Genomic DNA, 55,874 nt, shown 5'->3' on the forward strand with positions numbered 1-55,874 from the left:
ATAATGTTTTCTGGTTTGCCCCAAACAGTCGAAAACCACGTTTTTCGGCTGTTTGTCATCAATCTGAGGAGCCCTTTGGCTCCTGTTCTCTTGCGCTGCTGCTTGTGACCGCTTACTCAACCATCAGGAAGAAGGTGCCGGCCCACAACACAACAATCACAGAAATACCCATCAGAAAATATTTCACTTCACATCGCTCCGCGCTGACGCGCATCTCAACAGGTACATAATAAGCTGAAGCTGCAAACGGCTTTTAGGGTGCAGCTCCATCTGGTATTCGGAGGTAAAACCTTACCCGGACGGCGCTAATGTACTCTCAAATCTAAAATGAAAACAAGTGTCTCAAAATTGTGACAGTTGTCTATTTTTTGAACTTTTATTGGGTGTGGTTGATAGCTGGGTTATTTCATTAAAAACATGGGGATATATCTTGTTTTTGACGATATTTTTTGTCTAAAAATAAGTGTTTCTACACAGAATAAAATTTACGATTTTTTATCGTTAAAAAGGGTACACGGCTAACATTTCAGAAGACAGTGAGCCTGTCGAAAAAACGACGCCGTTTTTATTGCCCAAAGGGCGAAGTAAAAGAGAAAGAATGCATCAAAACTAAAAGCATTTTTCAGAGTTTTGATGCAGTTCAGGCGGCGGTTAAGCAGGTATCTTTACACTCTGAGTAAACCGCCCGGGCGAACTTATTCCCCTTTAATGAAAACGACCATGACAACGACCGAAACTGCTTCATCTGGCACGCCGCAAACAACCTCCGTTCGCCTGCTGTTCGCCGCTCTTATGCTGGTAATGCTGCTTGCCGCGTTGGATCAAACCATCGTGTCTACGGCTTTGCCGACCATTGTGGGGGAACTGGGCGGGCTGGACAGGCTCTCCTGGGTGGTAACGGCATATCTGCTGGCCTCAACGATAGTGGTGCCGCTATACGGTAAATTCGGCGATCTTCTCGGGCGCAAAATCGTGCTGCAAACGGCGATCGTGGTCTTTCTTCTCGGCTCCGCGCTGTGTGGCCTCGCGCAAAACATGACGCAGCTTATTTTAATGCGTGCGCTGCAGGGGCTGGGCGGCGGCGGGCTGCTGGTGGTCACCATGGCGGCGGTGGGGGACGTGATCCCGCCCGCCGAGCGTGGCAAATATCAGGGGCTGTTTGGCGGCGTATTTGGCCTGGCGACGGTCATTGGCCCGCTGATAGGCGGTTTTCTGGTGGAGCATTTCTCCTGGCGCTGGATTTTCTATATCAACCTGCCGCTGGGCATTTTTGCCCTGCTGGTCATTGGCGCGGTGCTGAAATCCCAGACGGCACGCATTCGCCACCAGATTGATTTTCTTGGCGCGGGCTACCTGACAATTTCACTCACCTGCCTGATTTTATTCACCAGCGAAGGCGGCACGGTTATGGCGTGGTCTGACCCGCAGCTGTGGTGCATCTTTGCGTTCTTTGTCGTGACCCTCATCGGCTTTATCTATGAAGAGCGGCTGGCCATTGAGCCGATGATTCCGCTGCATCTGTTTCGTAACCGCACCTTTTTACTGAGCTGCCTGGTCGGGTTTATCATCGGCATGTCACTGTTTGGCTCGATGACCTTTTTGCCGCTCTACCTGCAGGTGGTGAAATTCTCCACGCCGTCCCAGGCGGGGATGCAAATGCTGCCGCTGATGGGCGGGCTTATCCTGACCTCAATCATCAGCGGGCGCATCATCAGTAAAATAGGCCGTTACCGCATCTTTCCTATTATTGGCACGCTGCTGAGTTTTATCGCCATGGCGCTGCTCGGGACGCTAAAGCTGGATACGCCGCTGACTACGCTCTATCTCTACGTAGGGCTGTTGGGGCTTGGGCTAGGGATGGTGATGCAGGTGTTGGTGCTGGCCGTGCAGAACAGCGTGGAAATCAAGCTCATCGGCGTCGCGACCTCAAGCGCGACGCTGTTTCGCTCCATCGGCGGCTCAATCGGCGTGGCTGCGTTCGGTGCGGTGTTCACCTCCGTGCTGCGCAGCAATCTTGAGACGCTGATCCCCGAAGGTACTCAGCTGCCGCGCCAGCTTGGCGCACAGGCGGTACACCAGCTGCCTGCGGCGATCCGTAACGATTATCTGCAGGCCTTTGGTTCGGCGATTCATTCCGTGTTTATGATTTCGGCGGGCGTCGTGGTACTCGGCTTTATCCTGTCGCTGTTTATGAAAAATGAGCCGCTAAGAAAATAGCGGTATCAGTGGGATTGCTGATGCCGCGACCACGCCGCGAGCACCGTGCGCTCGGAAAGCTCCAGGTATTCAGCGAGCGTTGCGGCGGCCTGGGCGTTATTGCCGTCGTTGAGCAGGGCGAGGATATGCGCATTTTTCTCGATATAAGGCGCGTAGAGCATCTCCGGATCGTTCAGATGGCCGAACGCCAGCCTTAACTCTGCGGAGATATTACGGTAGAGGCGAATCAGGCGTTCGCTGTCGGCAAGTTCGACAATCGCGGTATGAAACTTCATGTTGGCCGTTCCCACGCTACGCCAGTCGCTGGTCTGGCGGTGTTGCCGCGCTTCTTCCACGGCTGCCTCCATTTTTGCCACGGCGGGATGCAGTGGATAGGCGTGGGCTAACGCGTCGCACTCAATTAAGCGGCGAATACGGTAGATGTCGAGGATATCTGCCATATCCGGCACCGCCACGTACACGCCCCGATTGGGCTCATAGCGCAGTAATCCTTCCTGGGTCAGCATCCGAAACACCTCGCGCAGCGTATTGCGTGAAATATCCAGCTGCTCGCTGAGCGCGGCCTCAGACAGACGCGTGCCAGGCACAAGCTCCCCAATGATGATTTTATGGCGAACGGTTTCGGCGATTTTCTCGCTCAGCATCTGGGCAGGCAGCTCTTTTTTCATGATTTTCCGCGCGTGATTCGGTAAGCGGCAATCTTTACATATTCGCCAGGGGGCAGCAAGACGTTGACGGCGCAGGATTATTTCAAAATAAGCGGCAGGTTATGCACTTTTTTGGTGATTCATCGTGTTTTTATGCACTGATATGGTGCGTGAAGTTGTTAGAAGATGCCAAAAAGTGATCGCCGTTGGTTTTTTATCATCCACTTTTCGATTCTGTTTGTCTGTTTAATCAACACTAATTAGCTTATTGTTCAACAATAAATTTATATTTGATTAACAATCTGGCTATTTGCTCCAACGATGGCCTGCTTATTGCTTAACAGACAAGGTCATAATTCTAATAATGGAGTGAGTAAGATGGCAGCGCATGAAACCGAAGACCAATCCTTTGTTCAGAAGCGACGCTCATCGCTGATCGCGGCGATATTCCTGATGGCAACCTCGGCCATTGGGCCTGGCTTTATCACCCAGACGGCCACCTTTACCGCGACGATGGGCTCGGCCTTTGCCTTCGGTATTATGGCTTCTATCGTCATCGACTTTGTGGTGCAGCAGAACATCTGGCGCGTGGTCACGGTCACGAAAATGCGCGCCTCCGATCTTGCCAACGAAACGCTGCCGGGCAGCGGTTACCTGCTCTCCGTGCTGGTGATTTTTGGCGGGCTGGTGTTCAACATCGGCAATATTGCCGGCGCCGGCCTGGGGCTGAACGCCATGTTTGGCCTGGCGCCAAAGTGGGGCGGGTTACTCAGCGCGCTGCTGGCTATTTATATTTTCTCCTCCCGCCGCGCCAGCACCGCCATTGACCGCCTGATGATCGTGCTTGGCCTGGTGATGATTGCGCTCACGCTGTATGTGGCGTTCGTTTCCGGCCCGCCGGTGGGCGAAGCCCTGTACCAGAGCGTCCTGCCGGATCACATCAACTTTGCCACCATTACCACCATCGTCGGCGGTACCGTCGGCGGCTATATCTCCTACGCCGGCGCGCACCGGCTGTTGGATAAAGGCATGGGCGGCGTGGAAAATATTCAGGCCGTCTCCTCCGGCGCGACAAAAGGCATACTTGTCGTTGGGTTAATGCGTTATATCCTGTTCCTCGCCGTGCTGGGCGTGGTTGCCAGCGGCGTCACGCTGGATATTTCCAGCCAGGTGGCAAACCCGGCGCTGCAGGCATTCCAGCATGCGGTGGGCTCCTTCGGCGTGCAGCTCTTCGGCTTTATTTTCTGGGCTGCGGCGATTACCAGCGTGATTGGCGCGGCCTACACCTCAGTGACCTTTATGACGGTGTTTAATAAACAAATGGGCGAGCGCCAGCGCAGCATCGCGACGGTAATTTTTATCGCCGTCTCGCTGGTGATTTACCTGATGTTAGGCACGGCTCCGGCGGCGCTGCTGGTGTTTGCCGGCGGCTTTAACGGCCTGATTTTACCGATCGGCATGACGCTCTTTATCTACGTGGGCTGGAAACGGGCCGATTTGATGGCGGGTTATCGCTATCCGCGCTGGCTGCTGTGGACGGGGCTGATTACCTGCGCGCTCACTTGGTATATGGGGGCGCTCTCCGTCGGCGCGATATTTGACTTCCTGAAGATTGTCTAAGGAACAAAAAATGTTGAAAACAATCGATTTAAACAGTGATTTAGGTGAGAGCTTTGGGCAGTGGAGCATGGGTGACGATGCGGCCATTCTCACGCTGGTCAGCAGCGCCAACGTGGCCTGCGGCTTTCACGCCGGGTCTCCCGCCGGAATTTTAGAAACGCTGAAAGCCGCGAAGGCCCAAAGTGTGGTGGTTGGCGCGCACGTGGCGTACCCGGACCTCGTGGGCTTTGGCCGCCGCAATATGGACGTGGCAAGCGACGAACTCACCGCGGACGTCATTTACCAGATTGGCGCGCTGCAGGGGCTGGCCCGCGCGGCCGGTACGGAAGTGCGATACGTGAAGCCGCACGGCGCGCTGTATAACACCATCGCCCACCATGAACGTCAGGCGCTGGCGGTGATCGACGCGATTCTGGCCGTTGACCCGCAGCTGCCGCTCGTGGGGCTGGCTGGCTCCCCGGTGCTGGCGCTGGCGCAGCAAAAAGGGCTGAAAACTATTGCCGAAGCTTTTGCTGACCGCGCCTACCATGCGGATGGCTCGCTGGTTTCACGTCTTGAGGCGGGGTCGGTGCTGCACGACGCCGGGCAGGTCGCTCAGCGTATGCTGCAGTTAATCACCCAAGGCGGCGTGGACTCTATCGAAGGGAAATTTACCCCGATACAGGCTGATTCAATTTGCGTCCACGGTGACAGCCCCGGCGCTATTGCGATGGCGGCGGAGATCCGCAAGCTGCTTGAATCCCAGGGCATCGCCATTCGCGCGTTTGCCCCGCACGACTGAGGAGTGTTTATGTCGATGTTAGGGGAAATAACGTGAGATTCTTAGCCGTTAATCTCAGCAGTTTTTTGGTGGAACTCAGTTCGCTCGACGAAACGCTGGCGCTTTTTGATTCCCTGAGCGCCGCGCCTGAAAAAGGCATCGAAGAGATTATTCCTGCCGCCCGCACCTTGCTGGTTCGCTTTTGCCCGCGAGAAACCAGCCTGGCGTCGCTGGCCGAAAAAATAGCGCGTCATTCTTTGACCCAGCGTGCGCAGCACAACAGCCAGCAGGTCACTATCCCGGTTCATTACAATGGCGAAGATTTACCCGCTTTGGCTGAACTGCTGGGCATTGAGATACAGGCTTTGATTCGTCGCCATCAGGAATCCGTGTGGAACGTCGCGTTTACCGGTTTTGCGCCCGGTTTCGCCTACATGGTTTCTGACGCCGGGGGCTGGCAAACGCCGCGCCGCAGTACGCCACGCACCCGTATTCCTGCGGGTTCCGTTGCGCTGGCCGGTGAGTTTAGCGGTATCTATCCGCAGGCCAGCCCCGGCGGCTGGCAGCTTATTGGCCAGACCGAGCTGAAAATGTGGGATCTCTCTCGCGAACAGCCCGCGCTGCTGATGCCCGGCGCGCAGGTTAAGTTTATCGACGCGGCGAAAAGCACCAAAACCGTCTCGCTGCCCGCGCGCGTTCTCCCGCAAAGCCTTCCTGAAGGCGCTGGCGCAACGTTGACGGTGCTGGCGACCGGGCTGCAAACGCTGTGGCAGGACAATGGCCGGGCGGGAAGGGCTGGTATGGGGCTTTCTGAATCAGGGGCGATGGATAAATCCGCGCTGCATGCGGCCAACCGTATTGTGGGCAATCCAGCCAACTCGCCGTGCCTTGAAATTACGCAGGGCGGCTTCCGCGCCAGGGTGACGGGCGATGTGGTCATCAGCGTGACCGGGGCGCAGTGCCCGCTGACGCTGCGTACGGCGCAGGGCGAGCGTTATGCTGTGGGCGGCAATCGGCCGCTAAACCTGGCGACCGGAGACGAGATTCACTTTGGGGCTCCAGCCCGAGGTTTACGCAGCTACCTCGCCGTTCGCGGCGGGTTTATCGTGCCGCAGAGCCTGGGCAGCGCAGCGCGCGACAGCCTGGCGCAGGTTGGCCCTGAACCCCTGAGCGTGGGCGATATTTTAGCGACCGGGGCGCATTCAAATCCTGGCCCGGTACAGCTCAATGAACTCCCGGCGTCGCCGTTACCCACGCCAGAAGACACCGTTACGCTGGATATCGTGCTCGGGCCGCGCACCGACTGGTTTACCGCTCAGGCGGTTGAACTGCTGACGGCGCAGCGCTGGCGGGTGACGCCGCAATCTAACCGCATTGGCTTACGCCTGGCCGGGGAACAGCCCCTGGCACGCAGCCAGCCTCAGGAGCTGCCGAGCGAAGGCACCTGCAGCGGCTCCATCCAGGTTCCCGCCAGCGGGCAGCCCGTTCTGTTTCTGCACGACCATCCGCTCACCGGCGGGTATCCGGTGATTGCCGCCGTGGCTGAATATCACCTCGACCTGGCCGGGCAAATCCCGCCGGGTGCCTCGATTCGCTTCAACGTTATCCGACCTTTTTTGGAAATAGCAGGGAGTAAAACCAGTGACCACCGCGACGCATAAAGTTCTGATCGCCAACCGGGGCGAAATTGCCGTCCGCATTATTCGTGCCTGCCGTGATTACGGCGTAGAGGCCGTGGCGGTTTACTCTGATGCAGACGCCGATGCGCTTCACGTTCGCATGGCCGATGAAGCCTGGGCATTGCCCGGTATTCAGTCCAGCGAAACCTATTTAAATATTCCGCTGTTGGTGGATATTGCTCGCCGCAGCGGAGCTAGCATGGTTCACCCCGGCTACGGCTTCCTCTCTGAAAGGGCCGAGTTTGCCCGGGCGGTACAGGCAGCCGGGCTTATCTGGATTGGCCCAGAGCCGGAGACAATTGAAAAGCTGGGGGACAAAGTTCAGGCCCGCAAAATTGCCCTGCAGGTGGGTGCCCCACTGGTAAAAGGCACGGCCGATCCGGTTAGCAGCGGTGCCGAAGTTGTCGATTTTGCCTCGACGTATGGCCTGCCGGTGGCGATTAAAGCCGCATTTGGCGGCGGCGGACGAGGGCTGAAGGTGGCCTGGCAGCTTGACGAGGTCGAAGAGCTTTACCAGTCGGCGACGCGCGAGGCATTAAGCGCCTTTGGCCGCGGCGAATGTTACGTCGAGCAGTATCTCGACTGCCCACGGCACATTGAAGCGCAGGTGATTGCCGACAAACACGGCAACGTGGTGGTGCTCGGCACCCGCGACTGTTCGCTGCAGCGCCGCAACCAGAAGCTGGTAGAAGAAGCACCCGCGCCGTTTATCAGCGAATCGCAGAGACAGGAAATCCATAACGCCGCGCGCGATATCTGTGCCCACGCGGGCTACGTTGGCGCGGGCACCGTTGAGTTCTTACTCAGCCGCGACGGAAAATTGTCATTCCTTGAGGTCAATACCCGCCTGCAGGTAGAGCATCCGGTTACCGAAGAGACGACCGGGATTGATATCGTCGTGGAGCAACTCCGTATAGCCGAAGGTTTGCCGCTGAGCATTCAGGCCACGCCGGTTCCACGCGGTCACTCGTTTGAGTTCCGCATTAATGCCGAAGATGCCGGTAAAGGCTATTTGCCTACGCCGGGCAAGATTAGCATATTCCGTGCACCGTCCGGCGCGGGTATTCGCCTCGACAGTGGCGTGGAGGCCGGGTCTTCAGTGCCGGGCAGCTACGACTCTTTGATGGCGAAACTGATCGTCACCGGCAGCACCCGCGATCAGGCCATTGCCCGCGCCCGCCGGGCCCTGCGTGAATTCGAGATTGACGGCGTGGCTTCCGTGCTGCCGTTCCATCGCGCCGTGATGGACGATCCTGATTTCACCGAAAATTTTGCCGTGCACACCCGCTGGATTGAAACGGATTTTGCCGGGCGCATTGCGTTTGCTCCGCGCCAGGTGCCAGTTGCCGATGAAGTTCTGACCCGCAGCTGGATAGAGCTGGACGGGCGTCGAGTGCAGCTGGGGCTGCCAGCAAGCCTGTTTGGCGGCCTTGCGCTGTCGAATATGGGCCGTGCCCCGCAGGCGATACCTGAAATCATCAATGAAGCCGCCATCGAAGCGCCGATTTCCGGCGTGCTTCACGGCTGGCTGAAAGACGAAGGGGCGGCCGTCGAGCAGGGAGAGGTTATTGGTGTGATGGAAGCCATGAAAATGGAGGTTCAGGTGGTGGCGCACCGCAGCGGCAGACTCAAACGAGGCGTCGAAAAAGGCGCTTCTCTTGAGGCCGGCCAGCCTCTCGGTGAAATTGGCTAAAATCTAAGGCGGGCCCGAACCCGCCTTTTTCTCTGCTGGTATGTCGGTGTAAATGTCGGTATAAATGTCGGAGAAACTTTCCCCGGAGTAAACCGATGAAGCCCTACCATCCTCCCTTTTCTCTGACTTCCTCTATTCTCAGCCGCACGATTGAAATTGGGGAGCTGCTTGGGCAGTGGTCATCGAATGCCCAACGAACCTCTCCGCTGTTACGCAAAGAAAACCGTATCCGCACTATTCAGGCTTCTCTGGCAATAGAGCACAACAGCTTATCTGCCCAACAGGTGACGGCGATTATGGAGGGCAAGCGGGTCCTGGCCCCGGCAAAAGATATTCAGGAAGTCCGCAACGCCATTCTCGCCTATGAGGCGCTTTCCGGCTGGCAAAGTGGCAATGTTGACAATCTATTGTCAGCGCATCGGGTGCTGATGCTGGGTCTGGTCGATATACCTGGCCAGCTTCGCAGCGGCGATGTAGGCGTTTACAGGGAGGGGAGGCTGATACATATGGCCCCGCCGGCAAGCCAGGTGGGCCGGCTGATGAATCAGCTGTGTGACTGGCTTCATGGCACAGATCTCCACCCGCTGGTTGCCAGTTCTGTCTTCCATTATGAGTTTGAGTTTATCCATCCTTTCAGCGACGGCAACGGACGAATGGGGCGGCTTTGGCAGACGCTGATCCTGAGTGAGTGGCGAGCCGAGCTTGCCTGGCTACCGGTTGAGACGCTAATTCACGACCGCCAGGAAGCCTATTATCGGGTGCTCAGAGAGTGTGACCGCCAGAGCGACTGCACGGCTTTAGTGGAGTTTATGCTGGATATGCTGAAGATTGCACTGCAAGAAGGCGTGGCCCATAGCCGGCTGGAGGAAGAGCCAGCCCCATTTTTTGCCAGACGGTTGAGCGCAACGGCCGGGCAAATCCTGAATTTAATTGTGGCAGAACCGTCGATAACCATAGCCCGACTGGCGGAGGCCACCGGCTTAACCAGCCGCACCATAGAGCGTAATCTCAAAACGCTTCAGCAAGACGGGCGGCTGGAGCGTATAGGCGCTGCACGGAATGGCTACTGGCTAGCGAAATAAAGCGACATTTTTCAAGGATGTGACATCATCACCACCTTTATGTGATTAACAATAAGATAACATTATATCTAACAAAATTGTGACAAAGCACAATATACATATAACTTAATATGTTTTATAAAATGTAGCCATTGCCTGCAACTATGCCCCCTAAAGAGAAAGACATATGGAACAGACATCTGCTACAAAAAGTACCGACACGCAGCCGGAGAAGGGCCAGCAGTTCAACCGCTCCATCGGCCTGGTGTCCAACTTTGCGCTTGGTTTTACCTATCTCTCGCCGCTCACTGCGGTTTATTCCCTGTTTGCGCTGGCGATAACGCTCGCCGGGCCGCCGGCCATCTGGTGGATCCTGATTGCCGCCTGCGGGCAGCTGCTGGTGGCCCTGGTGTTTGGCGAGGTGGCTTCGCAATACCCGATAACCGGCGGGCTTTATCCCTGGGCCAGAAGGCTATGGGGCAAAAAATATGCCTGGATTGCGGCGTGGATTTACCTCTGGGCGCTGGTGGTCACCATTACCTCCATCGTCGAATACACCTCGACCTTCGTTGCCTCGCTGTTCCACTATGGCGACACGCCGCTGGCGATGTTGCTGACCTCCGTAGTGCTGCTGACTATCATGATGGGCGTGAACATGTCCGGGACAAAAAACCTGGCGAGGGTCGCCCGCTTCGGCTTCTGGTGCGAAATCATCAGCGTGATCGCGCTCGGGATCTATCTGCTGATTTTCCACCGTAACCAGCCGTTCTCCGTGGTGTTCGACGCCATGGGCGCGCTGGCGAAAGACGGCAGCTACGGCACGGCGTTTATGTCGGCGTCGCTGATGGGGCTGTTTATGTTCTTCGGCTTCGAAGCCTGCGGCAACGTGGCGGAGGAGGTCAAAAATCCAGGACGTAAGATCCCGGTGGCGATGATCCTCAGCATTGTCTTCGGCGCGATCTCCGCCGTGATCTCTATCCTCGGCTACCTGCTGTCATCCCCGGATTTGATGAATATCGTTAACGGCAAAATTACCGATCCGATCCCGGCGATTCTCAATGACGCGCTGGGCGAGAAGGGCGCAACCGTGTTTATCGTGATTGCCATCGTGGCGATGCTGTCCTGCATTCTGTCTCTTCAGGCCGCGCTGAGCCGCCTGATCTTCTCGTTCTCCCGCGACAAAATGCTGCCGGGCAGCGAGTGGATGGCGAAGATCTCGAAGCACAGCGTGCCGGACAACGCGATGCTGATAAGCTGCCTGCTGCCGATGGTGATTTGCGTCTGGGTTTACTTCCAGCCGGATAACCTGGCCAGAATCACCGCGTTTGCGGTTATCGGCATCTACGTTTCGTTCCAGATGGTGATTCTTGCCGCACTGCGCCAGCGGCTCAAAGGCTGGAAGCCTGCGGGAGAATGGACGCTGGGGGCGTGGGGCATGCTGGTGAACGTGCTGGCGCTGGCCTACGGCATTGGCGGCATCTGGCTGCTGGCCCAGCCTGCCGACAGCGCAACCTTTCTTGACCGCTGGACGGTGCTGATTGGCCTGGCCCTGGTCATCGGCTCGGGGCTGGTCTATATGTCGATAGCCAGGCCGTTCGGCCACTCTGATGCGCCAGAAAATGACGCCATTGAATACGCTAAACGGCTAAATCTTTCTCGCGAATATTAATAAAAAAGGGCCCTCGGGCCCTTTTCGTTGGGATGCATTTTATCCACAGCGTTTAAGGGCCTTAAGGCCCATTTTTAATCAACTCATATAACGTGCAGTATTCTGTTTTATAAACTTCAACCGCCCCGGCGGCATTCAGTAATTCACCTACGCGATATTTAGGATAAGTGGAGAAAATAATCCGCTGATCTAAATTAGTCAGGACAACTTTGTGGTTATTAAACAGCGGAAGTAATTCTTCTTCTACTTCACTGACCAGCACGTCAATCGCGGCGACGCCGATAAAACGCTGATGAAAATAGACAGGCATGGCTGACGTCAGGGTATAAGACGTATTGCAGACGTAGTCGACGTAGGGGCCGTGAATATAGGCCTTGCCGTTTTCCTGCGCATCTTTAAACCATTCGAAGGTCCTGAAATCCAGCCGCTGCTGGGTGGCCTGATCCAGGTCGAGGTTGACCTTTTTCACGCCGTCGGCTTTTTTGTACCACCACTCCAGCAGCCAGTATTCTTTTTCTTCGTGGCTACCCTCTATATGGCTGGCAAAGCCTGAACCTGAGCAGTAGGGCGTCAGGTTGAGCGTCTCTTTGATGTGTTCCTGAATGGCTCTTTTTACCGCAGGATCCAGCAGCAGCTTATGGTCGTCGCCCTGGAACTCCCCCAGCGCGGCCTCAATCTGCCCGGCAAGGACAATGGTCGCCTCGATGGTGGTGCTAATAATGTCGTCAATTTTACGGGTAAATGGGATGAGGGTTGCAGGTACATTCATAGTGATGCCCGTGTTGTTGTGTTGGTTTTATTTATATTTTAATTTGCTTTCAATGAGGTAGAAGGTAAAGGTGTCGATAAGCTGCGTGGCTAACCGCACCGCCTCCTGCTCGTGGTGGCTTTCCAGTGCCGCAATCAATTCGGTATAAACATCAATCACCTCCCGGTGAATGGCGTCATCGCGATAAAGAATGGCCACCAGCGAAGCCCATTCGGCCTGCAGCAGCAGCTCCTGGTTGGCGAGCCTCGCTGACTGAGAGCTGGCGGAGAGCGCCAGCAGGCAGCGCATATCGGCCTGCGTTTTTAGTTCCGGCGTGCTGGCAGACTTCAACTCCTCAATAAATTCTCGCAGGCGGGTGATATCCGCCCCGGTCATTCTTCTGGAGGCAAGCTTTGCGCTGTGGCTTATTATCGCGCAGTGCATTTCGCCGAGGTCAGAAATATAGTCGGAGCTGATAGCCTTAAAAGGGTGAAGCGGGGTATGAAATTCACCGCTATTTTCACAAACAAAGCTGCCGCCATTTCGCCCACGAACCGTGTGGATTAAATTGTTGGCGCGCAGCGTATTTAAGGCTTCGCGTATCGTAATGTGGGAAACGCCCATCATTTTGGCAAGATCGGCCTCATTTGGAAGCTGTTCATTTGCCTCAAGCAAACCAGTAATAATTGCATTTGAAAGCCGCTGCACAATTTGATCGGATCGACTTGCCTGTCCTATAGGTGCGAATATTACTGCGTGAGTAATCATAGTGCTCTCTGATTAAAATTCCCTGAATCAACGGTTATTGATAGCACAGCCCGGGCCTTTAAGAAAGGGAGCGGCAGGCTACCAGAATCGGAGGTTTTCCCGCCGCTTCAACGGTTCGCATGTAAAAACATTGTTAAATTGTGGGGGCGATCATGTTGCTGTGAAGTGTGGATTGAAAAGCTATCAGTCAAAAGATATTACATAATATTGTTTATGTTTAATCTGAGGAGAAGGCGATGCAAACCCTGAAGCATTTCATCAATGGGCAGTACGTGGTGGGCCAGCAAAATACGCTGTTTGATTTGATAAGCCCGGTCAACGGTGAGGTTTATGCCCAATCGCCTGACGGCGGCACGGAAGAGGTTAATCAGGCTTACGCGGCGGCAAAGACGGCGTTCGCCGTGTGGAAGCATTCTCTGCCGTCCGAGCGGCAGCGCGCGTTACTGAAGCTTGCCGACGAAATTGAACGTAACGCAGCGCGCATTGTGGAGGTGCAAAGCCAGGAAACGGGCCAGCTGAAACACTTTATCGAGCGCGATGAAATCGCCGCCTCCTGCGACGCCATCCGTTTCTTCGCCGGCGCGGCTCGCTGCCTTGAAGGGAAAGCCTCCGGGGAATATGCGGCCGGGTTTACCTCCACTATTCGCCGTGAGCCGCTGGGCATCGTCGGGCAGGTCACGCCGTGGAACTACCCGTTTATGATGGCGGTGTGGAAAATCGCCCCCGCGCTTGCGGCGGGCAATACCGTGGTGCTTAAGCCGAGCGATACCACGCCCATCAGCACCCTGATGCTCGCCGAAATTGCCGCGCCATTATTCCCGCAGGGCGCGTTTAACGTGGTGCTGGGCAAAGCGGGAACGGGCTCGCTGGTGGTATCCAACCCGGAAGCCTCGCTGGTGTCGATTACCGGCTCCGTTCGCGCCGGGCTGCAGGTGGCCGCTTCCGCCGCCGCCAACCTGACCAAAGCGCACCTCGAATTAGGCGGCAAAGCGCCGGTGGTGGTGTTTGCCGATGCGGACATGAACAAAGCGGTGGAGGTGATTACCGCCGCAGGCTTCTCGAATGCGGGGCAGGACTGCACCGCGGCCACGCGTATTATCGTGGAAGCCTCCGCCTATGACGCCTTTCTCGAAAAGCTGATTCAGAAAACCAAATCAATCACCTTCGGCGAACCGGACGACAGCCAGGCCCTGTACGGCGCGCTGAACAGCCGCAACCAGCTGGAGCAGGTGACGGGCTTTATTGAGCGGCTTCCGGCTCATGCAAAAATTGAAACCGGTGGCAAAAAGGGCGCAGGCCCTGGCTTCTACTTTGAGCCGACGATTATTTCCGGGCTGAAGCAGCGCGACGAGGCCATCCAGCACGAGGTCTTTGGCCCGGTGATGACCATCCAGTCTTTCAGCAGCGAAGAAGAGGCGCTCAGCAGAGCTAACGATGTGGAATATGGCCTGGCGGCGAGCGTCTGGACCAGCAGCCACAGCCGGGCGCAGCGCTTCAGCACCCGCCTCGATTTTGGCACCGTGTGGATCAACAACCACATCCCGCTGTGTGCGGAAATGCCCCACGGCGGCTTTAAAAAGTCCGGCTACGGCAAAGACCTTTCCTCCTATTCGCTCGACGAATACACCCGCCTTAAACACATCATGTGCGATATCACTGAATAAGGATTTTTGAGATGAAAATAATCAATGCCGCTGCGCTGTCGCTGGTTCTGCTCTCAACCCTGGCGCTGGCCGAAAGCTCTCCGCTCACGGTGGTGAAAAACTACATGGCCGCGTGGAACGCCCATCAAGCCGGGCTGGCGGCGGAATACCTCGCCAGCGACATGGTGTATTACGACGCGGCGGTCGGCACGCCGGTGGAAGGGAAAGAAAAAGCGGAAAAAGAGGTGATTGGCGCGTTTATTAAAGCGGTGCCGGACCTGCACTGGCAGATGACCAGCGAGCCGGTTTACAACAAAGACACCATCGCTTTCCGCTGGACGTTCAGCGGCACCAACAGCGGCGAATGGAGCGGCAGCCCGGCGACCAACAACCCGATCAAGTTTGAAGGCGTGAGCTTTATCAAAGTCAGCCACGGTAAAATCAGCTGGCAGGGCGACTACTACGACTCGAAAAAACTCGACGAAGAGTTGAAGCCGCGCCAATAGCTGACTGCGCGCCGCGGCCGGTCAGCCTGCGGCGTTCAGGCCCCCCGTTACCAGAAATGACACCAGCGTTAACAGGCTTATCGCGTAGCGAAGCGGCAGGGAGTTTGTTATCATTTGGTGAATAATATGTCTAAAAGACTGATAAAAAAGGTTATCTATGTCTATTACCCGACGTGACTTTCTTAACGGGATGGCAATTGCAATTGTCTCTGGTTTAACGCCTCTGGAACTTGTGAGGGCCACCGGCAAAACGCCCGGCAGCGCCGTTATCAATGCAGATTACTATCCGCCGGGCCTGACCGGGCTGCGCGGCAACCACCCCGGCTCGTTCGAAATGGCGCATGCCCTTGGCCGCGAGCACGAAAAATTCGACTTCGGCAAATTGCCAGCGGAAGAAGAGTACGATCTGGTGATTGTCGGCGGCGGGATCAGCGGCCTGGCGGCAGCCTGCTTCTGGCAGGAAAAAATGGGCAAGGAGGCAAAAATTCTTGTCCTCGACAACCATGACGACTTCGGCGGGCACGCCAAGCGCAACCAGTTTAACGTTGGCGGTAAAACCCTGCTTGGCTACGGCGGCAGCGAGTCATTCCAGTCGCCCAACAGCAACTTCAGCCCGGTGGTTCAAGGCCTGATGGACTCCCTGGGCGTTAGCATCACGCGTATGAAGAGCAGCTTTGACACAACCTTCTACCCGGACCAGCACCTGAGCCGCGGCGTGTTCTTCGATAAAAAGAACTTCGGCGAAACCAAAATCGTCAGCGGCGACCCTGGCCGCGCGGTGTCGGACGATATTCCGCCGGACAGGCTGAATGGCCGCAGCATCGAAGCCTTTATCAACGACTTCCCGTTGAGTGAAGCAGACCGCAAGGCGCTGCTGGATCTGCACGTCAACCCTGCCGATTACCTGCAGGGGATGACGGTCGAGCAGAAAACCGAATGGCTGGATAATCACAGTTACCATGAATTCCTCGAGAAGAAAGTCGGCTTAAGCAAAATGGCGCTGATGTACTTCCAGCAACGCACCAACGACTTCTTCGCCATTGGCATTGAAGGCGTGAGCTGCGGCGATGCGCGTGCCTGTGCGCTTCCGGGGATGGAGGCGATGGGCCTGCCGCCGCTGGATGGCGAGGCGCTGGCCGACCTTGAAGAGCCTTACACCTATCACTTCCCGGACGGCAACGCCGGGCTGACGCGGCTGATGGTTCGCAAGCTGATCCCTGAAGCGCTGCCGGGCAGCACGATGGAAGATTCCGTCACCGCCAGGCTGCACTATGAGCTGCTGGATCGCCCGGAAAACGGCACCCGCATTCGCCTCAACAGCAGCGTGATTAACGCCGCCAATGCCGATAACGGCGTGGTGGTGAGCTACATCAACAACCAGAGCGGCAAGCTGCACCGCGTGAAGAGCCGCAACGCCATCATGGCGGGCTACAACATGATGATCCCGTATATCGTGCCGGAGACGCCGGAGCAGCAAAAAGAAGATCTGCGCCTCAACGTGAAAGCGCCGCTGGTTTACACCAACGTGGTGGTGAACAACTGGCGTGCTTTTAAGAACACAGGCGTGCATGAGTTCTATTCCCCGGCCGCGCCGTACAGCCGCGTGAAGCTCGACTACCCGGTAAGCATGGGCGATTACCATCACCCGCAGACGCCGGATGATCCGATGTGTATCCACATGGTTTACGTCCCGACCTATCCGGGCAGCAACATGTCTCCGCGCGAGCAGTTCCGCCGGGGGCGCGCTTTCCTGCTGGGCTCCACCTTTGAAGCCCATGAGCAGATGATTCGCTCCCAGCTGCAGGAGATGCTGGGCCATACCGGTTTTGACCACGAGCGCGATATCGCGGCGATTACGGTCAACCGCTGGGCGCACGGCTATGCCTATTACGCTAACTCCCTGAGCGATGATATGGAAAAGATGCCCGAGATTATCAACCGCGCTCGCCAGCCGATAGGCCGCATCACGATTGCTAACTCTGACTCCGACTGGAGTGCTTATGCTCATGCGGCGATTGACCAGGCATGGCGTGCGGTGAACGAACTTGTGGCGATGGGGTAACCAGACATGAAACGTATTTTAGCGGCTATCTCAATCCTCTTTTCTGCCAGCGGCTATGCTGCTGTTTCGCAGGGCGAGTACGTGGCGCGCGCGTCTGACTGCGTTGCCTGCCATACCGTGGACGGCGGCCAGGCGATGGCCGGAGGCAAGAAATTTGCCACGCCGGTGGGTGATATTTACTCCACCAACATCACGCCGGACAAAACCCACGGCATCGGTGATTACAGCTACGAAGATTTCGAGAAGGCTGTTCGCCAGGGCATTGCCAAGGATGGCCACGCGCTCTACCCGGCGATGCCTTATCCTTCCTACGCCAAAATGACCGATGAGGACGTGAAGGCGCTGTACGACTACTTTATGAAAGAAGTCACCCCGGCGGCGACCGCCAATAAAGAGAACGACATTCCGCTGCTGCTGTCTGCCCGCTGGCCTCTACGCGTATGGAACGGCCTGTTCGTGGATGACGTAAAATCCGGCGGAGTGGTGGTTGACGTCAGCGGGGATAACGCCGAGAAAATCAAACGTGGTGCCTATCTGGTACAGGGGCCAGGCCACTGCGGCGCTTGCCATACGCCGCGCGGTATGGCGATGCAGGAGAAAGGCTACGATGATTCCAGCCCGGAATTCCTGAGCGGGGCGATGATCGACGGCTGGTATGCGCCTTCTCTGCGCGGCATGAATATGTCGACACAGGAAGTGAAAGATCTGCTGAGCAAAGGCCGCAGCCAGCATCACGCTATTGCCGGACCGATGGGCGAAGTGGTGACTCAAAGTACCCAGTATCTGACGGATGCCGACCTGGAAGCTATCGCGCTGTATATCGCCAACTTCAAGCCGCAAAAAACCGTGGCCATGCCGGTGAATGCCGCCGTGCTCGCTCAGCCATCTGACGGTAAAACGCTTTACATGCGCTATTGCTCAACCTGCCACAGCCCGGACGGGAAGGGCACCGACTATAACGTCCCTTCGCTGGTGGGCAACCCGGCGGTAATGGCAAAAGATCCGTCGTCGCTGATCCGCGTTATCGCCGACGGGGCGCATACGCCGCAAACGCAGGGTACTATCCCGTTCATGATGCCAGGTTACAAAGGCGTGTTGTCGGATAAAGAGATGACCGACGTGGTGAACTACGTGCGTGGTTCCTGGGGCAACGGCGCGCCTGCGGCGACCGAAACTGAGGTGAAGAAGATTACCGGCGAAGGCAAATAGCGCCGTCAGATAAGCCGTAAACGGGGGCCTTTATGGCCCCAGTTTTGTTGCGCTAAATTCGCCTGATATCCTGAAATTCGCTATCATCCGCCTCCACTCTCCAGCCGGGCAGCCTGATGTCTACGATTATTGATACTTTTATTGCCCCGCCTTGCTTTGATGAGATAGACGTTCTTTATCAGGACGAGCATCTGGCGTTAATCAATAAACCCAGCGGGCTGCTGAGCCTTTCGGGGAAAAATCCTCAGAACCTCGACTCGGTACATCACCGGCTGGTGCAAATATTCCCCGGCTGCACGCTGGTGCATCGCCTGGATTTTGGCACCTCCGGGCTGATGGTTATTGCCCTTAATAAGGCGATTAATGCCGCGCTCTGTCAGCAGTTCAGCCAGCGTTCGGTTACAAAAGTGTATACCGCGCTGCTTTGCGGGCATCTGGAGAATGATGAAGGGATAATAGACGCGGCGATTGCCAAAGATCCGGCGCTGTTTCCGCTGATGTCGATTTGCTCCGTCAGCGGCAAGCCCGCTCGCTCGCGTTACAAGGTTATTGAGCGTTTTTATCGTGAGCTGGAGGATGGAACGCTGCTGCCGTTAACGAGGGTGCAGCTTGCGCCGGAAACCGGGCGTACCCATCAATTACGCATACACGCTCAATATCTGGGGCATCCTATTTTGGGCTGCGACCTGTATGGCGGCCTCGCACTGCCGGGCACCGAACGGGCACCACGGCTAATGCTTCACGCCAGCGAGCTGGATTTTGTTCACCCCATCAGCGGTGAGCCAATGGCCGCCCGTTGCGACAGCCCGTTCTGACGGGGAAACGCTTCGCGGCAGAAATTACTCGTTGCCCCACTGGTTCAGGAACTCGGCGATTTCGTCAATACGCTGTTCGGCAAGGCCAGCCTCAACGGCCATCTCGCCCTGTGCTTCTTCACTGATTTCCTCGTTGTTCATTAAGCGAGTGACCAGCAGTTGGAAATAGCGCGCCACGGCATCACGCTCATCCTCGGCAACGGGCTTAGCCGCCTCTGTCGAGTACTCGTCCGCGATGTCATAGTATTTCAGGTCGATTTCGTTATTCATGGTTATCTCTGGGTTTGTTAGCCTGGCCGGGATAATAACATTTTTGCGCGGAATTCTGCGCGTTAAGGCGTGACGGAAATACTTGCGGATAAGCCTGCGACTAACTCAACGCCCTCGGGCAGCCTGTCGATATGAATGCGTACCGGCACCCGCTGCGCCAGGCGCAACCAGCTATATTGCCGCAGAAACCGTCGAGCTTGGCATGGTGTGTTCTTCAGCGGGAAAAACGTCCCCGGCAGTTCAGGCCCTGGTGACCCGACTGCGTAAAGCGGGATGAGCTCAATACCGAACAGTCTCAGTGATTTCCCATTCACTGCCCGGCATTTAACTCTTTCGCCAGCGTTTGCAGCTTAGATTTCAGCCAGTTGGTCGCGCTCCGCTTACCGCTTCGTTTGTGTGAATAAATTTTTATTTCAAACGGGCGTATCTCGAACGGTAATGAAAAAATCTTTATATTCGTGGCCGGCATCAGCTTCTCAGCGGCAAAGCGTGGGAGCGCCATTAACAGATTGCTCTCTGCCACGATAAACGGTGCGCTAAGCATGGATGGCGTCTTGATGGCTATTTGCCGTGTGTAACCCATCTGTTCGAGCTGGCGATCCATCACCCCCTGCTTCTCATTCCACGGCGTGACAACGATGTGTCTGGCGGCGAGATAATCCTCAAATGTCAGCTGTGTCCGGCCTGGATGACTTATGACGACATACTCATCCGTAAACCAGCCGATTTCTTCCAGCTCTGGATGCCTGATGTCTTCTGATGTACTGAACCCAAGCGCCAAATCCACTTCACCGGCCAGAAGTTCCGTCAGTGCCGGAGTGTGAGGCAAGTAAAGTAACTCCAGGATCAGGCCGGGCGCTTCGTGCTGAAGTTTGTGCATCAGGGCAGGGAAAATGCAAAAAGCGGTAAAATCCGTAATGGCTATCTGCAGGTGCTCTGTCGTCCGGGAAGCGTCAAACTCCGGCTGCTGAGTCAGCTCTTGATCCAGGTATTTCAACGTCGAAGCAATAGAAGGGGCGAGCTGTGTGGCATACACGCTGGGACACATCCGGTGGCCCTCCCGGTAAAACAATGGGTCATTGAGCGAGACTCTCAGTCTCGACAGCGCGTGGCTGAGGGCAGATGTGCTCATCGCCAGTTCATCGGCCGCCAGACGGACGGAACGATGACGATAAATCGCGTCAAAAACAGGCAGAAGATTTAAATCAAGGCGCCTTAATGTTGGATGCATAATATTCATCATTTGGTGATTTCATTGCACTTAATTCGCCTGACAATAACCTTTATGCTTGGGGCCATCAACGTTAATGCCATCCAAAAATAACAGGAAAACTAATGAGTATTGTGATTCGTCAGGCTCGCCCGGAAGATGCTGAAGCAATTTACGACATGATCTATGAGCTGGCCGTGTATGAAAAAGCACCGCAGGAAGTTATCACCACGCCAGATGAGATCCGCGCAACGCTGTTTGACGCAGGCAGTAAAACTGAAGCGTTGATCTGCGAAACGGAGGGCCAAATCATCGGTTATGCCGTTTTCTTCACCAGCTACTCTACCTGGCTTGGGCGGAACGGTATTTACATGGAGGATTTATATATCTCTCCCGAGTATCGCGGTATGGGGACAGGAAGGTCGCTGCTGAAATATATCGCGCAATGCGCGGTGCAACGGCAGTGTGGCCGCCTTGAATGGTCTGTCCTGGACTGGAACCAGCCCGCGATTGATTTTTATCTGAGCATCGGGGCGTTACCGCAATCGGAATGGGTTCGCTACCGTCTGGATGGTGAAGCACTGTTGAAATTTGCTGAATAAAGACTCCCGCTGCGGCGGGATTTACGCGGCTGACAACGCTTATTTGCTAAAAAGTCAGACTTCTCATATCGTTATTTTCAAAAGTAACTCATTGATATTCTGATTTTTAATTAATGTGATGTAGGGTTTGCTATGGCTAAGCCCTCAGACATAAATGTGCACACTTTTTCAGCTGAGACATCTGGTGTTCAAAATCCGCTCACGCTAGATTACTTTTCTGGCTCTCAAAGGTGGGTGATTAAATGAAAGTATTAAGTATCGTCGGCGCAACGTTGTTAGCGACATCATTCCATGCAGCAGCATTCGTTTCCAGTTCCTCTGTTCACCCCGAGCAGACCGCGAACACCAGCAATAACGCCTCCAATGGGCATGCCATTCCTTCGGAAGCCAACTACGACATCACCAAAATTATCCCCATCGCCGGGTGTAACTGCGCCTTTTGCACCGCACTGCGCGGCGCAAATTTATAGCCTTACTCCGCTTTTATAGGCCCGACTTTCACAACGATAGCGGGCCTGAACCCGCTCGTTAATCTGTCAGTCATACCAGGGCTGGCGATCGCTGGTGGCAATCTCCATGCTGACAACCAGCTCTTCCGGCACGATACGCGTCAACGACAGCTCCGGCAGGTCGTTAATGTCGAAGAAGCCTATATCGGTTGATTCGTGGCTAGATGAATAGCGGACTTACCCCCAGGCGCTCTGTCTCGCTGCTATAACGGCAATCAGCTCTGCCTGGGCACGAGGAGAACTTAATTGATGGATCATTTATCAGCACTCACGGTCAGTGACTTAGTTTCTTTTACGATCGTAATATTAATTGGTTTCTTCATATTCACCAGAAGGCGCAGGAATAATAAGGTCAGAGCCAAAGGTATTTTTATGTTCGCGCTGTTAGCCGTTATATCATTTTCGGAAGTATTCAATAGTATTTATACCACGTATTCTTACCGGCACAATCGTTTATACAATAATGATAGCATCACCACTATTTTTAATTACGACTTCGCGCACATTAGCTTTTATAGCATTCTTATGATTGTCGCGATTATTCTTTTTGTTCAGGAGTGGCGCATTAGAAGAAACGTTTAATGGGGATATGATGGCAGCTGTGTTTAGAAGGGAAGAGGCTTTAATAGCCCCATATTAGTTAACAACTGGCTCACTCTACCTCAATACATGTACTCATTTGGATGTTCGCCTGATAGGTGTCTAACATACCGTCAGGACTGACTCTGATATATTCTTCAGCCTGATTTGGCTCGGGGTTTAGCTCTTGCCAAATACCATTATCGATTTTCTTTGCATAATAAACTTGCGAACCAGCACGTTGTAAAGTCATTGCACCAGAGCGAGCATTAACTGCCGTGTAAAGATCGGGGGCTGGCTGAGGTGTACCAGTCAGCAGCCACGTACACGCATAATGTTTCTGGTAAGGAAAGTTGATTCCCGGTGCCGCAGTAACGGGTATTGTAGTTAAAATAAGAAGTGAGGCTAAAGATGTTAGTTTCATATTATCTCATTGCCGGTAAAAAATTTCTTATACCCACATCAGAACGCTAACCCGTTATTTCAATATAATTGCGAGAAAAATAACTGATGAGGGCTTACATTCCAGGCAGCCCAGTAACACCAGGCCACCTGAACTCAATAAATCCTTACCACATCAAATCGTCAGGCACGACGAAGTCCGCGTACGGATCGTCTTCGTCTTTTGCTTCCTGGGTAAGTTCGCTGCTCAACACAATGAAGCTGGCATCGCGCTGTTTAATTTTGTCGGCAACGCCTGCAGGGATGATCGCATATTCCCCTTCAGGGTTTTTATCCGACATCAGGCGGGCGATAGCCAGGCGGCCGTTAGTCAGCTGAGCCTGAGTGATTTTATCGACATAAACTTTTTTAATTAAGTTATTGTCCGTGAAGTTATAGCCGATATCGCCTCTTGATATCACGATACGGTTCATTTCAATCAGCTGTTTGATCTGCGCTTTATATTCTTTGGCTAAAGTGGCCTGCTTTTGCTGCTCGCTTAGCTCTTTGTCGCGCTCAACCTGAGCCTGCTTGTTGGCCTCAACGGCTTCTCTTGCCTCGCGGGCCTGAACGCGTGATTTCTTCGCGGTGCGCTGCACTTTGGCCACTTTTTTGCTGCTGACGAGGCCAGCTTTGAGCATCTGCTCTTGTAACGTAAGTTTTGTCATGTTCTTTTCGACGGCTGAGGGATCGTTGCAGGGATTATATCCTTAATGCTCCGGGTGATTCCAGGCTGAGGACGTGTAAAGCTTACGGTGTTGATTCTGCGAGGCTTATTTCATAAAGAATTTGTGGGAACGGGAGACAGGAGGAGCGAAATCTTATGTACTGATCGTCCCCCGCGGTTGAAAATTGATTCAGGGATTAATTTGCGCCTCTGCTTACATTGAATCGCTGCTCATATTCTTCCCGTTGAATACTATGCGCATGTAGAAAAGAGGGTGACGTAAAGTCACCCTCTTTATGCACCAGGCAGTAGAATCCCGCCTGCGACTATGCGCTCAGGTTACGCGAGTGGCTATGCGAACCTTTCACGGAGCGTTCTGCTACTGAAGTTATTTTCGTGTTTGATATCTTTGACTGCGTTGGTGAGTACGTTGCCGTTAGGCAGATAACCTGCCATGGAACTGATAAAGTCTCGCAGATGCTTATATTCATCTTCTCTTGCAGCCATATATTTTTTATCCCCCTCGGGACCTGCAGCAATCATCCCTTTAAGCAGATTAAGCGCATTATTTGTATCGTTACCTAAACGTGTTGCCAGACCACTCGTTCTGGTACTCTCGGGGAGTTGTTTAAGTGTTGCTGCGGCTTGGTCCAGTAGAGGGAAGACTTGCGGCCAGTGCGGTGAGGGGGTGCCATTTGCCTCCGTTGCCTTTGCTAACAGCGGTCCTGGTTCTGAAAACATTCTCTCCAGATGTTGAACTTCAAGGAGTTTAATTTCAGTGGCGGCCATATTACGTAGCAGGGTTTTTTTCGGTTCTCCGCCGGGTAAGTCCTGCGCCTGAGTTTTCAGGTTGCTGAAGGTTTTCACCAGGTCTTCTGACCAGGTGGCGTGAAATCTGGCAACTGCGGTAATCTTCTGCTGCACATCAGCAAATTCCTTATAAATAGTATCCAGCTCGTTGTTCTTTGTCTGCAACGCAGTGATATGCTCCATCAGTGCATGCTTGCGTGGACAATCGCCGATGGCGCTCATTTTCCCGGCAAGGTCGTTGACAACATCCTTAATGGCGTACTTATTACCTTCTATATAATGGCGTAATGTGGCTTCGACAGACTCCATGACCTGGTGCTGGGTAATCAGGCTAGCAATGAATCCTTTGAATTCACTCTTGCCCTGTCCAGAAATAGTGAGTTGTTGTACTTTGTCTTTTAATGCTGTAAGTGCCTGAACGGCATTCCCTGACGCCGGGCTTCGTCCTGCCTCCGGCATACTCCCGACGTGTTCTTGCCAGATATCGACCTTACGGCGTAAAAGCCCCTCATCAAGTTCATCAATTTGCAGTTGATAACTCGACTTTCTTTGACTTTCTGGCAACTGAGTGTTCAGGGTTTGCAATTCATAAATGACCCTTTCCCGCGGAAAATCTAAAACATTATGATCGGCAAGCGTCAGTCCTTCACTCAGGAGTCTGTCAATTTTGCTGATGGTGACATTTTGCTGATGGACGGTTTCAGCGCGACTGATAAGTGTCATTTTGTCGGGTGTGAACGGGGGCAGACGGGTAGCTTGTGTCACCATTTTCTCGGTCGTTTTGCTATCCATATCTGACCGGATACCTGGATCACTCAGGAGTTTTGCCATGGTAGTCTCTGCCTCTTCCAGAGGCTGGAGCAACCTCCCGGAGGCATGCCGTGCCTGAGCCTCGATCTCTTCTCTGGCAATGTTGTGTGGGGCGATTTGCCGAATGGCATTGAGAGCGGTATTCAATAGCGTTGTCAGTGGCCCCGTCTCAGCCTGCCTCATTGCGACCTGCAGATTCGAAAACGGCTCCTGAGGGAAGGATTCGGAGGACTGGAGCTGCGCTTGCAGATCGGCGACCTTGTAAGCCAAACTCAGCTGGGACTGTATTTGTTGCAAACGATGGTTATCTGCCTCATGGAACAGTGTATCCATGTGTGGAGTAAACGTGGAAAGAAGGGACTGTTTTGTATTGATGGCGTCCTTGCAGAGAAGGCCTCCCTGTAGCAGGTCATCGGCGCATTCCTCAACGAGAGTGTCAACAAACTCATGGTTCAGCCGTTGATGACTTTCCAGCTGCTGCTGTCTGTGGGTATTCAGCGCTGCCAGTTCATTGTCGATAAATTCGCTGTGTAACTCGGTGCGAACGTCCGGATCCTGAACGGATCTTAACTGCGTCAGGTCCGCTATCAGTTTTTGATAGTGGTCTAACTGCGCTATCTGCTCGTCCAGGTTGCTTATTTCCTTGACGGACGTTTGCACCAGTACGCGCGATGCTTCCAGTGCTCTGGCCACCTCGAAGCCATGGCTGGTAGACATCACGGCAGCGGGGGCTAACTCAACGCTGCTGCCCCGGGAAATCAACTTTTCCTGATCTAACTGGTACAGCCCAGGCGCACCATCCTTACTGGTCATGTTGTGGGTGAGTACGTTTGAAAGCATCTCATGATGCATATCTGAATTCGATAATGCTATCTCGGGTAGCGTATGGTCATCTACGCGAATGACCAGAGTCAGGTGGCCAGGTGTATGAAGTTGACCCGTCATACCGGAAACGTTATGGCTTATCAGTTCAAATTCCATTGCGCGAACGTCGTCACCTTCCATTAGGTGAATAAGCCTTTCAATTGCCGGCCAGAGCGTTTCTATTGAATGGGTCTTATCGCTCGCAGCCGCCGTTTTTTCGCCGTAAATCATGTTGTAAATATCGCGCAGGTTCTTTTCTTTATCCTCTAAGTTCATCCCTGGCAGGTGGTTGAGTAATTTTATAAAGAAATTTTTGAATGCCTCCCAGCCTTCAAGATGGGTAGCTTCCTTCAACTGTCCCGTCAGCATGGCCTGTAATTGTAATTCATTAACACCAGAGGTGGTTCCGATAGTCATACTCATGAGCGTTTCCTTCTTTTTGTTGGTGAGAAGTTCATCGTATGAGCCCTCCCTGTTAATCACTATCGGGTGAAAGCGGGATACATCCTGTTATATGCCCGACGGGGAACGGCGTTATTCTGTTAAACCTAGTCGCCGTGCGCAGATAAGTAATTCGGTGACTTTATGGACGTTGAGTTTTCGCATGATATTTAATCGATGCGTTTCTACAGTTTTAACGCTAATACACAGTCGCTCGCCGATAAGCCGATTGGTAAAACCATCGGCAATAAGTTTGAGAATTTGCCGTTCGCGCGGCGTGAGTATTTCCGCGCTGTCATTTTTGACGCGAAGCGCGGCGTTAATCGCTTCCCGGTTTAGCGCCGGGTCGATATAACATTTTTTCACCGCGACGCTTTGTAATGCTGCCAGCAGCACCTGGCGACTACTATTTTTCAATACATAACCCAGCGCACCCGCGCTTAGCGTGCGTATTGCCATCGTCTCTTCCATATGGGCGGTATAGGCCAGAATCGCCATTTGCGGCAGCCGACGAAGTAGCTGCGGGATAAGATCCAGTCCATTAATTCCGGGTAAGCCCAGATCGAGCACCACGATATCCGGCTCATGGATGCGGCAGGCGTTGTAAACCTCCAGCCCATCATCAATCTGTGCGACCACGTGAAAGCGTGGGTAGGGAGAGAGCAGGTTAATGATTCCATTAACAATCAGTTCGTGGTCGTCGACCAGCAGGATTCTATGATCGTGCATTGTATTACCTCTTGATAGACGGCCTTGTTGTCCGGGGCTGGTTTAAGCGTCCAGTGCTACGTTCAGGGTGTGGCGAAGTTCGGTAATTTCTTCTGCAGCCAGCGCCAGGCCATGCTGCACGCGATTTTCCATATCGATGACGCTACAAACCAGAGGGCTCAACCCCGCCTGGCCGAGGCACCCTTTTAGGGTATGCAGCAGGGTGCTGGTTTTTGGCAGGGAGCCAAGGTTATGTTCGAGTTCACAAAGCAACAAATGCAGCGAGTGGCGTATTTTTTGGCGCATGGCCGCATCGTCCAGGGGAAGCAGCGCGTGCTCGACGCTGTGATCCTGCTCCTGGAGAGCGATATCGCGTTCCAACTGGTACTCCGAGGCAATGGAGATCCCATTGGCTAACTGATTGAGAGAGACGGGTTTGGTCAGATAATGCTGCATACCAGCCTCTTTGCAGCGGCTTATCTCCTCCGGGGCCGTATTCGCCGAGAGTGCCATAATCATGCACCGGGCGTCGTGATTCAGTGCGTCCCGTCGCCAGAGCCGGGCGCACGTCATGCCGTCCATCTCCGGCATACGAATATCCATCAACACCAGATCAAACCGCTGCTGCCGACCCAGCGCCAGCGCTTCTTCACCGCTCGCCGCGAGGGTAAATTCCTGGCCAAGAGAAGCCAGCATCATGCTAAAAATATCCCGATTGATAGCCGCGTCATCAACCAGCAATATATGTAACCTCCAGGGTTGTACCGGAAGCAGGTCGGCGCACTCACTCGCCACGCCAGAAAGCGCGTGGAGTACGGTCTCACGCAGCTTTCCGGGCAGAAAGCACAGATCATCGGCGTTAAATACGCTCTCTTGTCTGGCGATTTCGCACGTTAGCCCCCAGGTGCAGAGCTGGCGATGCAGAACCAGCGGTGCGGCAATCTCGCCCGACAGCGGTTCGGGAGGCTGATATTTGCCAAGCGGCAGCAACAGCGAGAGGCAAGTGCCAAATCCTGGCGTACTGCGTAACTCAAGCCATCCTCCCATCATTCTTGCGAGGGTCGAGGCAATCGTCAGGCCGAGCCCCGTTCCCTGACAGTGCCCCTGGCTCTGGAAAAAAGGCTCGAATACGGCTTTTTGATCGGCAAGGCTAATGCCTCGCCCGCTGTCGCTCACGGCGAAAATAAGAAAATCATCGCTACGTTTAACGCTAAGGCAAATCGCGCCCTTATCGGTAAATTTGAGGGCGTTGCCCAGCAGGTTGACCAGGATCTGCCGTAGGCGAGTCCCATCCACTTCGAATATTAACGGTACCCGGTGACCAACAAAGGTTTTCAGTGTTAACCCTTTGCTTTGCCCGGGGCCCTGGATGGTATGCATCGCCTGATCCAACAGCGGGAGTATCGCGGTGTCCTCGACGTGGAGCGAGAGCTGTCCGGATTCAATGCGTGAGAAGTCGAGCAGATTATTGATGATGCTGAGTAACGAAAGGGTGCACTGACTGGCCGTATTGGACAACTGCGACTGTTTTTCACTCATGGGAGTTAATTGCAGAAGTTCGAGAGCCCCCAGCACCCCGCTTAAAGGCGTTCGCAATTCGTGGCTTATCGTCGTCAGATGACTACTTTTACGCTTATTGGCCTGCTCGGCGTGCTGCTTGGCGATCGTCAGTTCGCGGGTGCGTTCGGCGACGGTATTTTCGAGGTTGTCATACTGCTCGTGGAGGGTATCAAGCAGCAAATTATAGGCGCGGGCAATGCTTCCCAGCTCGTCGTGGCGGTTTTCCGGTAACCGGGCGGAGAGGGTGTCTGGCCCGGTTTTCTCAATGATGTTGACGAAGTCCCACAGCGGGCGGGCCAGATGGCGGTGAAGCAGCCAGAACAGCATCATCGCCAGCAGTAGCAGGGTTGTCAGGGCAAAAGGTAGCTGCTCCGCCACGATGTTAAGCGCACGTTTTAGCACCCCGCTGGTCGGGTACAGGATAATCTGCTGCCAGCCGGGGCCTTTAAGTTCGCTGCGAAGTACCAGATAGCCTGGGATCTGCTGCCATCCGTCGTGGAGAGGCAGGTTCAGCAACATTTTTTGTAGCGTTCCGCTGTTACTTTCCGCAAGGTCCGAGAAGGGCAGGATCTGATTGTGCTTATCAAGCCAGAGATTGATATCGCTGTCCGAGACGTTGTGGCCATAGGAAAGCAGGTCGTTAAGCTTAACCGCTAAGCCAATCAGGATGTCATGAGAACCTGCTGCCGCGATAGAGACGCTCCAGCCGGTGCCGGGGATGTATTCTGGTTTACCCCAGAACAGGTTGTCGTGCGTGGCACGGCGTGGAAATTGCCACAGCTCGTTTTCCCGGCGAATAAAATAATCGGGCGAATGATCGAGCGGGGGCAAAAGAGAAATACCATAGCGTCGGTCAAGGATAAAACTATCAAGATAGTATGTCTGTCCTGCGGTGCCATAAACCTGAATGAAATTCAGATCCTGGGCCTGTTTGTCCTGCGGCGTACAGATGCTGGCATCGACGGGGAAATAGCGACTCTCGCTTTTTGCCACAGGATGCGTGCCCGTAGGGACATAGTGGTAGAGGCCATAGCTCTGGGCGAGCGCCAGCGCATCTCGCTCAGCACCTTCAAATCGATGGTTGCTTAGCCCCACCCGGAGGCGCGACATATGGGATAAATTTTCAATTATCCGTCGACGATTTTGATTTAGTGAAATATAGGTTGTGGTGAATATAATAATCAACCAAATGATTAGCAGGCCAACAGATATCAGTAGTGTTAATTTCCCCACCAGGGAGTGCTGATTTTTCATTATTGTTATCCTTAGGTGGTTTTATAATGCGTGACGTCATCAGGCTTAGTGATGTCAGAATACAAAATTATCGGCCTTACTCTCGATTCAGATAAAAAATCTAATTAATATAAAGCTTAATAAATGCCGCGAAAAACCATTGTATTAATTTGTAAGTGAGTATGATGGCAAGACGCTGAGGAAAAGATATCAGGTCTTTTACTGATGTACACCCAGGGGATCCTGAACGAATATGAACGCTATTCAGGAGGCCCTGACTATGTTTGATAAATTAAAAAAAATCCCTACGGTAGAGAACTTACGTATTTCATCTGATAGTGCAATCATGCTGATGAAATTAGATGGCAGAATGGCGCGTGGATATTTGTGTACGCTGTCTTTAGTTTTGGCTATTTTTATTGACAGTATCGATAATTTTCCTCTTGAAACCGTGAGGTATATCACTCTGTTACTTGCTGCCTGCCCGGAAATTCACGATTACGCCTTGCAGTTAATACCTGATGGAGGATGGTTGTGTTGTTATTATGACAAAAATATGTCAGCTGAAAAAATGGCCGTTGAAATTGAAAAACATCTGGCTCTGACACGATATTTGGCAAACATCATTGTTAGTCAAAAAAACAGTAAGATGTGAGGCCAATATGAGAATAAAAAGAATGGTGGTATTTCCTGCGCTTTTTTTTTGTCTGTGTGCTCATGCGCAAACGCTCGCCTGGAAGGGGGCCGACTTTTCGCTGCGTGCCCGGAAAATCTCGTTGGCAGCGGTCTTGCAAAATTTAGCAGAGAACTATGACACGCCAGTGGTCATCGATCCGGCCATTGTGGAAACATTTAGCGGTGAAATCCCTCCAGCTTCTCCTGTTGCAATTCTGAATAGATTAACCACGCAATATAACCTGGTGACCTGGCTTGATGGCAATACGCTGTTTGTCTACCCCGCATCACGCGTGGCGCATCGCGTCATTACCCTAAACACGCTGCCTGCCAGCACCTTTATTCGTTATCTGCGTAAACGAGACGTGCCAGAAAAAAGTAGCTGCGAAGCGCGCACCATCCCGGGTGTTAATGCCATCGATATTAGCGGTGTCCCCGCCTGCACCGCGCGCATTACCCAACTGGCGTCCATGCTGGATGGAGAGATGACCCACCGCCGGGATGATGCGGTTAGCCTTGTGGTGTACCCACTCAAATATGCCACCGCAGTGGATGACCATTACCAGTACCGCGATCAAAATGTCGTTGTCCCGGGGATTGTCAGCGTACTTCGCGATATGAGCCGAGGTAGTGCGCCGACCACGAGCAGCAGTTCTGCTGCGACGCAGGGATTACCGATGTTTTCTGCCGATCCGCGACAAAATGCCGTCATTGTGCGGGATCGCTCGGTCAATATGGCGGGTTACCGCAAACTCATCGGTGAGCTGGATAGAAGGCCTCAGATGATAGAAATCTCGGTCACGATTATTGATGTTGATGCCGGGGACGTCAGCCAGCTCGGTATTGACTGGAGCGCAGCGCTTTCTCTGGGCGGCGGTTCCATCTCCTTTAACGGCCCGGACAGTAGCGCCGGAGGGGGATTCTCCACCGTCATTAGCAACACGCCCAGCTTTATGGCGCGGCTGGTGGCGCTCGAGAAGAATTCCCACGCCTATATTTTGTCGCAACCGTCGGTGGTGACGCTCAATAACATTCAGGCGGTGCTGGATAAAAACATCACGTTTTACACCAAACTGCAGGGCGACAAAGTCGCAAAACTTGAATCCATCACCACGGGGTCGCTCCTCAGGGTCACCCCACGGCTGCTGGAGGAGCAGGGCAAGCAGAATATCATGCTGAGTCTCAATATCCAGGACGGGCAGCAAAACCCGCCGTTGAGTCAGGATGAACCTTTACCGGAAGTACAGAACTCAGAGATAGCCTCTCAGGCCACCCTCCATCCCGGGCAGAGTCTGCTGCTGGGGGGCTTTAAGCAGGATAAACAGATGCAGGCGCAGAACAAGATCCCGCTGCTTGGCGATATTCCGATTATTGGGCATTTGTTCCGCAACGATCTTAACCAGACCCATAGCGTTATCCGTCTGTTTCTCATCAAAGCCACCGTAGCCAATAGCGACAGCAGCCATGGATAGCGAGTGGAAAATCCGTTTACTCGGCGGGGTACTGCACGGCCGTGAAGTCTGGCTGGCGGATGGGCATCTTTCGGTCGGAGAGCGCGGCTGCGATCTCTGTATTCCGCTGTGCGGCGGCGACAGACTGGAATTCACCGCAACACCGGAAGGATTATTGATCAATACCGGGGGGGCTCCGGTGCGGGTCAATGGTCGGCGGCATCAGCCCGACAAGCCATTACCCGAAGAGGGCGTGGTGCATGCTCTGGGGCTGACGATGGCGTTTGGCCAGCACCACGCCAATTTATCTCGCTATCCGCTTCGTCGAACAAGTCCAGCCCTGCTCTGGGGGATGGTGCTTGCGTGCCTGATACTGATGGGGGCCACCGTATTGGTCCTGCTTTGTAGCGGGAACCCACCGCCGCCGCCGCCGATGACCTCCCGGGTGGCAGAACTGCTGCAGCAAAACGGGTTGACGCAGATCGCCGCAGCCTGGGAAAAGGATGGCACGCTTCGGCTCTCTGGCTACTGTGAAAAGAGCGACAGGCTGCAAAGCGTGCGCCTGAAGCTGGGCACATGGGGAGTGCTGTATCAGGATAATGTGGTGTGCACCGATCAGCTTATCAGGCAGGTGCGAGATGTCCTGACCCAGGCGGGGTATGACGAGGTAGAACTCACAAGCCACGCACCGGGCGAGATTAGCATTAACGCCGATATCATGATGGGCAAGCGCTGGGCGGGTATCCAGCAGCAGCTGACGACGATCCCCGGCCTGAAACATCTGCATATCGACAACCGTCATGAAACCCAAATCAACGCATTGATCGCCAGCCTGTTGCAGCAAAGGCTGGCGGAAAAAGTTAGCGTAACCTCAGTCGGTCAGGCGTTCGTTATCAGCGGCGTACTGAATATGAATGAGCAGCAATCTTTAAACCATCTGCTGGCGCAATTGCGCCAGCAATTCCCCGGGATTGCGATGAGCTACCAGAATGTGGCGTCGTCCGGGGAGGGCAGCCAGCGCTTCCCCTCACCGATTGCCGCTATTGTCCATGGTCAGCAGGGGATTTACCTGCTGTTGGAAGATGGCGAGCGCCTGAGGGCGGGGAGCCAGCTACCGCAGGGAGGCGAAGTCGTTGCCCTGACCGACGCGGCGGTGGCGCTCAGATTTCCTGACGCATTGATTAACTATTCTTTCAATTTTTGAGCCTATAACACGATGCCAACGCTGACTTATTTAGAAGATAGTGTGCGCGATTCGATTAATCAGGCGCAGGACAGATTAAAAATATTGCAGGCAGCAAAAATAAGATTGCTGCACTCGATGAAAGGACCGGCCACCCAGGAACAATATCAGCAGTTCACCTTATTGTTGGAAGCGGTGATTCAGGCCGAAGATATTATCAAGGTGATCGCATATCGCTATCACAATCAACCTGTAAAACCTGATGATGAAAACTAATATTGCGGCTGAACAAAGAAGAATGGAGCGTGAATATTCCCGACTGTGTCAGTGCTATTCAAACTTCACCAGGCTGAAGCTGGCGATGGCTGAACTCGTGGCGCGTGCCGCAACTGACCCTGCCGCCGCGAAAAAGCTTAATGACCTGCAGGCTCTGATGCCTCAGGGTATTGCGGGGCTGGAACGTCAGGCCGGGAAGGATATGCAAGCGTTGAACGTTGCCCTAAAGCAACTGCAATCGCGACTTAAAAATATGGTTAATAACCAATAATGCTACTGAGGTGAAAATATGAGTGGAAATCTATCAGTAGGTCATCGTTTTGACTTTAACACCCCGGGTTTAACAACGTCGAATATCAAGTTGGGCGCAGGCGATGATAATACCGTTGCGGATGATCAGGATATTAATAATCCATTCGCCTACGGTTTTTCGGTTCTTGATAATTTGCAATTGGTTTTGCAAAAAATTGCCAATGCGCTTTTTGGCAAAATAAATACCAGCACCGATCGTGCACGCAATACACAGGATATGTCTAATCGAATGGATGAGGTTATTGCTGACGCCGCAAAAGGTGATGATAAAACGCGTAAACCGGTACCCGATGAGGTCGTCAAATATATGCGCGATAACGGCATTCTCGTCGATGGTATGTCGATTGATGATTACATCAGTAAGCATGGTGGTACAGATGGCCTGGATAAGGGCTCGCTGCAGGCGGTCAAAGCGGCTCTTGATAACAGTGCGAACCGCGATACCGACCTGATGACTCAGGGGCAACTCAGCATTCAGAAAATGACCCAGGAGATCAATGCGGTTGTCACTCAGATGACCGGATTACTCAGCAAATGGGGGGATTTACTCAGCATGATTGCACAGAAGATGTACTGATGATGAAAACGGACGGTCGGGATTCAGAAATCGTGCTGCGTTTTTTTCAACAGGGCGGCGCGTTGCGGATGCTTTTTGCTACGGATATCAGTGCTGATTTGGATGTTTTGCAGCGTTATGCGCGGCAATTGGCAAACGCAGGGGAATACGGTGCAGCAGCCCGGATCTTTAAGGTACTGACCATCTATGACGCGTGGTCTTTTGAGTACTGGTTTGAACTGGGCGCCTGTTGCCGGGCCGATGCTGCCTGGAGTGATGCCATCTACGCCTATGGGCGTGCCGCGAAAATAAGAGTATCGGAGGCGCAGGTACCCTGCGACGCCGGGGAGTGTTATCTCGCCTGCGGCAATTTACCGCAGGCGGCCAAAGCCTTTCGGGCAGCGTTGCTGGTATGCGGCGTAGAGCATCAGGGAGATAACCATGAGAACAAGGATGTGGCGGATATACGCCGACGTGCGCGCGCGGGCCTGAGCAAAACAGGAGAAGATCATGAGTCGGATGCAAATTAACGGTGCTCCAACCGCCAGCGATGAGGTTTTCCATCGACCTCTCACCGCTCGGGTACAGACCCCCCACATCACCAGCGGGGCATTAGGCGAACACCTCCACGCGCTGGCGCTGTTTGCTGACGAAGATAAGGGCGTGAAACGCTGGGGAGGCGTGAGCCTGCAGGAGGCGGATAACGCGCTACGCACGCTCATGGGCGCTCACTCTGAAGGTGCGAAACGCCCTACGGTGCGCGACGTGCTGGAAATGGACCCGATGATGTTATCCATGATGATGACGCAGCTAGTGTTGAAAGTTTCTGGTAACAACGCCAATGCTCTGTGCCAGCAGCTGGAACGTGCAACTGAGGTTCAGGCAGCACTGCGTAATAAGCAGGTTGCGGAATATCAGGAACAAATCAATAAAGCGATTGAGCAGGCCGACCAGGCGCGGAAAGCCGGGATCTTCAGCGCGGTTTTTGACTGGATAATCAGCGGCGTTGAGGCCGTGGTCGGCGTACTGAAGATGGTTGAAGGCGTTTTAACGGCCGATCCGCTGGCGATTGCCGATGGTGCGGCATATTTCTCGGCAGGGGTGGCCGGAATGGTTAAAGCGGGCGCAGAGACCGCGCTGCTGCTGGGGGCCGATAAGTCGGTTTGCAACGACATCATCAATGCGGCAGGGACGGTGCAAACCGCCTGTGAAGGCGTGGCGCTGGCGCTGGATATTATGCAGATCGGCCGCGGTATTAGCGCCGCTCGCGCTATCACCAAAGCCACAGAAGAGGTGCTGGACTCGGGGGTGGGTAAAGCTCTCATCGATGCCGTTGCCAAAGGCGCAGAGAGTGAACTGAAGACACTGGCGGAGAAAGCGGGGCAGGAAGTCAGCCGGGTGATGGGCAAAGACTTTGGCATGGCGCTTGAGCGCGAGATGGTTGAGGTTGGTGATATGGCGATAGAAGCCGCAGCTCATGAGCTGGAGGCCGAATCGAACATGGTACGCGGCATCAGTAAAAGTTTTACCCGCGAAGGCGTTGCGAAGCTTGTGGAAACGGCTATCGAAGGCGCCGGTAAGGATCTGCTGAAAAAAAGCGAAGAGGTGGTGGCGAAGAAACTTCGCGACGCCATTTTGCAAAAGCTCCGCCGCAGCATTGTAAAAACCGTTATTAGCGATTGTACCCACAAAGCCCTGCTTATCACACGGGCTACGGCCGGCGGGGCAAATCGTATTTCGGCATCCATCGTGGCCGCCACCAGCGCAAAACTGCAAAGAGATATTGAACGGCTGATTGTGCAGCAGGGCTATATCGATTTTATGCAGAACTGGACGGAAGACCGCAAGAAAACGCAGCAAAAGCGGCTCAATGAAGCGTATCAGGATGGCGCCAACGCGCTGAGAATTGCCTCAGAAATTATCGATAACAGCGGCACGGTGTTGGCAAATATTGCCGGACAACGGGCCTGAGGAGGAGAGATGGCCAGAGCAGTTATTTCTGAAAATTCAATGGTGTTTCTGGATGTTAGCCCGACCATTGAGGAGACCGGGAACCCCGCAAATCGGACGTTATCTGTTAACGACAGCGTTAACGTTCAGGGCAGTGGTAAAGGAACGCTCGATACGAACGATTTTTTCGCTATGTTCGATGAAATCTGGAGCAAGCTGCTGATGCTTGCGAAGCAACTGCGCGACACGATGCAGTTCTATAACCAAAAGAAACAGGAGCTGAGCTGGGGGCTTGAGATCAACACCCTGCAGCAAAGTGTTAAAGCCATCGACGATAGCTATGGTGCCGCTAAGGCCGGGGCGATTGGCGGAATGTTTGCCGGGGTGCTGACGGTCGGCGGAGCCTTTTTCGGCGAGGCCGGGATGACGGTAGGCAACGCCATGGGGCAGGTGGCCAACGGTATTGGTAGCTGGGCCTCGGGAAGTGAAACCCGCAAAGCGGATGCGGAAAAAGCCATTGCCGAGCTGCAGAACAAAGGGGCGCAGTCGTATGCCAAAACGCTGGACGACACGTTAATGAAGGCCCGCGAAATCATGCAGCAAATGATGGAGATGGGCCGCAATCTCGTCGAGGTGTTTAGTCAGGTCCTGCGCGCGATTTCGCGCTAAATGCCGGAGGATATCGTATGGACGAAATAGCGCGACTGCTGCGTAAGGAGGGACTGGTTCCGCGTTCTGCCTGTTTGCCCGGCTGCGGGTTGCTGCTTGGGCAACAGGTGGAGCGGTATCCCTACCGTCTCGTCTACCGTATCGATGAAGATAACCTGATCTTGTGCAGTTTTCATCGCGTACCGGACAGCCAGCCCCAGCCTTCATCGCTGGTGGCGCTATGGAGGATCCTCCGCTGTCTGTTTCAACAAGTCTCGTGGCTGCGTGCCGTCAGAATGCTGGTGATAACCGATGTGTGGGATCGCCTGCTGGCGATGCAGCGCCATCAACTGGTGCGGCTGTTGTACAAGCTGGGGGCGGTCATGGTGTTTCACAACGGCGAGAGTTGGCTGGAAATAACCGCCGATACGCTATGTAACCATAGAAAGCGACGTTCATCCCACTACTGAATGAGCTGGAGAAGAATATGGAACCGACATCTCTTGAGCAGACGCTGTGGCACGACCCGGTTATCAAAAAGGCGCTGGAACTCTCCCCGGATGAGGTTTATGCCAGAGGTTATGCCGCCTGGCAGCAGCGGGATTACGATCGTGCGCTGGTGGATTTTTCCTGGATGGTGATGACTCAGCCCTGGAGCTGGCGCGCGCATATCTCGCTTGCTGGCGTGTTGATGATGCAAAAGGAATACGTGCTGGCGATGAACTACTACGGCTACGCGCTGATGCTGGACGCCTGCCATCCCGAGCCGGTGTATCAGATAGCGGTCTGTCTGAAAGCGATGGGTGAATTTTCTGAAGCCAGAGTCGCGCTGCAGACCGCGTTGACGATGAGCTACGAAGATCCTTCTTATAGCACGGTGCGCGCCAATGCAGAGCAGATGCTGAGTCAGCTTCTGGCGTAGCGTACCCGGATGAATCGACGGGGAACAACATGCTAAGAGTAGATAACTATTCCCGCTTGCCTTCACTGACAAGCGCTTACAGTGACGATTCCGAGGGCCATGATGCCGACGTTACCCGCCCTGTGTTGCTTCCGCCAGGTGCTACGCGACCGGTTCTCGCGACGCCGCTGAGTGAGGAAAGCCAACTGAAGCGACAGGCTTATACCGGATATTTTATTCAACACCTGGTGCGTTTTACCATGTCCAGCGTCTCATTCGGGCTGTCGTTAGCGGCGGCGGTGCTGTCCGGCGGCGCCGGGATCCCTCTTGCCGTCGTGGCCGGTACCGCCATGCTTGTTGCAGCAGGGGATGCCTGTTGCGCGCTGTATAACCTGATTCAGGTGCGTAACGACCGCGAACCGCTGAAAACGGGAAATGATTCTATCGTGTTAGCGACGAAGATGCTGATGACAACCTGCGGTATGAGCGACTCACATGCGGAAACCGTCGGTGACGTCGCTTCCTGTGCATTCCGCATTGGCATTGCGCTCTCCTCTGTCTTTTTAGCATCCGCACATCTGCCGGGAAGCACCGCCCATACGCTCTCCAGTATTTCGTCGGGTATCACGGCGGTGCTTACCGTCGCAGGCGGTGGGATTGACATTTACACAGCACGGGTTGAGCGCATGCAGGGCAGTATTACCCCATCAGCCAAACCTGCGCCCGCCGTACTTGAGGCCGACGAAAAGAGCACTACACCCAGTCAGGAAGAGCTCCAGAGAATGGTTGATTCAGTGGTTGCCTGCTATGAACGTTATCGGGCGCAGCGGCACGCAACCACGGTCATCCCGGCATGGTAGATATTGGTCGCATTGGTCATGGCGTGGAGGTCAGTGCTGAAGTGCGGCAGATGGTGCGGGAAATGGTCGAGGGGTTGACGGTTCCGGTTTTACCCGCACCGCAGCATGATGCCGCGAATAAGGAGGCTGAAGACGCCTGCAAACAGGGGCAGAAGAGTATGCTCGCCAGACTGACTGAACGGGCGGCAGACATGATCCCCGCAGGCTTTTTCAGCTGGCAGAGCGTGGTGCTGGGAGGGCAGATTTTGTGCTGTGGTACGGGGATCGTGCTGGCGGTATTCAGCGGTGGCTCGGCACCGCTGCTGCTGCTCGCCGGGTTTGGCCTGGCCATTGCCATTGCCGATATTGCCTGCCTGATTTATCACTACAAACATGGCTTGCCGATGGGGCACGACAGCATCGCCAACGCGGTGAACCTCATTGCGCACCGTTTTTATGACGCGAGCAAGAGCCAGAGTATTGCCGGAATGGTGTCTCTGGGGTCACGTGCATTACTCACGGCGGCGGTCGTCGGTCAGCCGTTTATGATGACTTCCGTCGGCCTGAGCTTCCCGGTCTTTTGCCCGGTGAGCAATGCCGCCTGGGGAACGCTGGCATTTTTGCGCTTCGGGGCAGCAGGCTGTCCGGTAACCGGACAGCAGGTGAGCGTACCCTTTTTCCGCCTACTGGCTCGTCTGTTTCCGCCAACGGATAACCCTGCAAAATCTGCCGTCACTTTCAGGCCATCACCTGATAGGTAACTGCACCACGGCGGTCATAATTGAACGCGTAAAGGCTCGCGTAATCGGAGGTAGCAATGAACGTTGAGCAGCTTGTTGACAGCTTATCGCGCCTGGCACATCAGGCCGGGCAGGCGATTGAGGACAAAATGAACGGCCAGGACATCTCAAATCCGGAAGCCATGCTCAAAGCCCAGTTTGCCGTACAGCAGTACTCCACTTTTATTAACTACGAGAGTGCGATGATCAAAACTATCAAAGATATGCTCAGTGGCATTATCACCAAAATATGATGCTGACAGAGAAGGAGAGGCGGCTGGTGGTCGAGGCGGCCTTTGCCGGGATAAACCACGGTCTGCAACGACAAGTCCATGCCATTCTGCCAGCGCTACCTTTGCTGGTTGAGAACACCAGCCTGCAGGCGTTATGCCGCGCGGTGCTGCTGGCCGGTTTGAACGAGTCCGCCCTGGCACGCCAGGCGCTTGCAGACGTTGCCCTTCCAGAAGCTGAAACAGTGAAAACCTGGCTTAAATAATCTTAACAGGAGTGACTGATGAGTGCGATTAACAGCCTAACCGCGATGGACGTTGCCATCATGGCCGCAGCGCCATCAGCAACTGTCGTACCCGCGCCGGATGGCGAGCAAATAGCCGCCTTCAATAAATTACTCTTTGCCGGTACGCCGCAGGGGGATGTAGGCAGTCTGACACCCTCTCAGATGCTTGTGCAGCAGGCCACGACGCTCGGGGCTACCGTGGGCGTGGACCTGGGCGCTAAGGTGGCTGGTGCAGTTTCCCAGTCAGTTAATAAACTGGCTAATATGACATGAAGTATCTGCGTCTGGCTCTGATCCTCGGGCTGGCGTTACTGCTGACGGGCTGCCGCGTTGAGCTCTACAGCGCGCTGCCCGAGGACGATGCCAATCAGATGCTGGCGATCCTGATGCAGCACAATATCGATGCCGATAAGCAGCCCAAGGCCGGGGGCGTTACGCTGCGGGTGGAACAATCGCAGTTTATCAACGCTGTTGAACTGCTGCGTCTGAACGGTTTTCCACGGCGCAGCTACGTTTCTGCGGAAACCATGTTTCCCCCAAATCAACTGGTGGTATCGCCCGCAGAGGAGCAGCAAAAAATTGTTTTCCTCAACGAGCAGAGAATTGAGCGGATGCTGAGTCAGATGGACGGGGTGATCCACGCTGATGTGACCATTGCTTATGGTCGTGCGAATGACGACGGGTCCGTTGGACCGGCTTCCGTGGCGGTATTTATCAAGTATTCACCGCAGGTCAATCTTGAAGCTTTCCGGGTGCAGATAAGCAACCTGGTTGAAAAGTCTATCCCCGGCGTGCAGAAAGAGCATATTGGCATTCTGATGCAGCCAGCCGAATTTCGTATGCTGAGCGTGGCTAACATGCCAACGGCCACCCCGTGGAGGGCAATAGCGTGGATAAATCTACATCGCTGGGCTTTGATGCCTCCGTTGCTGCTGGCAATGCTGCTGCTGATTTCTCTGATGTTGATAGTCTGGCGCAAAAGAGGCTAGCCCCCCGGATCCCCGATGAAGCCCTGTTACGGATGCATCGTTATCTGTGGACACCCGCGCGCTACGCCCACTCTCGTTGGCTGACTCGGCTTGGCTTTGCCCCTGCGGCGAAGTGGCGCTACGGGGCCAACCCACCGCTCGACCGGTGTCTGAATCAGGCACTGCAGGTACGCAGAGGAACGCCGCGTCTTCCTGTCACGCTTAGCCTCCGGCAGCAGCGCATGGTTCAGCTTGCTCCTCGTCTTCAGGCATTTGCGCTGGCAACGGGACTGCTGGTACTCGGCTGCAACGACTATTTTCTGCTGCCGGACTACCGGCGGGCGCTATTACACCTGCTTGATGACGGGCTTATCTGGCAACTGTTCGGACTTTGCCAGGGAAACCACCGTGCCCTATTTTCGCCGACACAAACGGTTGAAATTGCATTGCAGTTGGGTACTGCCGTACTGACCCGCGCCGCACAAAACGATCCTGTGCTGTATGCGCTGCTGATTACGCTTGCGCCCTGTGAACGTGCGTTATGGTTGCCGGTACCGGCGCTGGCGATGAATTTACTGGAGCGAACGCTATGTGCCGACTTCCGCTGATTGAACTTGCTGCGCCACTGCCGGGCGGGCGCATTATCCCGGCAGTACAGTTAACGGCGCTGCTGCAACAGGCCGCCTGCATACGTCGTGCGGACCTTGAGGCAAAAGGGATAGTCAATGCGGCCCGGCGCAAAGCCGAGGGCCTCATTCAGCAAGCGAAGAAAAACTGCCGCGAAATGGAGGCCTCCAGGCAGCGTGAGTTCAGCGCATTGCAACGCGATACGCTCAGGCGCCTGGAATCCCGCTGGCTGCGAAAGCACGTCTTTCGCCTGTTGGGTGATGAAGCCCAGGAGCAGGCGCTGGTCAGCGCGGTATCGGGCCGCATCCATCACTGTCTTGAGCAGGTATTAAGCGCCTGGTTCGAACAGCAACCCCCGGATAAAACGCTGTGCGCCCGGCTCGCTTTGCAGGCAGAACAGATGGCGAATGAGGGGGTGTTGACCCTGCAGTGCCATCCTGACCTTCAGCAGAGCATGCGGGAGGCGTTCGGCTCGCGCTTTGTGCTGCTTGCGGCCCCTGAGCTACCCCGGGACAGCGTGGTTTTAGCGTCGTCACAGCTGTCGGTGGCGTTCTCGCTCGAAGGCCATTTTCAACAATTGTTGCAATGGCTGCGCCCGGGTTGCCCAGAGACAGGAGAGCAGGATGAAAGTCTCTGAGACGACCGCGCTACAGAATCATGACGCCAGCCTGCGTGAGCCGCAGGTGCCGGTGGAAGATGCACCATCACCGATGGCGCAGGCGCTTATTGAGCTTGAAGAAACCTCCGGCAGCGCGCTAATAGAAACGCTCGAAGACATGGGAATGGCGCTGAGCGGGCGGCTCAAAGATTTACAGCAAGCAGATCTCAAAGAACGGCTTGATCAACGACAGCAGGCCTTGTTGCGGATAGTACAGCGGATGCAGGAGCAGGCGGGCGGTATCCCCGCTCAACTGACGCAACCACATTCCGGTTCGCCCCTCGGTCAACAGCTGTTGGGCGTTGCGGCGTTACTGCTCGCTGAAAAACCAAATAGCAAAAGACGTAAAGCGCTGAGCGACAAGCTTGCTGAACTGATGAGCGAGCAGGGTTGGGAAATATCGCTGTTTGGCATGCTGGAGCTGGGACAGGTGAGCAAAGGCGCGCTGGCGCAAATCAATCGTCTATTCCAGCAGGCAATGGACGAGGAGGTTGCCTCATTAGCCGAGTGGTTTCAGCGCATCATGGACTGGCCGGACCGTCGCCAGCGGCTGAGGGTGCTGCTGCGCATGATGGCCTTTGAGCTTTCCGCCTGTGTTGTCGGTTCCCAACAACAGCGGCTGGCGGGGGTGCTGGTACGCCTGCGCCGATTATTGCTGTTTTTAGGGCTTGAGCAGGAGTGCTTGCGAACCGAATCCGCGTGCGAGATGGCTTCAGGAACGCTGCTTCCGTTGCTTATCGAGATGATCAATGAAAGCTGGCTGTTTGATGAATGGCTCGCGCCACGGCTGGCGCAGCGGGCCGCGTCTGGGCGTTTATACAACCGACTTTTACAACATCTGGATGCGCTGTTCTCGCTGATGCCCGAACCCTGTTTTAACGATGAAGATCAGCGTGAACAAATTCTCGCCGTACTGCGCAGTATGAAGGGAGATCGGGCTATCACCTGATTACCTGCGCGCGCCTTATCTGGAACTCTGTAGCCCTACGCAAGCAGGAGGTCGTATGGCGTTAGACCGAGTGACAGAGCTTAATATTCTGCTGTTTATGCAGCTAGCCGAACTGCCCGCGCAGCCAGCCGCCGCTGGGATGTACTGGCAGGGCGAGCGGTTTCAAACCTGGCTTAGCTGGCAGGATGACCGACTCCACATTAGCCAGTGTATGCCGCTGGCTCCCTATGATGACAACCTGCTGTTACTGGCGCTTCAGCGCTGGAAGCCCGCTGACTTTGCCGGAATTCCACAGCGTATTTTTCAGCTGCGCAGTTGCCTGGCGATGAACTGTTGTCCGGCAGTCGATAGTGCGGCGGAACTGTGGCTGCGGGTGCATCACCGGCAGCAAGCTTTTCTGGAGTCGCTATGCAAATCTTAATGATGAAAAGCATGAGTATGCGAGGTCTACAGAAGGGGCTCGCCGCCTGCGCCGGCCGTCAGGACATTATTCTGGCCGTGGTGCTGCTGATTGCTATCGTGATGATGATCCTGCCGTTACCGACGTTCATGGTGGATATTCTGATCGCTGTTAACATCGCGTTTTCGGTCATTTTGCTGCTGATTGCAATCTACATCAATGACCCGCTGGAACTGTCGGTTTTCCCTTCTTTGCTGCTGATTACCACTCTGTACCGGCTGTCATTGACCATCAGCACTTCGCGATTGGTTTTGCTGCAGCACGATGCGGGCAACATTGTGGACGCCTTCGGCCATTTTGTGGTGGGGGGCAACCTGACGGTGGGGCTGGTGATTTTTACGATAATCACCATCATCCAGTTTATCGTCATCACGAAAGGGACCGAGCGCGTGGCCGAAGTCAGCGCCCGCTTCTCGCTCGACGGTATGCCTGGAAAGCAAATGAGCATTGATGGTGATCTGCGGGCCGGAGTGATTGACGCGGTTCAGGCGCGGCACCTTCGCCAGCAGGTTCAGCAGGAGAGCCGCTTTCTTGGCGCCATGGATGGAGCCATGAAGTTTGTTAAAGGCGATGCGATCGCCGGAATTATTGTGGTTCTGGTCAATATTATCGGTGGCATCATCATCGCCGTGGTGCAGTACGACATGCCGCTGGGTGATGCGGTACAAACCTACAGCGTGTTATCGATTGGCGATGGGCTGTGCGGACAGATCCCTTCACTGCTTATCTCACTGAGCGCCGGAATTATCGTCACCCGCGTGCCAGGGGAGAAGAAACAGAATCTTGCCAGTGAATTAACCACCCAGCTTGGTCGACAGCCGCAGGCGCTGATGTTGACGGCCGCGGTCTTGATATTATTCGCCCTGATCCCCGGCTTTCCCTTTCTGGACTTTTTTGTCCTGGCGGCGTTCACCGCGCTGCCGTTCTTTTTATTCTGGCGTCGCTCCAGGCACCCACAACACGATATACCGCAGACGGGAGAGATGAGTGAAGACCGGATGCAGCCTGGTGCCATGCCGTTAACGCTGCACGTGATGCCATCGCTCAATACCGGCACGCTGGCCCGGGATATTGATGCCTTACGTTGGATGCTTTTCGAAGAGTACGGTGTGCCGCTGCCGGAAATCATTATCAGGCCAGATAGCAGGGACTACGTGCAGGGGATGTCGGTGCTGATTTACCAGGAGCCGGTCTTTTCATGCGCCATCCCCGAGAACGCATATCTGCTACTGGAGCCAGATAAACAGCCGGGGTGCGAAGTACAACCGCTGCCGGACGGGATGGGAAGTATCGGCTGGCTGGCAGCGGAGGCCGGAAAAAAAGCGCAGAGCATGGGGCTAGCGGTTGCCGAGGGAACCCAGCGCATCACGGCATTGCTCCGCCAGGTCCTGTTACGTCACATGGCGGAGTTTATCGGGGTGCAGGAGGCACGATATCTGATGGATGCCATGGAGAAGCGCTATTCTGAGCTGGTTAAAGAGCTGCAGCGGCAGCTGCCGATAAGCAAGATTACGGAAACCCTCCAGAGGCTGGTGGCGGAAAGTATTTCGATCCGTGATTTACGCACGGTCTTTGGCACCCTGATTGAATGGGCGCCGCGTGAGAAAGATGTGCTGATGCTGACCGAATATGTGCGCATGTCGCTGCGTCGGCATATTTTGCACCGGCTACAACCGAACGGTGAGGCGCTGCGCGTCCTGCGAGTGGGGGAAGGAATCGAAAACCTGATCCGCGAGTCTATCCGTCAGACCTCGATGGGGACCTATGCGGCCCTGAGCCTTGGGCAAAGTTCGCGCATTCTGAGCTTAATTCAGGAGGCACTGGCAGAGCACGGTGAGTTGAACATTGTTACCTCCGTCGATGCTCGCCGCTTTCTGCGCAAAATAACGGAAACGGGGCTGTTTAATGTTCCCGTACTCTCCTGGCAGGAGCTGGGAGAAAACTGTTCGGTACAGGTTGTGCACAGTATCGATCTCACACCACAGGAGCTTGCCGGTGACGATGATTAAAGCCGAGGTGCAGGCCGCCATTGAAAAATCGCTGACGCCACTGCGGGACGTACCACAAGGTTATCTGAAAACCGGGCGCTTATTGCACGTTGGCGCGACGCTGCTCAACGCATATCTGCCAGGCGTTTTTATGGGTGAGGTGTGTTGCGTGTTGCCAGAAGGTGCGCTGGCGGAGGTTGTTGGTATCGACGGCGCGACGGCGCAGCTTTCACCTTTTGCCACTACCACAGGCCTGTACTGTGGACAGAAGGTGCGATCCCTGGGGCGGCGACATCGTGTTCCGGTGGGGGAAGATCTCTTAGGGCGAGTGCTGGACGGTATGGGATTACCTCTTGATGATGGCCCCGCCCCGCAGGGGCCCTGGAGAGATTACGATGCACCGCCACCTTCGCCGCTGCTGCGCCAGCTGATTGAGAGGCCGATGCTTACGGGGATCCACGCCATCGACGGGCTTTTGACCTGTGGTGAAGGACAGCGTATGGGGATTTTTGCAGCGGCGGGGGTGGGGAAAAGCACCCTGATGTCGATGCTGTGCCGCAGCCCGGATAGCGACATCAACGTGCTGGTGCTTATCGGTGAGCGTGGTCGAGAAGTGCGTGAATTCATTGAGCAAACGCTGGGTGAAGAGACACGACGGCGCTGCGTGATGGTGGTTTCAACGTCCGACCGGCCCGCGCTTGAACGCATGAGGGCGCTATGGGTGGCGACCACCATCGCCGAAGCGTTTCGCGATCGCGGCAAGCGCGTACTGCTGTTTGCCGATTCCTTAACCCGCTACGCCCGCGCCGCCCGCGAGATAGCGCTCGCCGGTGGCGAAGTTGCAGTTTCCGGCAGCTATCCTCCCAGCGTTTTTGCGGCATTACCACGGCTGCTCGAACGGGCGGGTAAGGGCACCCTCGGCAGCATTACCGCGTTTTACACCGTACTGGTGGAAAGCGACGACATGAACGAACCGTTGGCCGATGAAGTGAGATCGTTACTCGACGGCCACATCGTACTGTCACGCCGCCTGGCAGAAGCGGCCCACTTTCCTGCCATTGACGTGTTAGCCAGCCTTAGCCGCCTGATGCCGATGGTGGCCAGCGGTGAACACCGGGCGTTGGCGAACGCGATCCGGCAGTTGCTGTCGGTGTATCGCGACGTGGAGCTTCTGGTGCGGATAGGTGAGTTCGTGCGCGGAGAAGATCCTCGTGCCGACCGGGCGGTAGACCGCTATTCCGACATTTGTCATTTCCTGCAACAACAGAGTAATGAACCATGCAATCTCGACGAACTGCTGGCGCAAATGCGTTTTTTGACGGACATCTGATGCTGAATTGTTTACTCAGGATCAAGGACCGTGGCGAGGATCGCCTGCGACGGCAAATGACGGAGTTAACGCTGCAGCTTCAGCAAACGGAGCAGTTGGATTTTCAGTGCCAGAGCCGTCGTAAAGACCTGGCGCAGGCGCTCAATCAGCTCCTTCTTTGGTCCGGTACGTTGCCCTCACGCGAACTGATGGCGCAGAAACAGGCCATGAATCATTTATTTCATGAGGAATACGGCCTGGCGCAGCAGCAGCGATTGCTTGCGGACGCGCAAAAACGGTTGCAGGAGCAGCTTAGCAAGCTGCAGCGAGAGCTGGTGAGCGTGATGAAGAAAAAAGAAAAACTGAGGAGTCTGCTGAGCGATGAACGTTAACCGAACGGAAGGTTGCCTCTGGCATACCTGGCTGACTGAACAGGAGAAACGGCCATCTACTGAAACCACCCGATTTATTCAGCTGATGGTGCAGGTGGTGGAAATGCCTGACGGCAGAGAGGGAAAGTCTGCGCTGAGGCAGCAAAAACAACGCTTTCGGCTGGTGAACGGTTCATTAGCGGGGGTGATTTGCGAGATGGAAACGCGGGAAGGTAAAACCTTTTTTACGGTTCTGGTGCCCCGGCGCGATTTATGCCGTCAGCTGAAGCACTTTTCTGCCTGGCTGAATGCCGGGCTGCTGGCGGCCGGGCACAACGTTGCGCTGGAGGTGGTGTATGACGCTGATCTCTTTTGAGGAGAGCAACCTTGCCGGGATGTTGCAAACGGAAGGGATTGAGCTTGGGGCGCTCCATGTTGCGGCGCAGCGCTGGACTGACAGCCCGCAGGGGAGACTGTTTTCAGTCACTGCCGAAGATACGCCGTGCGGCATCTGGTTAGCCGAAAGCGACTGGCAGCGGTGGTGTGAAGGGACCCTGGGGACCGCTTCAGCGCAAGAAGTCGACGCCCAACTGCTGGCGGGAGTTGCGCAATGGGGACTATCGCCGCTGTTGCAGGCAAGCGGCGCGATATTACACAACGGGCCGGGAGAACCGCGCCGCTGTAGCATGCTCAACCAGTACGTTGCGCTGGTATTTGCCTGGCAGATTGACGGCTACGCGTTCCGCTGTGTGCTGTTTGGCTGGCCCACCACCTGGTTTCGCACCATTGCCCGGCAGGTAAGCCCCGGTGTCCGGCCAGTGCGTTTATTGCCGCCGGTGGCGTTCGCCTGTTACGTCGGCTGGTGTCAGGCCTCGATGCACGAGATGGCAAGCATTGGCCCGGGTACAGGGTTGCGGATGAGCCCTTTTGGCCGTCCGCGCGAGGGTGAATTGGTTGTACTACTGGCGACGGGAAGTGCAGCGCGTATCCGAATCGAAGAGGGGGGAGACGTGGAAATTGAAGCATTGGTCAATGATATGGAAAGCTTGTTGGCCGAGGACAGCGATCGTGCGGGTCCTGCCTCGCCCTTGTCGTATCACCTTGACGCCCTGCCGCAAAAGCTGCTGGTAGAGGTAGGTCAAATTGATATCGCCCTTGGCACGCTGCGGACATTACGCGAAGGGGACCTTATTGCGACCGAAGCCAGGCTCTCACCCGACGTGAAGCTAAGACTCAATGGCCGCGTGATAGGCGAGGGTGAACTCATCGCCTGCGGGGAGAGTTTTCTGGTGCGAGTCACCCAATGGTTTGTGCATCCGTCTGACGCTCAGAGCATTGGGGAGGATACGGTGAATACCTGATAGAGGGCGCGACATGGCGTGGCTATAACTGATTTATCGCCGTATAAACAGGACAGACCATGCCTTTACCTGACTCTCCCTGGCAGCTGATAGCGCTGCTGTTTTTACTCTCTCTGCTACCGCTTGCCATCGTGATGGGGACCTCGTTCCTGAAGCTGGCGGTGGTGTTTTCGATTTTACGTAATGCGCTGGGTATTCAGCAGGTGCCGCCCAATATGGCGCTCTATGGCCTGGCGCTGGTACTCTCGCTCTTTATCATGGCGCCGACGGTGATGGCGGTAAAAGCCGAGTGGCATCCGGCGAAAGAAGAGGCGACCTTACCCTGGTTACAGGGCTGGGACAGCCATGCGCTTGGCCCCTACCGTCAGTTTCTGCAAAAAAATTCCGATGAAAAAGAGGCTCATTATTTTCGTCATCTGATAGCCAGCACCTGGCCGGAAGAGGCCCGGCGTCGCGTGAAGCCGGATTCACTGTTGATCCTGCTGCCCGCCTTTACCGTCAGCCAGCTGTCGCAGGCGTTTCGCATCGGTCTGCTTATCTATCTGCCATTTCTGGCCATCGATCTGCTGGTATCCAACGTCCTGTTGGCGATGGGGATGATGATGATGTCACCGATGACCATCTCTTTGCCGTTCAAATTATTGATTTTTCTGTTAGCTGGCGGCTGGGACCTGATCCTTTCTCAACTGGTGCAGAGCTTTAGATGACGGATGCCAACCTAACTCATTTCGTTACAGAGCTGCTGTGGCTGGTGCTCATGACCTCATTGCCGGTGGTGCTGGTCGCATCGGTCGTCGGGATTGCGGTGAGTCTCCTTCAGGCGCTGACCCAGATTCAGGATCAGACGCTGCAGTTTATGATCAAGCTGCTTGCCGTGGCGTTGGTTATTATGGCGACCTATCACTGGCTGGGGGGGCTACTTCTGGCCTATACCCGTCAGGTGTTTTTGCAGATGGGTATGCACGGGTGACGCTCTCACTCAGTGACGGGCTGGTCACCGTGGCGCTGGCGATGATGAGACCGCTTGGGCTAACGCTGCTTTTTCCGCTGTTGCAGACCGGTAACCTCGGCTCGACGCTAATCCGCAACGGGGTGCTGCTGGCGATAGTACTGCCGGTACTACCGGTTTTTTATACCCAACCGGTGATTCACCAGGGATGGTTCTGGCTGAGGGTGATCCCGGGCGAACTGGTCATTGGTTTTATGCTGGGATTTTGCGCCGCGATCCCTTTCTGGGCCGTGGACATGGCGGGATTCCTGATTGACACCCTACGCGGTGCCACCATGGGAACCGTGTTCAACCCGGCGATGTCGGTACAGACATCGATTTTCGGCCTGCTGTTTAGCCAGTTTCTGTGTGCGCTTTTCTTTATTACCGGGGGATTCAGTCAACTCCTGACGGCGTTGTACGGTTCTTACCACTATTTACCTCCCGGCAAGGCGCTGGCTTTCAACGTACCATTTTTACACTTTTTGCTGGCGCAGTGGCGCGTGTTGTACCAGCTGTGTCTGAGCTTTTCTTTGCCTGCGGTGCTCTGCATGATGCTTGCGGACCTCGCGCTCGGATTGCTCAATCGGTCCGCTCAGCAGCTCAACGTGTTCTTCTTATCCATGCCGGTGAAAAGTGCGCTGGCGCTCTTGCTATTACTGCTCTCCTTGCCGTACGCCTTCCACCACTATCAGCTTGAGAGTGAAACGCTTTACCGGCATGTGAGCCAGTGGTTAGCCAGCCATGAGTGAAAAAACCGAACAGCCTACCGAGAAAAAGAAGCGCGATAGCCGCCAGGAAGGACAGGTTATCAAAAGTCTGGAGATAACCTCCGGCATCCAGCTGCTCGCTATACTGGCTTTTTTTCATTTTTTTGCCGATGAGGTCGTGCACCAGATTGCTGAGCTGATGTTGCTGGCTTCACGACTCATCAATCAACCCTTTGACTATGCCTTCAGCCTGTTGACGCAGGCATTGCTGCGTGCAGGAGGCGAATTTTTTGCCTTGTTCGGCGGTATGCTGGCGGCGGCAACTATCGCAAGTCTGGTTGCGCAGGTCGGTTTTATGCTTGCCACGAAGGCGGTTGGCGTCAAAGGCGACAAAATTAACCCAGTCAATAATTTTAAACAGATTTTTTCCGTGCACAGTCTGGTGGAGTTGTTTAAGTCCTGTCTGAAAGTCCTTTTATTGTGTCTGATTTTCATCTCTCTTTTCCTCTATTTTTCGACAACGTTTCAGGCACTGCCGTACTGTGACGCGAGCTGTGCGATCCCACTTTTCACGATTATGATCCGCTGGATATGGTATGCATTGCTGATGTCTTACGTGGTGCTGGGCGTTGTTGATTATGCCTTCCAGACGCACAACACGATGAAACAGCAGCGAATGAGTAAGGAGGATGTCAAACAGGAGACTAAAGATATTGAAGGCGATCCGCAGGTTAAAAAACGGCGGCGTGAAGTACAACGCGAAATGCAAAGCGGCAGTTTAGCGCAGAACGTGAAGCAATCTGCGGTGGTTATTCGCAACCCTACGCATATCGCCATTTGCCTGGGCTACGATCCTGTCGACACGCCGATCCCAACGGTGTTCGAAAAAGGCGTAGAGGCGAGGGCAGAACATATTGTCGCTCTCGCCATCAGGGAGTCTGTTCCTGTGGTGGAGAATATTGAGTTGGCGCGCCAGCTATTTTTTAGCGTCAAAGCGGGTGAGGTGATTCCTGAATCCCTGTTTGAACCCGTTGCTGCTTTGCTGCGTATGGTACTGGAGCTCGATTACGACGCTCATGTGTAACGGAATATCACTGTGGCCTTCAGCCATCTTTATCAGGTTATACCCTGATATCTGCGACTCAATGACCGGTTTACTATCGGCACGTGTTGAATAGATGAATCGGTAATAATGATGAGCAGTTTTTATCAGGAGAAAGTTATGTTGCGATACGGATTTTTATTGGCATCACTCTGTTTTACGTCATACGCAATGGCCGATGTGGCTAAATACAAAACCGTCATCGACGCGGATAGCGCGCGAAAAGTGGATGAGGTTATCCAGGGCGAAGTGTTACCGAACGCCAAAGCAAAGCAGGGGGATTTGATAGGCCTTGTTTCATCGACGTTCCTGCAGACTCCCTACCTGAGTGAAACGTTGATCGGTTCTCAAAGTACGCCGGAACAGTTGGTTGTCAATCTCAGGGGCGTCGACTGTTTTACCCTGGTGGACTATGTTCAGGCCCTGACGAAAAGCGATACGCGTAAAGCGTTTCTTCGGCAACTGGTAAAAACGCGCTATGTTGATGGTAAAGTGAGCTACCTGACTCGCCGTCATTTTCTGTCTGACTGGTTCGCTACGTCACCACATAATGCGCGGGATGTTACGCCGGAGATTAGTCCCCATTATCTTACGGCTGAAAAGCACCTCAATCTTAAAGAGGGGGGAGGGGAATACATCCCGGGACTGGGTATTATTACCAGAAAGATAAACTATATACCGGGATACGCTATCGACCGCTCGGTACTCGAACGTCTGCACAATGGCGATTATGTCGGTGTTTATTCACCCATGCAGGGGCTGGATGTTTCTCATACGGGGATTGTTATTCGTTCGGGTGATGCCGTCTGGTTCCGTAATGCTTCCTCGCTGTCTGTAAACCGCAAGGTTGTTGATACTCCCTTCCTCAATTATATGCGCTCAAAACCCGGTATCGTTGTACTGCGGGCGAATTAGATGTAGCTCAGAGATACCTGACCCGTTAATGATTTTGTTTCAGGCTAATTTGCAATCAAGCACTGGAGGGAACTATGTCGGTTGCTATTCCATTTGTTAACGATGTTTGCCATATTTCCAGCGAGCAGATGTCAGACCTGTTAGAGGGTAAAGATGTTTATCAGTTTAGTCTTTTTGAAAAGTTCATTGATTATTTTCGACACGTATTTACGGGAAAAAGCACTATTTCGGAATATTATCAGATACACCATTTATTGTATCAATACCAAGATAATCCACAAATATCGCGACCAATATCATTATCAGTAGAGAAAAATCCACTCGGTGGTGATGTTACCCATTGGAGACCGATCATTGGCTTTGTTAAATTGATCGATAACTCAAAACCTGAAGCTGTCAGTCAATATTCAATCGACGTACGGCAACGAGATGATGGGGTATCCGTCATTAATATGAAATTTGACGGGATCGTACTGGCGCAGGCCGATTGTTCTGCAGATAACCTGGCGTTCTTAAAGACCTGCCTCTTCAATGATAACAACGGTGAAATCCGGTGTGACACAACAGAAGAAGGGCACGTAGGAACAGGGGGATTGAGGTTTTATTCGGACTTTCAGCTTCGGTTAGAAAAACATCTGTCAACGTATGTGGAAGATCTGACGCATTTCAATACGCTCGTCAGTGAGCAGGTCGCTCAGCGAGATGAACCGGATAACTCTGCACCGGCAGATATCGATCGATTTATTGAGAAAATGGTTGCCGAAGGCAGTATAACGAAAGAGAGTTTGGCAAAACACAAGTTTATCGGCAGCGGTAGCTACGGAAGCGTCTATTTGTTTGAAGGAAAATACGCTGTGAAGATCCCCGTCAATAGCACAGGGAACATGATAGATACCCATTCTGCCGAGCACCGAAACGCTCATTCAGAACGCGTGAGCTATTATTTAAACCTTGCTAACAACGACCCCGATTTTTCCCGGCATATGCAAATTGTGTTTAACAATAAAAAAATGGAGGTTCTGGTTTCAAAGTATATCAATGGAAAAGAGTTTGATATTCGAACTGATGCCAATTATGAGCGCGCCGACAGCCTACTGGAGGATCGTGGTCTTTATATGCATGATTTGAATATCCTTGGCAACATCTTGATTAAAGACGGCGAGCTTTTCTTTGTCGATGGCGACCAAATCGTTTTGTCGCAGGAGAAACGCCGGGAACGCCGGGTTTCATCGGCTACTGAAGCGCTTGAGCAGCAGATTCGCACCAGCTATGAATTCAGGCTTCATGCTGCTCAGAGGAGTAACAACCAGAAAGATATTGAATATTACTCCAGCCTTCTCGAAGAACATAATGATTTAATGAATACCACGGTTGAATCACGACGCTGTGATAACAGCGAAGCTGTGATGGAATTTGTTTCCAGAGATAGTTTCAGGATGCCAGAGCGTGAGAATAGTTTTTTGGTCAAGAAAGCAATGGAGTGGAGTAAAAGGAAAAGGTAGCTTTGGTTTTATCATTCAGCCTTTGAATTGATAGAGAGGAGGTTTTGAAGAAAACCAGATCGCCAGGCTTCAGCGCATTTTCAGCAATGTGGCGGTCATTTCGTATTTGCTCCCCGTTGGTGCGCGGCAGGTCCATATTCATTGAGCCCTGGAAAATCTCCTGCATCAGCGACGAGCAGTGCTCCCCGCTCACCATCATGGTCAGAACCGAAGAACAGGACGTTTTTACGACCCAGAGTGACCATCCGCAGGGTATTTTCAGCGATGTTGTTGTCTGCTTCGGCCCAGCCATCGTCCGCATAGTACGTCAGTGCCGGCCACTGGTTAAGTGCGTACGCGAACGCTTTTGCCAGCTCCGAGTGTCGCGACAGGGTTTTCATCTTTTCACGCAGCCAGCTTTCCAGGGATTTCAACAGCGGTTTCGTTTTTAGCTGACGTTCAGCAAGCCGCTGCTCTGCCTTTTGGGGGCTCATTTTTCATTGAACAGGATACGCTCCCACTAAGGCCCCCAAACGTTGATTGATTCACGTTGAAATGGGTAGACATCAGTTGACGTCGCATAGCCAGAATAGAGAGTTTGTCACTGATTAGAAGAGGGTTTTATTGAATTTGGTAGATGTCAGGAGATGTGTATATGGCGTTCCCTGCAGGAATCGAACCTGCAACTAGCCCTTAGGAGGGGCTCGTTATATCCATTTAACTAAGGGAACGAGGCGGGCGTAGTATACCCGCTTTTCGAGGCAGGTTAAGGGGTTGGCGGGCCGTTTGCCTGGAATCTAAGCGTTTTTTGCTGATTTTATGCTGTGAAAGCGCCTGCATCCGGCCCTGATGGTTCAGAGGGGGTCGGTTAAAAAATTATTCTGCATCGTCACAAAGTCGGCGTCGGTGAAGCCCAGTGCCTCTTTAATGTAGCCGGTCACGCTGCCCGACTGCGCTTTCATGGCGTTGATAGCCGCAATAATAAATGCTTCGCGGGTATCAATCAGCGTGTGCAGGTAATCCAGCACGTTGTCGTCGTCGGTGATACGGCGGTAGGCCGCCATTTTAACTTCGTTGCGCTCCAGCCGGTTGGCCTGAGTGAGCATATAGTCGGCAATGACATCCTCTTCTGAGACGCCGAGCATAAACAAAATCAGCGCCACGCCGTAACCTGTACGGTCTTTGCCTCCACGGCAGTGCTGGATATGCGGGCTATTTTCCTTATCCAGTACGGTGCGGATCATTGCTGTGAAGGCGTGTCTGGACTTCTCGCTGGTGACAAAGTTTCGGTATTGCTCCAGCACCTGCTCGCCGTGGCCGTTGACCAGTTCGGTGGGAATGTCTTGTATCACGCTCTCAATCAGCATTTGATCTTCGTGGCTGGAGTCCGCCGAAAACTGTGCCGCCAGCTCTGCGGTTTGCGCCACGGCATCCAGGTGAACGGTCTGTTTTTCGCCGACATAAGTATTGGGGCTTTTGGCGATTTCCCTGGCGCTGCGGTAGTCAATAATTGTCTGAATGTTCAGCGATTGAATGTAGGCCTCGGCCTGGGCATTAAGCTGATGCAAATGGTTGGAGCGATACAGCATCCCCCATTTTATTCTTTTCCCCCCTGCGCCCGTGTAGCCGCCGAAATCCCGGAAGTTATTAAGCCCGGAAACCGGCAATGTTCTCTCCGCAAAAAGTTGGGATTGGCCGTTGCATTCAATAACAAAGTAGATGCGCTGGCTGGCATTTAGCGGGTCATCAAACTGGCAGGGGCTAACGGCGTGGCTGGTAATTAACGTTCGGGCTGAGGTATTAACATCGTTATCGCGAGTCCAGTACAACGCTATTGGCCCTTCGACGGCAGAAAAATGAATTTCAATCTGCGTCTGGTTTTTTCTGCTTACGGAAAACTGCATCTGAGTGTTCATTCATCGTTCCTTTAACTTAATATGCCAAACGCTGAGCAAATAACGCCGAAGACCATCATGGCAATGATGAGAGACACCGTGTATTTCCCTTTGAGCCTTTTTACCAGGAAGAACACGCCCAGTGAGAAGAGTAGGGTTAGCAGGTTGGGGGCGACCTTATCAAACATCTCCTGTACCGGAATC

The 55,874-nt window shown here is 54.1% G+C and carries 60 protein-coding genes, 1 tRNA gene and 2 pseudogenes (1 of these 63 running past the window's edge); 46 read left to right on the forward strand and 17 right to left on the reverse strand.

All coding sequences use genetic code 11. From position 1 onward, the window contains the following. Positions 1–112 precede the first annotated feature (112 nt). Positions 113–214 (reverse strand): membrane protein YpdK, encoded by a 102-nt coding sequence (gene ypdK / locus HX778_RS25325; protein ID WP_034809579.1) that lies wholly within the window; start codon positions 212–214, stop codon positions 113–115. 506 nt (positions 215–720) lie between these two features. On the opposite strand from ypdK, the gene HX778_RS17285 reads away from it, so the two are divergent. Then, positions 721–2,217: an MDR family MFS transporter gene (locus HX778_RS17285; protein WP_176982624.1), complete on the forward strand. Its 1,497-nt coding sequence runs from the start codon at positions 721–723 to the stop codon at positions 2,215–2,217. Between the two features lie 5 nt (positions 2,218–2,222). Here the strand turns inward: HX778_RS17285 and HX778_RS17290 are convergent, their stop codons facing one another. Next, positions 2,223–2,885 carry a GntR family transcriptional regulator gene (locus HX778_RS17290; protein ID WP_038480506.1) on the reverse strand — a complete coding sequence of 221 codons (663 nt, stop codon included), beginning with the start codon at positions 2,883–2,885 and terminating at the stop codon, positions 2,223–2,225. A 357-nt stretch (positions 2,886–3,242) separates the two neighbouring features. On the opposite strand from HX778_RS17290, the gene HX778_RS17295 reads away from it, so the two are divergent. The 6 genes from HX778_RS17295 to HX778_RS17320 all read left to right on the forward strand — a co-directional run bounded on the left by HX778_RS17295 (position 3,243) and on the right by HX778_RS17320 (position 11,346). Next, complete coding sequence (locus tag HX778_RS17295; RefSeq protein ID WP_038480509.1) at positions 3,243–4,484, forward strand: NRAMP family divalent metal transporter; 1,242 nt, start codon at positions 3,243–3,245, stop codon at positions 4,482–4,484. A 10-nt stretch (positions 4,485–4,494) separates the two neighbouring features. Continuing rightward, entirely contained in the window at positions 4,495–5,265 is a 771-nt protein-coding gene (locus HX778_RS17300) for a LamB/YcsF family protein (protein ID WP_176982625.1), read from the forward strand. Between the two features lie 32 nt (positions 5,266–5,297). Beyond that, on the forward strand, positions 5,298–6,905 hold the full coding sequence (locus HX778_RS17305; protein ID WP_176982626.1) for an urea amidolyase family protein: 1,608 nt from the start codon (positions 5,298–5,300) through the stop codon (positions 6,903–6,905). Then, entirely contained in the window at positions 6,886–8,616 is a 1,731-nt protein-coding gene (locus HX778_RS17310) for a biotin carboxylase N-terminal domain-containing protein (RefSeq protein WP_176982627.1), read from the forward strand. The genes HX778_RS17305 and HX778_RS17310 overlap by 20 nt, the downstream gene beginning before the upstream one ends. Before the next feature lie 95 nt (positions 8,617–8,711). Further along, positions 8,712–9,698, forward strand: a complete 987-nt coding sequence (locus tag HX778_RS17315) for a Fic family protein (protein ID WP_176982628.1) — start codon at positions 8,712–8,714, stop codon at positions 9,696–9,698. Between the two features lie 166 nt (positions 9,699–9,864). After that, positions 9,865–11,346, forward strand: coding sequence for an APC family permease (locus HX778_RS17320; protein WP_176982629.1), 1,482 nt, complete (start codon positions 9,865–9,867; stop codon positions 11,344–11,346). A gap of 61 nt (positions 11,347–11,407) precedes the next feature. Here HX778_RS17320 and HX778_RS17325 read toward each other — a convergent pair whose 3' ends face one another. Further along, a complete protein-coding gene (locus HX778_RS17325) occupies positions 11,408–12,115 on the reverse strand; it encodes a cache domain-containing protein (protein WP_176982630.1) in 708 nt (235 codons plus the stop codon). Positions 12,116–12,142: 27 nt separating this feature from the next. Then, positions 12,143–12,862 carry a FadR/GntR family transcriptional regulator gene (locus HX778_RS17330; protein WP_176982631.1) on the reverse strand — a complete coding sequence of 240 codons (720 nt, stop codon included), beginning with the start codon at positions 12,860–12,862 and terminating at the stop codon, positions 12,143–12,145. A 236-nt stretch (positions 12,863–13,098) separates the two neighbouring features. On the opposite strand from HX778_RS17330, the gene HX778_RS17335 reads away from it, so the two are divergent. The 5 genes from HX778_RS17335 to HX778_RS17355 all read left to right on the forward strand — a co-directional run bounded on the left by HX778_RS17335 (position 13,099) and on the right by HX778_RS17355 (position 19,097). Continuing rightward, positions 13,099–14,526 (forward strand): gamma-aminobutyraldehyde dehydrogenase, encoded by a 1,428-nt coding sequence (locus HX778_RS17335; protein ID WP_176982632.1) that lies wholly within the window; start codon positions 13,099–13,101, stop codon positions 14,524–14,526. Positions 14,527–14,537: 11 nt separating this feature from the next. Beyond that, a complete protein-coding gene (locus HX778_RS17340) occupies positions 14,538–15,011 on the forward strand; it encodes an ester cyclase (RefSeq protein WP_176982633.1) in 474 nt (157 codons plus the stop codon). A gap of 157 nt (positions 15,012–15,168) precedes the next feature. Then, entirely contained in the window at positions 15,169–17,073 is a 1,905-nt protein-coding gene (locus HX778_RS17345; protein WP_176982634.1) for an FAD/NAD(P)-binding protein, read from the forward strand. Positions 17,074–17,079: 6 nt separating this feature from the next. Further along, on the forward strand, positions 17,080–18,282 hold the full coding sequence (locus tag HX778_RS17350; RefSeq protein ID WP_176982635.1) for a cytochrome c: 1,203 nt from the start codon (positions 17,080–17,082) through the stop codon (positions 18,280–18,282). A 116-nt stretch (positions 18,283–18,398) separates the two neighbouring features. Beyond that, positions 18,399–19,097: an RluA family pseudouridine synthase gene (locus tag HX778_RS17355; RefSeq protein ID WP_038480541.1), complete on the forward strand. Its 699-nt coding sequence runs from the start codon at positions 18,399–18,401 to the stop codon at positions 19,095–19,097. Between the two features lie 24 nt (positions 19,098–19,121). On the opposite strand, the gene HX778_RS17360 is transcribed toward HX778_RS17355, so the two are convergent. The 3 genes and pseudogenes from HX778_RS17360 to HX778_RS17365 all read right to left on the reverse strand — a co-directional run bounded on the left by HX778_RS17360 (position 19,122) and on the right by HX778_RS17365 (position 20,610). Further along, a complete protein-coding gene (locus tag HX778_RS17360; protein ID WP_038480544.1) occupies positions 19,122–19,367 on the reverse strand; it encodes a DUF2543 family protein in 246 nt (81 codons plus the stop codon). Positions 19,368–19,429: 62 nt separating this feature from the next. Then, positions 19,430–19,543 (reverse strand): annotated as a pseudogene (locus tag HX778_RS25170) (efflux transporter periplasmic adaptor subunit); the annotation flags it as partial. Positions 19,544–19,677: 134 nt separating this feature from the next. Beyond that, positions 19,678–20,610, reverse strand: coding sequence for a LysR family transcriptional regulator (locus HX778_RS17365; protein ID WP_176982636.1), 933 nt, complete (start codon positions 20,608–20,610; stop codon positions 19,678–19,680). Between the two features lie 92 nt (positions 20,611–20,702). On the opposite strand from HX778_RS17365, the gene HX778_RS17370 reads away from it, so the two are divergent. Together HX778_RS17370 and HX778_RS17375 are read left to right on the forward strand one after the other, a co-directional pair. Next, on the forward strand, positions 20,703–21,179 hold the full coding sequence (locus tag HX778_RS17370; protein ID WP_176982637.1) for a GNAT family N-acetyltransferase: 477 nt from the start codon (positions 20,703–20,705) through the stop codon (positions 21,177–21,179). Between the two features lie 242 nt (positions 21,180–21,421). Then, positions 21,422–21,649: a hypothetical protein gene (locus HX778_RS17375; RefSeq protein WP_071842988.1), complete on the forward strand. Its 228-nt coding sequence runs from the start codon at positions 21,422–21,424 to the stop codon at positions 21,647–21,649. A gap of 691 nt (positions 21,650–22,340) precedes the next feature. On the opposite strand, the gene HX778_RS17380 is transcribed toward HX778_RS17375, so the two are convergent. The 5 genes from HX778_RS17380 to HX778_RS17400 form a co-directional block, all read right to left on the reverse strand. Next, positions 22,341–22,691: a hypothetical protein gene (locus HX778_RS17380; protein ID WP_038480553.1), complete on the reverse strand. Its 351-nt coding sequence runs from the start codon at positions 22,689–22,691 to the stop codon at positions 22,341–22,343. A 145-nt stretch (positions 22,692–22,836) separates the two neighbouring features. Beyond that, positions 22,837–23,376, reverse strand: a complete 540-nt coding sequence (locus tag HX778_RS17385; RefSeq protein WP_038480556.1) for a DUF2058 domain-containing protein — start codon at positions 23,374–23,376, stop codon at positions 22,837–22,839. 350 nt (positions 23,377–23,726) lie between these two features. Further along, on the reverse strand, positions 23,727–26,282 hold the full coding sequence (locus HX778_RS17390) for a hypothetical protein (protein WP_176982638.1): 2,556 nt from the start codon (positions 26,280–26,282) through the stop codon (positions 23,727–23,729). A 111-nt stretch (positions 26,283–26,393) separates the two neighbouring features. Next, complete coding sequence (locus HX778_RS17395) at positions 26,394–27,029, reverse strand: two component system response regulator (RefSeq protein ID WP_038480562.1); 636 nt, start codon at positions 27,027–27,029, stop codon at positions 26,394–26,396. 42 nt (positions 27,030–27,071) lie between these two features. Further along, positions 27,072–29,822 (reverse strand): two component system sensor kinase, encoded by a 2,751-nt coding sequence (locus HX778_RS17400; protein ID WP_176982639.1) that lies wholly within the window; start codon positions 29,820–29,822, stop codon positions 27,072–27,074. Between the two features lie 259 nt (positions 29,823–30,081). Between HX778_RS17400 and HX778_RS17405 the strand changes: the two genes are divergently transcribed. From HX778_RS17405 to HX778_RS17560, 32 genes are all read left to right on the forward strand, one after another. Beyond that, a complete protein-coding gene (locus HX778_RS17405; protein WP_038483291.1) occupies positions 30,082–30,456 on the forward strand; it encodes a pathogenicity island protein in 375 nt (124 codons plus the stop codon). Positions 30,457–30,463: 7 nt separating this feature from the next. Next, complete coding sequence (locus HX778_RS17410) at positions 30,464–31,948, forward strand: EscC/YscC/HrcC family type III secretion system outer membrane ring protein (RefSeq protein WP_038480568.1); 1,485 nt, start codon at positions 30,464–30,466, stop codon at positions 31,946–31,948. Beyond that, positions 31,941–33,131 carry a type III secretion system inner membrane ring subunit SctD gene (sctD, locus tag HX778_RS17415; RefSeq protein ID WP_176982640.1) on the forward strand — a complete coding sequence of 397 codons (1,191 nt, stop codon included), beginning with the start codon at positions 31,941–31,943 and terminating at the stop codon, positions 33,129–33,131. The genes HX778_RS17410 and sctD overlap by 8 nt, the downstream gene beginning before the upstream one ends. 12 nt (positions 33,132–33,143) lie before the next feature. Then, positions 33,144–33,386, forward strand: coding sequence for an EscE/YscE/SsaE family type III secretion system needle protein co-chaperone (locus HX778_RS17420; protein ID WP_038480573.1), 243 nt, complete (start codon positions 33,144–33,146; stop codon positions 33,384–33,386). Continuing rightward, entirely contained in the window at positions 33,373–33,657 is a 285-nt protein-coding gene (locus HX778_RS17425) for a hypothetical protein (protein WP_038480576.1), read from the forward strand. Before HX778_RS17420 ends, HX778_RS17425 begins: the two co-directional genes overlap by 14 nt. 18 nt (positions 33,658–33,675) lie before the next feature. Continuing rightward, complete coding sequence (locus HX778_RS17430) at positions 33,676–34,275, forward strand: secretion protein (protein WP_006820335.1); 600 nt, start codon at positions 33,676–33,678, stop codon at positions 34,273–34,275. After that, the gene (sscA, locus tag HX778_RS17435; protein ID WP_038480581.1) at positions 34,275–34,784 is read left to right on the forward strand and encodes a CesD/SycD/LcrH family type III secretion system chaperone SscA; all 510 of its coding nucleotides are present in this window, start codon (positions 34,275–34,277) and stop codon (positions 34,782–34,784) included. Before HX778_RS17430 ends, sscA begins: the two co-directional genes overlap by 1 nt. Then, complete coding sequence (sctE, locus tag HX778_RS17440; RefSeq protein WP_235212884.1) at positions 34,765–36,225, forward strand: type III secretion system translocon subunit SctE; 1,461 nt, start codon at positions 34,765–34,767, stop codon at positions 36,223–36,225. The genes sscA and sctE overlap by 20 nt, the downstream gene beginning before the upstream one ends. Before the next feature lie 9 nt (positions 36,226–36,234). Further along, the gene (locus HX778_RS17445; RefSeq protein ID WP_255483424.1) at positions 36,235–36,873 is read left to right on the forward strand and encodes a type III secretion system effector protein; all 639 of its coding nucleotides are present in this window, start codon (positions 36,235–36,237) and stop codon (positions 36,871–36,873) included. 17 nt (positions 36,874–36,890) lie between these two features. Beyond that, positions 36,891–37,322, forward strand: coding sequence for a secreted effector protein (locus tag HX778_RS17450; protein ID WP_176982641.1), 432 nt, complete (start codon positions 36,891–36,893; stop codon positions 37,320–37,322). A gap of 17 nt (positions 37,323–37,339) precedes the next feature. Beyond that, entirely contained in the window at positions 37,340–37,774 is a 435-nt protein-coding gene (locus HX778_RS17455; protein ID WP_176982642.1) for a SycD/LcrH family type III secretion system chaperone, read from the forward strand. A 29-nt stretch (positions 37,775–37,803) separates the two neighbouring features. Then, complete coding sequence (locus HX778_RS17460) at positions 37,804–38,613, forward strand: hypothetical protein (RefSeq protein ID WP_038480590.1); 810 nt, start codon at positions 37,804–37,806, stop codon at positions 38,611–38,613. Beyond that, positions 38,607–39,353 (forward strand): pathogenicity island 2 effector protein SseG, encoded by a 747-nt coding sequence (locus HX778_RS17465; protein WP_038480593.1) that lies wholly within the window; start codon positions 38,607–38,609, stop codon positions 39,351–39,353. The genes HX778_RS17460 and HX778_RS17465 overlap by 7 nt, the downstream gene beginning before the upstream one ends. Positions 39,354–39,409: 56 nt before the next feature. Beyond that, positions 39,410–39,625, forward strand: a complete 216-nt coding sequence (gene sctF / locus HX778_RS17470; RefSeq protein ID WP_006820327.1) for a type III secretion system needle filament subunit SctF — start codon at positions 39,410–39,412, stop codon at positions 39,623–39,625. Between the two features lie 26 nt (positions 39,626–39,651). Then, positions 39,652–39,867, forward strand: a complete 216-nt coding sequence (locus tag HX778_RS17475; RefSeq protein ID WP_235212886.1) for an EscG/YscG/SsaH family type III secretion system needle protein co-chaperone — start codon at positions 39,652–39,654, stop codon at positions 39,865–39,867. Positions 39,868–39,885: 18 nt separating this feature from the next. Then, positions 39,886–40,161: a type III secretion system inner rod subunit SctI gene (sctI, locus tag HX778_RS17480; protein ID WP_176982643.1), complete on the forward strand. Its 276-nt coding sequence runs from the start codon at positions 39,886–39,888 to the stop codon at positions 40,159–40,161. Continuing rightward, positions 40,158–40,877, forward strand: a complete 720-nt coding sequence (ssaJ, locus tag HX778_RS17485; protein ID WP_038480603.1) for an EscJ/YscJ/HrcJ family type III secretion inner membrane ring protein SsaJ — start codon at positions 40,158–40,160, stop codon at positions 40,875–40,877. Before sctI ends, ssaJ begins: the two co-directional genes overlap by 4 nt. A gap of 32 nt (positions 40,878–40,909) precedes the next feature. Further along, positions 40,910–41,464 carry a type III secretion system domain-containing protein gene (locus tag HX778_RS17490; protein WP_071842990.1) on the forward strand — a complete coding sequence of 185 codons (555 nt, stop codon included), beginning with the start codon at positions 40,910–40,912 and terminating at the stop codon, positions 41,462–41,464. Next, the gene (gene sctL, locus HX778_RS17495; RefSeq protein ID WP_176982644.1) at positions 41,446–42,120 is read left to right on the forward strand and encodes a type III secretion system stator protein SctL; all 675 of its coding nucleotides are present in this window, start codon (positions 41,446–41,448) and stop codon (positions 42,118–42,120) included. The genes HX778_RS17490 and sctL overlap by 19 nt, the downstream gene beginning before the upstream one ends. Beyond that, the gene (locus HX778_RS17500; protein ID WP_176982645.1) at positions 42,107–43,090 is read left to right on the forward strand and encodes an HrpJ domain-containing protein; all 984 of its coding nucleotides are present in this window, start codon (positions 42,107–42,109) and stop codon (positions 43,088–43,090) included. The genes sctL and HX778_RS17500 overlap by 14 nt, the downstream gene beginning before the upstream one ends. A 55-nt stretch (positions 43,091–43,145) precedes the next feature. Next, positions 43,146–43,511 carry a type III secretion system protein SsaM gene (locus tag HX778_RS17505; RefSeq protein ID WP_038480614.1) on the forward strand — a complete coding sequence of 122 codons (366 nt, stop codon included), beginning with the start codon at positions 43,146–43,148 and terminating at the stop codon, positions 43,509–43,511. After that, complete coding sequence (locus tag HX778_RS17510; protein WP_304515776.1) at positions 43,499–45,559, forward strand: EscV/YscV/HrcV family type III secretion system export apparatus protein; 2,061 nt, start codon at positions 43,499–43,501, stop codon at positions 45,557–45,559. The genes HX778_RS17505 and HX778_RS17510 overlap by 13 nt, the downstream gene beginning before the upstream one ends. Then, entirely contained in the window at positions 45,555–46,868 is a 1,314-nt protein-coding gene (locus tag HX778_RS17515; RefSeq protein WP_370527402.1) for an EscN/YscN/HrcN family type III secretion system ATPase, read from the forward strand. Before HX778_RS17510 ends, HX778_RS17515 begins: the two co-directional genes overlap by 5 nt. Beyond that, a complete protein-coding gene (locus HX778_RS17520; protein WP_038480617.1) occupies positions 46,868–47,239 on the forward strand; it encodes a hypothetical protein in 372 nt (123 codons plus the stop codon). The genes HX778_RS17515 and HX778_RS17520 overlap by 1 nt, the downstream gene beginning before the upstream one ends. After that, entirely contained in the window at positions 47,229–47,594 is a 366-nt protein-coding gene (locus HX778_RS17525; RefSeq protein ID WP_176982646.1) for a Secretion system apparatus protein ssaP, read from the forward strand. Before HX778_RS17520 ends, HX778_RS17525 begins: the two co-directional genes overlap by 11 nt. Then, positions 47,575–48,579, forward strand: a complete 1,005-nt coding sequence (locus tag HX778_RS17530; protein ID WP_038480625.1) for a YscQ/HrcQ family type III secretion apparatus protein — start codon at positions 47,575–47,577, stop codon at positions 48,577–48,579. Before HX778_RS17525 ends, HX778_RS17530 begins: the two co-directional genes overlap by 20 nt. Positions 48,580–48,638: 59 nt before the next feature. Next, entirely contained in the window at positions 48,639–49,286 is a 648-nt protein-coding gene (gene sctR, locus HX778_RS17535; RefSeq protein WP_038480628.1) for a type III secretion system export apparatus subunit SctR, read from the forward strand. Then, complete coding sequence (locus tag HX778_RS17540) at positions 49,283–49,549, forward strand: EscS/YscS/HrcS family type III secretion system export apparatus protein (protein WP_038480631.1); 267 nt, start codon at positions 49,283–49,285, stop codon at positions 49,547–49,549. The genes sctR and HX778_RS17540 overlap by 4 nt, the downstream gene beginning before the upstream one ends. Then, on the forward strand, positions 49,546–50,319 hold the full coding sequence (locus HX778_RS17545; RefSeq protein WP_176982647.1) for an EscT/YscT/HrcT family type III secretion system export apparatus protein: 774 nt from the start codon (positions 49,546–49,548) through the stop codon (positions 50,317–50,319). Before HX778_RS17540 ends, HX778_RS17545 begins: the two co-directional genes overlap by 4 nt. After that, positions 50,312–51,361 (forward strand): EscU/YscU/HrcU family type III secretion system export apparatus switch protein, encoded by a 1,050-nt coding sequence (locus HX778_RS17550; RefSeq protein WP_038480637.1) that lies wholly within the window; start codon positions 50,312–50,314, stop codon positions 51,359–51,361. Before HX778_RS17545 ends, HX778_RS17550 begins: the two co-directional genes overlap by 8 nt. 108 nt (positions 51,362–51,469) lie before the next feature. Beyond that, entirely contained in the window at positions 51,470–52,294 is an 825-nt protein-coding gene (locus HX778_RS17555) for a DUF1460 domain-containing protein (protein WP_370527401.1), read from the forward strand. A 74-nt stretch (positions 52,295–52,368) separates the two neighbouring features. Next, positions 52,369–53,796 (forward strand): Secreted effector kinase SteC, encoded by a 1,428-nt coding sequence (locus HX778_RS17560; protein WP_176982648.1) that lies wholly within the window; start codon positions 52,369–52,371, stop codon positions 53,794–53,796. Here the strand turns inward: HX778_RS17560 and HX778_RS25030 are convergent. The 5 genes and pseudogenes from HX778_RS25030 to HX778_RS17580 all read right to left on the reverse strand — a co-directional run. After that, positions 53,759–53,995: an NlpC/P60 family protein gene (locus HX778_RS25030; RefSeq protein WP_218167178.1), complete on the reverse strand. Its 237-nt coding sequence runs from the start codon at positions 53,993–53,995 to the stop codon at positions 53,759–53,761. The two genes, HX778_RS17560 and HX778_RS25030, sit on opposite strands and share 38 nt — an antisense overlap. Continuing rightward, a pseudogene (locus tag HX778_RS17565) lies at positions 53,910–54,254 on the reverse strand (transposase); the annotation flags it as partial. The pseudogene HX778_RS17565 and the gene HX778_RS25030, both read right to left, overlap by 86 nt. A gap of 177 nt (positions 54,255–54,431) precedes the next feature. Beyond that, positions 54,432–54,506, reverse strand: a tRNA-Arg gene (locus HX778_RS17570). 123 nt (positions 54,507–54,629) lie between these two features. Continuing rightward, entirely contained in the window at positions 54,630–55,691 is a 1,062-nt protein-coding gene (locus HX778_RS17575; RefSeq protein WP_176982649.1) for a tyrosine-protein phosphatase, read from the reverse strand. An 11-nt stretch (positions 55,692–55,702) separates the two neighbouring features. Continuing rightward, positions 55,703–55,874 carry the 3' end of a PTS system mannose/fructose/sorbose family transporter subunit IID gene (locus HX778_RS17580; protein WP_176982650.1) on the reverse strand. Its footprint extends 680 nt past the window's final position, so the window shows 172 of its 852 coding nt (coding positions 681–852); its start codon lies off the right edge, out of view — the gene reads right to left on this strand; the stop codon is at positions 55,703–55,705.

Source organism: Cedecea sp. P7760 (genome assembly GCF_013386425.1).
GTDB classification, from domain to species: Bacteria; Pseudomonadota; Gammaproteobacteria; order Enterobacterales; family Enterobacteriaceae; genus Cedecea; species Cedecea selenatireducens.

Coding starts and splice junctions, on each gene's coding strand:
- ypdK (WP_034809579.1), bottom strand. CDS start 214: ATGCGCGTCAGCGCGGAGCGATGTGAAGTGAAATATTTTCTGATGGGT.
- HX778_RS17285 (WP_176982624.1), top strand. CDS start 721: ATGACAACGACCGAAACTGCTTCATCTGGCACGCCGCAAACAACCTCC.
- HX778_RS17290 (WP_038480506.1), bottom strand. CDS start 2,885: ATGAAAAAAGAGCTGCCTGCCCAGATGCTGAGCGAGAAAATCGCCGAA.
- HX778_RS17295 (WP_038480509.1), top strand. CDS start 3,243: ATGGCAGCGCATGAAACCGAAGACCAATCCTTTGTTCAGAAGCGACGC.
- HX778_RS17300 (WP_176982625.1), top strand. CDS start 4,495: ATGTTGAAAACAATCGATTTAAACAGTGATTTAGGTGAGAGCTTTGGG.
- HX778_RS17315 (WP_176982628.1), top strand. CDS start 8,712: ATGAAGCCCTACCATCCTCCCTTTTCTCTGACTTCCTCTATTCTCAGC.
- HX778_RS17320 (WP_176982629.1), top strand. CDS start 9,865: ATGGAACAGACATCTGCTACAAAAAGTACCGACACGCAGCCGGAGAAG.
- HX778_RS17325 (WP_176982630.1), bottom strand. CDS start 12,115: ATGAATGTACCTGCAACCCTCATCCCATTTACCCGTAAAATTGACGAC.
- HX778_RS17330 (WP_176982631.1), bottom strand. CDS start 12,862: ATGATTACTCACGCAGTAATATTCGCACCTATAGGACAGGCAAGTCGA.
- HX778_RS17335 (WP_176982632.1), top strand. CDS start 13,099: ATGCAAACCCTGAAGCATTTCATCAATGGGCAGTACGTGGTGGGCCAG.
- HX778_RS17340 (WP_176982633.1), top strand. CDS start 14,538: ATGAAAATAATCAATGCCGCTGCGCTGTCGCTGGTTCTGCTCTCAACC.
- HX778_RS17345 (WP_176982634.1), top strand. CDS start 15,169: ATGTCTATTACCCGACGTGACTTTCTTAACGGGATGGCAATTGCAATT.
- HX778_RS17350 (WP_176982635.1), top strand. CDS start 17,080: ATGAAACGTATTTTAGCGGCTATCTCAATCCTCTTTTCTGCCAGCGGC.
- HX778_RS17355 (WP_038480541.1), top strand. CDS start 18,399: ATGTCTACGATTATTGATACTTTTATTGCCCCGCCTTGCTTTGATGAG.
- HX778_RS17360 (WP_038480544.1), bottom strand. CDS start 19,367: ATGAATAACGAAATCGACCTGAAATACTATGACATCGCGGACGAGTAC.
- HX778_RS17365 (WP_176982636.1), bottom strand. CDS start 20,610: ATGATGAATATTATGCATCCAACATTAAGGCGCCTTGATTTAAATCTT.
- HX778_RS17370 (WP_176982637.1), top strand. CDS start 20,703: ATGAGTATTGTGATTCGTCAGGCTCGCCCGGAAGATGCTGAAGCAATT.
- HX778_RS17375 (WP_071842988.1), top strand. CDS start 21,422: ATGAAAGTATTAAGTATCGTCGGCGCAACGTTGTTAGCGACATCATTC.
- HX778_RS17380 (WP_038480553.1), bottom strand. CDS start 22,691: ATGAAACTAACATCTTTAGCCTCACTTCTTATTTTAACTACAATACCC.
- HX778_RS17385 (WP_038480556.1), bottom strand. CDS start 23,376: ATGACAAAACTTACGTTACAAGAGCAGATGCTCAAAGCTGGCCTCGTC.
- HX778_RS17390 (WP_176982638.1), bottom strand. CDS start 26,282: ATGAGTATGACTATCGGAACCACCTCTGGTGTTAATGAATTACAATTA.
- HX778_RS17395 (WP_038480562.1), bottom strand. CDS start 27,029: ATGCACGATCATAGAATCCTGCTGGTCGACGACCACGAACTGATTGTT.
- HX778_RS17400 (WP_176982639.1), bottom strand. CDS start 29,822: ATGAAAAATCAGCACTCCCTGGTGGGGAAATTAACACTACTGATATCT.
- HX778_RS17405 (WP_038483291.1), top strand. CDS start 30,082: ATGTTTGATAAATTAAAAAAAATCCCTACGGTAGAGAACTTACGTATT.
- HX778_RS17410 (WP_038480568.1), top strand. CDS start 30,464: ATGAGAATAAAAAGAATGGTGGTATTTCCTGCGCTTTTTTTTTGTCTG.
- sctD (WP_176982640.1), top strand. CDS start 31,941: ATGGATAGCGAGTGGAAAATCCGTTTACTCGGCGGGGTACTGCACGGC.
- HX778_RS17420 (WP_038480573.1), top strand. CDS start 33,144: ATGCCAACGCTGACTTATTTAGAAGATAGTGTGCGCGATTCGATTAAT.
- HX778_RS17425 (WP_038480576.1), top strand. CDS start 33,373: ATGATGAAAACTAATATTGCGGCTGAACAAAGAAGAATGGAGCGTGAA.
- HX778_RS17430 (WP_006820335.1), top strand. CDS start 33,676: ATGAGTGGAAATCTATCAGTAGGTCATCGTTTTGACTTTAACACCCCG.
- sscA (WP_038480581.1), top strand. CDS start 34,275: ATGATGAAAACGGACGGTCGGGATTCAGAAATCGTGCTGCGTTTTTTT.
- sctE (WP_235212884.1), top strand. CDS start 34,765: ATGAGTCGGATGCAAATTAACGGTGCTCCAACCGCCAGCGATGAGGTT.
- HX778_RS17445 (WP_255483424.1), top strand. CDS start 36,235: ATGGCCAGAGCAGTTATTTCTGAAAATTCAATGGTGTTTCTGGATGTT.
- HX778_RS17450 (WP_176982641.1), top strand. CDS start 36,891: ATGGACGAAATAGCGCGACTGCTGCGTAAGGAGGGACTGGTTCCGCGT.
- HX778_RS17455 (WP_176982642.1), top strand. CDS start 37,340: ATGGAACCGACATCTCTTGAGCAGACGCTGTGGCACGACCCGGTTATC.
- HX778_RS17460 (WP_038480590.1), top strand. CDS start 37,804: ATGCTAAGAGTAGATAACTATTCCCGCTTGCCTTCACTGACAAGCGCT.
- HX778_RS17465 (WP_038480593.1), top strand. CDS start 38,607: ATGGTAGATATTGGTCGCATTGGTCATGGCGTGGAGGTCAGTGCTGAA.
- sctF (WP_006820327.1), top strand. CDS start 39,410: ATGAACGTTGAGCAGCTTGTTGACAGCTTATCGCGCCTGGCACATCAG.
- sctI (WP_176982643.1), top strand. CDS start 39,886: ATGAGTGCGATTAACAGCCTAACCGCGATGGACGTTGCCATCATGGCC.
- ssaJ (WP_038480603.1), top strand. CDS start 40,158: ATGAAGTATCTGCGTCTGGCTCTGATCCTCGGGCTGGCGTTACTGCTG.
- HX778_RS17490 (WP_071842990.1), top strand. CDS start 40,910: ATGCATCGTTATCTGTGGACACCCGCGCGCTACGCCCACTCTCGTTGG.
- sctL (WP_176982644.1), top strand. CDS start 41,446: ATGTGCCGACTTCCGCTGATTGAACTTGCTGCGCCACTGCCGGGCGGG.
- HX778_RS17500 (WP_176982645.1), top strand. CDS start 42,107: ATGAAAGTCTCTGAGACGACCGCGCTACAGAATCATGACGCCAGCCTG.
- HX778_RS17505 (WP_038480614.1), top strand. CDS start 43,146: ATGGCGTTAGACCGAGTGACAGAGCTTAATATTCTGCTGTTTATGCAG.
- HX778_RS17510 (WP_304515776.1), top strand. CDS start 43,499: ATGCAAATCTTAATGATGAAAAGCATGAGTATGCGAGGTCTACAGAAG.
- HX778_RS17520 (WP_038480617.1), top strand. CDS start 46,868: ATGCTGAATTGTTTACTCAGGATCAAGGACCGTGGCGAGGATCGCCTG.
- HX778_RS17525 (WP_176982646.1), top strand. CDS start 47,229: ATGAACGTTAACCGAACGGAAGGTTGCCTCTGGCATACCTGGCTGACT.
- HX778_RS17530 (WP_038480625.1), top strand. CDS start 47,575: ATGACGCTGATCTCTTTTGAGGAGAGCAACCTTGCCGGGATGTTGCAA.
- sctR (WP_038480628.1), top strand. CDS start 48,639: ATGCCTTTACCTGACTCTCCCTGGCAGCTGATAGCGCTGCTGTTTTTA.
- HX778_RS17540 (WP_038480631.1), top strand. CDS start 49,283: ATGACGGATGCCAACCTAACTCATTTCGTTACAGAGCTGCTGTGGCTG.
- HX778_RS17550 (WP_038480637.1), top strand. CDS start 50,312: ATGAGTGAAAAAACCGAACAGCCTACCGAGAAAAAGAAGCGCGATAGC.
- HX778_RS17555 (WP_370527401.1), top strand. CDS start 51,470: ATGATGAGCAGTTTTTATCAGGAGAAAGTTATGTTGCGATACGGATTT.
- HX778_RS17560 (WP_176982648.1), top strand. CDS start 52,369: ATGTCGGTTGCTATTCCATTTGTTAACGATGTTTGCCATATTTCCAGC.
- HX778_RS25030 (WP_218167178.1), bottom strand. CDS start 53,995: ATGATGGTGAGCGGGGAGCACTGCTCGTCGCTGATGCAGGAGATTTTC.
- HX778_RS17575 (WP_176982649.1), bottom strand. CDS start 55,691: ATGAACACTCAGATGCAGTTTTCCGTAAGCAGAAAAAACCAGACGCAG.